Annotated in this window: 34 protein-coding genes and 1 tRNA gene (1 of these 35 only partly in view); all 35 read right to left on the bottom strand. The window is 67.2% G+C overall.

Annotated elements, in window-relative coordinates; all coding sequences use genetic code 11:
• Positions 1-511: SAM-dependent methyltransferase (locus OEX18_04320; protein MDH4336483.1), on the bottom strand; the 511-nt coding region annotated here is incomplete at its 3' end.
• Positions 512-555: 44 nt separating this feature from the next.
• A complete protein-coding gene (locus tag OEX18_04315; GenBank protein ID MDH4336482.1) occupies positions 556-1,581 on the bottom strand; it encodes an SDR family oxidoreductase in 1,026 nt (341 codons plus the stop codon).
• Positions 1,582-1,600: 19 nt separating this feature from the next.
• Positions 1,601-2,839 (bottom strand): glycosyltransferase, encoded by a 1,239-nt coding sequence (locus OEX18_04310; protein ID MDH4336481.1) that lies wholly within the window; start codon positions 2,837-2,839, stop codon positions 1,601-1,603.
• Positions 2,836-3,789: a glycosyltransferase gene (locus tag OEX18_04305; protein ID MDH4336480.1), complete on the bottom strand. Its 954-nt coding sequence runs from the start codon at positions 3,787-3,789 to the stop codon at positions 2,836-2,838. The genes OEX18_04310 and OEX18_04305 overlap by 4 nt, the downstream gene beginning before the upstream one ends.
• Before the next feature lie 222 nt (positions 3,790-4,011).
• Positions 4,012-4,800, bottom strand: a complete 789-nt coding sequence (locus OEX18_04300; protein MDH4336479.1) for a sugar transferase — start codon at positions 4,798-4,800, stop codon at positions 4,012-4,014.
• Between the two features lie 418 nt (positions 4,801-5,218).
• On the bottom strand, positions 5,219-6,499 hold the full coding sequence (locus tag OEX18_04295) for an SPOR domain-containing protein (GenBank protein ID MDH4336478.1): 1,281 nt from the start codon (positions 6,497-6,499) through the stop codon (positions 5,219-5,221).
• Between the two features lie 344 nt (positions 6,500-6,843).
• Positions 6,844-8,364: a tetratricopeptide repeat protein gene (locus tag OEX18_04290; GenBank protein MDH4336477.1), complete on the bottom strand. Its 1,521-nt coding sequence runs from the start codon at positions 8,362-8,364 to the stop codon at positions 6,844-6,846.
• Positions 8,361-9,188 (bottom strand): hypothetical protein, encoded by an 828-nt coding sequence (locus OEX18_04285; GenBank protein ID MDH4336476.1) that lies wholly within the window; start codon positions 9,186-9,188, stop codon positions 8,361-8,363. Before OEX18_04285 ends, OEX18_04290 begins: the two co-directional genes overlap by 4 nt.
• Positions 9,163-9,819, bottom strand: a complete 657-nt coding sequence (locus tag OEX18_04280; protein MDH4336475.1) for an EpsI family protein — start codon at positions 9,817-9,819, stop codon at positions 9,163-9,165. Before OEX18_04280 ends, OEX18_04285 begins: the two co-directional genes overlap by 26 nt.
• A complete protein-coding gene (locus OEX18_04275) occupies positions 9,780-10,640 on the bottom strand; it encodes an exosortase/archaeosortase family protein (protein ID MDH4336474.1) in 861 nt (286 codons plus the stop codon). The genes OEX18_04280 and OEX18_04275 overlap by 40 nt, the downstream gene beginning before the upstream one ends.
• Entirely contained in the window at positions 10,640-12,454 is a 1,815-nt protein-coding gene (locus OEX18_04270) for an Ig-like domain-containing protein (GenBank protein ID MDH4336473.1), read from the bottom strand. Before OEX18_04270 ends, OEX18_04275 begins: the two co-directional genes overlap by 1 nt.
• A gap of 228 nt (positions 12,455-12,682) precedes the next feature.
• The gene (locus tag OEX18_04265) at positions 12,683-13,840 is read right to left on the bottom strand and encodes a hypothetical protein (GenBank protein MDH4336472.1); all 1,158 of its coding nucleotides are present in this window, start codon (positions 13,838-13,840) and stop codon (positions 12,683-12,685) included.
• Positions 13,841-13,847: 7 nt separating this feature from the next.
• On the bottom strand, positions 13,848-15,242 hold the full coding sequence (locus tag OEX18_04260) for an O-antigen ligase family protein (protein MDH4336471.1): 1,395 nt from the start codon (positions 15,240-15,242) through the stop codon (positions 13,848-13,850).
• The gene (locus tag OEX18_04255) at positions 15,232-16,476 is read right to left on the bottom strand and encodes a glycosyltransferase family 4 protein (GenBank protein ID MDH4336470.1); all 1,245 of its coding nucleotides are present in this window, start codon (positions 16,474-16,476) and stop codon (positions 15,232-15,234) included. Before OEX18_04255 ends, OEX18_04260 begins: the two co-directional genes overlap by 11 nt.
• Positions 16,477-16,478: 2 nt before the next feature.
• Positions 16,479-17,699: a polysaccharide deacetylase family protein gene (locus OEX18_04250; GenBank protein ID MDH4336469.1), complete on the bottom strand. Its 1,221-nt coding sequence runs from the start codon at positions 17,697-17,699 to the stop codon at positions 16,479-16,481.
• A gap of 14 nt (positions 17,700-17,713) precedes the next feature.
• On the bottom strand, positions 17,714-18,763 hold the full coding sequence (locus OEX18_04245) for a phosphotransferase (protein ID MDH4336468.1): 1,050 nt from the start codon (positions 18,761-18,763) through the stop codon (positions 17,714-17,716).
• A gap of 18 nt (positions 18,764-18,781) precedes the next feature.
• Entirely contained in the window at positions 18,782-22,180 is a 3,399-nt protein-coding gene (locus OEX18_04240) for a right-handed parallel beta-helix repeat-containing protein (GenBank protein ID MDH4336467.1), read from the bottom strand.
• A 215-nt stretch (positions 22,181-22,395) separates the two neighbouring features.
• A complete protein-coding gene (locus tag OEX18_04235; GenBank protein MDH4336466.1) occupies positions 22,396-23,559 on the bottom strand; it encodes a glycosyltransferase in 1,164 nt (387 codons plus the stop codon).
• Positions 23,556-24,740, bottom strand: a complete 1,185-nt coding sequence (locus OEX18_04230; protein ID MDH4336465.1) for a glycosyltransferase — start codon at positions 24,738-24,740, stop codon at positions 23,556-23,558. Before OEX18_04230 ends, OEX18_04235 begins: the two co-directional genes overlap by 4 nt.
• Complete coding sequence (locus tag OEX18_04225; GenBank protein MDH4336464.1) at positions 24,741-25,877, bottom strand: glycosyltransferase; 1,137 nt, start codon at positions 25,875-25,877, stop codon at positions 24,741-24,743.
• Positions 25,867-26,604 (bottom strand): CpsD/CapB family tyrosine-protein kinase, encoded by a 738-nt coding sequence (locus tag OEX18_04220; GenBank protein MDH4336463.1) that lies wholly within the window; start codon positions 26,602-26,604, stop codon positions 25,867-25,869. The genes OEX18_04225 and OEX18_04220 overlap by 11 nt, the downstream gene beginning before the upstream one ends.
• Before the next feature lie 4 nt (positions 26,605-26,608).
• Entirely contained in the window at positions 26,609-28,291 is a 1,683-nt protein-coding gene (locus OEX18_04215) for a hypothetical protein (protein ID MDH4336462.1), read from the bottom strand.
• A 23-nt stretch (positions 28,292-28,314) separates the two neighbouring features.
• The gene (locus OEX18_04210) at positions 28,315-29,349 is read right to left on the bottom strand and encodes a polysaccharide export protein (protein MDH4336461.1); all 1,035 of its coding nucleotides are present in this window, start codon (positions 29,347-29,349) and stop codon (positions 28,315-28,317) included.
• Between the two features lie 16 nt (positions 29,350-29,365).
• Complete coding sequence (locus tag OEX18_04205; GenBank protein ID MDH4336460.1) at positions 29,366-30,316, bottom strand: SDR family oxidoreductase; 951 nt, start codon at positions 30,314-30,316, stop codon at positions 29,366-29,368.
• A 19-nt stretch (positions 30,317-30,335) separates the two neighbouring features.
• On the bottom strand, positions 30,336-31,637 hold the full coding sequence (locus OEX18_04200) for a nucleotide sugar dehydrogenase (protein ID MDH4336459.1): 1,302 nt from the start codon (positions 31,635-31,637) through the stop codon (positions 30,336-30,338).
• Between the two features lie 106 nt (positions 31,638-31,743).
• Positions 31,744-32,787 (bottom strand): sensor domain-containing diguanylate cyclase, encoded by a 1,044-nt coding sequence (locus OEX18_04195; protein ID MDH4336458.1) that lies wholly within the window; start codon positions 32,785-32,787, stop codon positions 31,744-31,746.
• A gap of 139 nt (positions 32,788-32,926) precedes the next feature.
• Complete coding sequence (locus OEX18_04190; GenBank protein ID MDH4336457.1) at positions 32,927-33,256, bottom strand: hypothetical protein; 330 nt, start codon at positions 33,254-33,256, stop codon at positions 32,927-32,929.
• A 229-nt stretch (positions 33,257-33,485) separates the two neighbouring features.
• Positions 33,486-33,562, bottom strand: a tRNA-Arg gene (locus tag OEX18_04185).
• Positions 33,553-35,277: a DNA repair protein RecN gene (gene recN / locus OEX18_04180; protein ID MDH4336456.1), complete on the bottom strand. Its 1,725-nt coding sequence runs from the start codon at positions 35,275-35,277 to the stop codon at positions 33,553-33,555. The genes OEX18_04185 and recN overlap by 10 nt, the downstream gene beginning before the upstream one ends.
• A 7-nt stretch (positions 35,278-35,284) precedes the next feature.
• Positions 35,285-36,127, bottom strand: a complete 843-nt coding sequence (locus tag OEX18_04175; protein MDH4336455.1) for an NAD(+)/NADH kinase — start codon at positions 36,125-36,127, stop codon at positions 35,285-35,287.
• 52 nt (positions 36,128-36,179) lie between these two features.
• Complete coding sequence (dxs, locus tag OEX18_04170; protein MDH4336454.1) at positions 36,180-38,084, bottom strand: 1-deoxy-D-xylulose-5-phosphate synthase; 1,905 nt, start codon at positions 38,082-38,084, stop codon at positions 36,180-36,182.
• A gap of 26 nt (positions 38,085-38,110) precedes the next feature.
• Complete coding sequence (locus OEX18_04165; GenBank protein MDH4336453.1) at positions 38,111-38,536, bottom strand: divergent PAP2 family protein; 426 nt, start codon at positions 38,534-38,536, stop codon at positions 38,111-38,113.
• Positions 38,537-38,547: 11 nt separating this feature from the next.
• Complete coding sequence (locus OEX18_04160) at positions 38,548-39,447, bottom strand: polyprenyl synthetase family protein (GenBank protein ID MDH4336452.1); 900 nt, start codon at positions 39,445-39,447, stop codon at positions 38,548-38,550.
• Positions 39,434-39,691 (bottom strand): exodeoxyribonuclease VII small subunit, encoded by a 258-nt coding sequence (gene xseB / locus OEX18_04155; protein MDH4336451.1) that lies wholly within the window; start codon positions 39,689-39,691, stop codon positions 39,434-39,436. The genes OEX18_04160 and xseB overlap by 14 nt, the downstream gene beginning before the upstream one ends.
• Positions 39,688-40,537: the 3' portion of an exodeoxyribonuclease VII large subunit gene (gene xseA / locus OEX18_04150; protein ID MDH4336450.1), read on the bottom strand. It continues 371 nt past the right edge of the window; the window shows 850 of its 1,221 coding nt (coding positions 372-1,221); the start codon falls outside the window, past its right edge; its stop codon occupies positions 39,688-39,690. Before xseA ends, xseB begins: the two co-directional genes overlap by 4 nt.

Below are 40,537 nucleotides of genomic sequence, written 5' to 3'. Positions count from 1 at the left end.
CCGCGCGGCGCCCCTCCGCGGCCAGCTCGCGCGCTGTTTCCTCGCCGAAGAAGCGCACCAGGGTGGGTATGCCCCGCTCGACCGCGATCCGGGCCACGTTGGCCGCCGGCTCGATGCCCAGCACCGGGATGCCCGCCGCCACGAAGTGCTGCAGGAGGTACCCGTCGTTGCTCGCCACCTCCACCACGAAGCTCTCGCCCGTGAGTCCCAGGCGCGAGCGAATCATGTCCGCGTAGTCCTTCATGTGCTGGACCCAGCTGTCGGCGTACGAGGAGAAGTAGGCGTACTCGGTGAAGATGTCCTCGCGCGAGACATACTCGTCCAGCTGCACCAGGCAGCACGACGCGCACACGAACGCGTGCAGCGGGTAGAAGGGCTCCATGCTGTTGAGCTTGTCCGCGGGCACGTAGCTCTCGCACAGCGGCGACATGCCCAGGTCCACCACCGAATGCAGGTCCTTCGACCCGCAGGAGAGACATCCCCGTCCGCTGAAACTGGAAACGGCATTCATCGTGTTCACGGCCTCCCTGTCCTTGTCCGTACGCGCGTTGTGCATCAGGCGGTCCAGCGCAGGTCCGTGGCCAGCCGGCCGCCGCCGAGCAGGAGTTTGATCTGATCGATGCGCTTGTAGCGCGGCCCCTCGAAATCCTCCACCTTGAGCCCCACACCACGGTAGGCCTGCAGGAGTTCTGAGGCCCCGGCGCGCGCGTCCCACTCCGGTTGGAAGGAAGGAAGTACGCGCGCAATCTTGCCGAAGTCCGCCCGGTAGTTGCGCAGATCGGGACTCGCATCCGCCGCGTATTCGATCTCGCAGTTGGGCACCGTGTCCTTGACGATGTCGGCGATCTCGCGGATACGGAAATTCTGATCCGTGCGTCCCACGTTGAAGGCCTGGTTGTGCACCGCTTCGCGGGGTGCCTTCAGCACCGCGATGAAGGCCCGCGAGATGTCCGCGATGTGGACGATGGGCCGCCACGGCGTCCCGTCGCTCTTGAGGTACACGCGGCCGGAGGCAAACGCCCACGCCACCAGGTTGTTCAGCACCACGTCGAAGCGCAGGCGCGGCGACACCCCGTAGGCGGTGGCGCTGCGCAGGAAGGTGGGACAGAAGTCTGCGCCGGCCAGCTTCGAGATATCCTCTTCGGAGCGCACCTTGGAGATCCCGTACGGGGTGACGGGGTTGAGCGCCGAGTTCTCGTCCACCAGGTCGTCGCCCGCAGCCCCGTAGTTGCTGCAGGAGGACGCAAACACGAAGCGTTGGACCCCGGCGCCCCGCGCCAGTTCCGCCAGACGCACCGATGCCCGGTGGTTGATGTCGTAGGTGAGGTCGGGGTTGATGTTCCCCAGCGGGTCGTTGGAGAGCGCCGCCAGGTGGATGATGGCGTCGAACCCGGCGAGCTCACCCTCGGTCACGTCACGGACGTCGCGCGCCATGGTGCGTACACGGGGCTCCCAGCTTCCAAACGTGGACTGGCGGTAGTAGTCCGTGTCCAGCCCGGTCACTTTGAAGCCCTCCTTCAAGAGCATCGGCACCATGACCGTCCCGATATACCCGCTGCTTCCCGTCACCAGTACCTTCATCGTACGTCCTTTCGATTTGCTATGCGGTGGTCGCGGCATGGCTCTGCCCCGCCGGGAGGGTGGCGAATTCACGCGCGCAATCGCCGCCCAGCCGCGCGCACAGAAGGCCCGCCACGCGGTGCGCGAGCACGTTCCAGTCGTACTGCCTCGCCACCTGACGGCGTTGCTCCATCCGCGCGCCGGTGTTTTCCCCGGGGGCGAGCGCCGCGCCGATGGCCTCGACCCAGCCGGCCGGGTCGTGGGCGATGCGGATGACGGACGTGAAATCGCGCAGCGAACGGATATCCGATCCCACCACCGGCCGCCCCGACGCGAGATACTCGTGCAGCTTGAGCGGAAAGATGAACTTGGTGTAATCGGTGAGCGCGTAGCACAGCAGGCACACGTCCATGTGCTGGATGTACGCGGGCACCTCGCCCACCGGCTTGTTTCCCAGGTAGTGGACGTTGGGCATCTCCAGCAGACGCGCGCGCTCCGCCTCCTGTTCACCCATGGGACCCATGGGGCCCACCAGCACCAGCGACCAGTCCGGGCGCGCGCCGGCGATGGCGGTGAGCGTGCCCCAGTCTATCTGCGACTTGATGCGCCCCACGTAGCCGATGCGGGGCCGCGGGATGCCCGCCAGGTCGGCTGGCTCGGGCCGCGCGGCGGCGAACGCGTCGTAGTCGACACCGTTGGTGACGTACGCCGTGTTCGGGTTCAGGCTGCCCTTCTTCTCGCGCAACGCGGGTGAGTGCACGATCACCTGGTCGACCCGCTCGATGAGGCGCCGTTCCACCGGGGAGAGCGGCTCTTCGACGTCCGAGAAGGAGTACTCGTCGACGATGTGGTAGCAGCACACGTCGTGCGGCACGAGGTCAACGGCACCCGCGAACTTCGGCTGCCAGATGTACAGCACGATGCGTGTGCACCCGGCGTCCTCCAGGATGCGTCGTGCCCGCGCCAGCCGTCCGCGCTCGCTGGCCCGCGCCAGCGAGCGGGGGCGATAGAGCCTCGGGAACCAGGGCGCCGGGTCGTAGACGGTGAAGCCGCGCGCGGGCGGCGGCGTTTCGTCGGGGTGCGCGATGCGGGGCGTCGCCAGCGCATGCCTCCAGGGGCGCGCCGGGTTGTGCCACACCACGTGGAAGTAGCGGGACAACCGCGAGAGAATCTGGTGGCGGGAAAGCCACATGCCGCCCCAGCGCTCCGGCACCAGGGCGATGACGCCGATGTCCGGGAACAAGGGGCCGGCGGCCGGAACTTCCGCGGGGCGGGTCACGTGTCGCGCCTCCCCCCGGCGCCGCTTTCCCTGGCGGACGCGGGCATCAGCTTGCGCTTTATGGGGCGCAGTCGATGGGTCATGGCGAAGCTCAGGTCCTCCCACAGTCCGTCGGCGTTGTGAATCAGCCACTCGAACATCAGCGCGTGGCATGCCAGCCGCTGCGCGGGAGAAATCGGCGCGCGATTGATGGCGGTCAGGTACCCCCGGTACTGGCGCGTGTACGGCCACGCAGGCCGGCCGGCCCGCGACGGGTCGAACCAGGCGCTGCGCTTCTGGCGCGTCCGGTACTGCCACACCGAACGGTTCTGGTGCTGGCGGTGCACGAACAGCGGCTCGGGCAGTTCGACGATCCGGCCGGCGAGCCCGATCTCGGCGAGGAGCACCCGGTCACAGTCCGCGTAACCGGCGAGCATGCGCGTCTTGCGGAAGATCTCCGAACGCCCCACACCCAGGACCGCGACGCACGAGTGGTCGCGCCGGATGAGATCGCGGAAGCGGACCACGGGGCTGGGGCGATCGGAGCGCAGCCCCTGCAGGACCGTCCCCAGCGTTTCGCCGTTCGCGTCGATGTTGCGGGCCGCCGGATACACCAGTGCCACGTCCGGACTGCGGTCGAGGACATCGACGCAGCGCTCCAGATAGGTGGGCTCGTGCACGTCGTCGTGCGCCGCCCATTTGAAATACGCACCGCGCGCCAGCTCGAACACACTGTTGAAATTCCGCATCGCACCCACGTTGGTTTCGTTGCGCAGGTAGCGCACGCGCGCGTCACGCGCGGCCCGCTCACGACAGATTTCAGCGGTGGCATCGGTGGACGCGTTGTCCGACACGATCAATTCAAAATCGGTGAAGGTCTGGGCGAGCAGCGAGTCGAGCGCTTCCGCGAGAAACGCCTCCCCGTTGTAGACGGGCAATCCGATGCTGACGCGTGGTGTCTGCTGACTCAAGACCGTCCTCCGTGGCCCCCCGGGCGCCGGGAGCGGCGGGCCGCCGCTTCCTCTGGCCGGACTGCCGGCCGCCCCGATCAGCATGCCCCGCCCGGGCTGGGTCCGCAAGCAAAAGCGTGGCCGCACCCTTAGTTAGATGCGTGTGCAGCAGCAAGTTACGTGCCCGCGCAGGGGCGCGGGGCGGCCGGTGACGCGTGGGATGGTGCGGGGCAAAGGGCCGGGCTAATGGGCGCCCCGGCCCGTCAGCACGACGAAGAACGTGCGCAGAAGAATCTTCAGGTCCATGGCCGGGCTCACGCGCCCGATGTACTCGAGATCGTGGCGGAGCTTGTCGCGCAGCCCTTCATCGGTGTTGGTGTAGCCAAGCTCCACCTGTGCCAGTCCGGTGATCCCGGGCTTGGCGCGCAGGCGCAGCTGGAATTCCGGCAGTTCCTTCTCGATGCGCCCGATGAAGTAGGCGCGCTCCGGCCGGGGGCCCACGATGCTCATGTCGCCACGGAGCACGTTGAGGAACTGGGGCAGCTCGTCGATACGGGTCTTGCGCAGGATACGCCCCAGCGGCGTGATGCGCGGGTCGCGCTCCTTGGCCCACATGGGGGGCGTTCCCCGCTCGGCATCCACCACCATGGTGCGGAACTTGTAGATGGTGAAGGGGCGTCCGAAGTTGACCAGCACGCGCCGGTCCCGGCCGCGCCGATCCTCGCCGAGCTGCCCGGAGCGGCCGCGGCGATCCTGACTGCGGCGGTTGAGCCCGATGCGCTCCTGGCGGTAGAACACCGGGCCCGGGGACGTTGCCTTGATCAGGACGATGGTCGCCAGCATGAGCGGCGCCGTCAGCACCAGGCCGAGCACGCTCAGCGTGATGTCCAGGACGCGCTTCCAGCAGGCCGACGCGTCACGGCACACGAGCCGTACGTCGCGGACGTGATCGAGAACGAGCGGCTGCGCCGGGAATCCCCAGGCGGCCTGCTCCTCGGCCCTGCGGGCGAATCTGTGACCGAAACTGGCCATGATGGTTCGGGTAACGCGTGGTTGTCGGAAAAACAGCGAAGCCGGCGAGAGGTTGGCGGGCCCGACACAGGACCCCAGGGGCGTTCCCTGCCCCTCGCGGCGAGCATTCCAAGTGCACGTTCGGTGCCACGCGGGGACGGAACCAAGGGGTTCCAGGCAAGTTAGTGGATAAGCCTGCTAACGTATTATTTCTAAAACTCTTACGTGATGCGGCGGGTGGGCGCGGCGGGATGATTTGCGATGCGGACGCAGAGTGGAGTACAAGCGGGCGCGGGGTTTTCCCCAACCCCGCACCCGGGAACTGAGATAACAAATTGCAATATTGTCACTTACAAAGTTACGCAGGCGCCCCCGGGGTTTGGGAAGAAAAGCACAATGTAAGCCCCTTCCACAGGGTGCGAGCCCGGATTCGCGCTTCCTACTCGGCGACGACGATGAACACGTGACCGAGCGACTTGTAGTGCTGCAGGGCCTTGTTCGCGCTGGCCTGCGAGTCGTAACGCCCCACCACGACCCGGAAGCGCGTCCCCTCGGACTCGACCTTGGCCGGAATCTTCAGGAGCTCCAGGGCACGTGCCTCGGCGCGCGCGCTCTCGAGCCAGCCGTGGGAACCGGCCACCAGCACGTACGCGGCGCCGTTCTGGGCCGGCGCGCGCAGCGGCACGACGGGTTCGGGCACCGGCACGGGTTCGGACTTGGCCACCGGTGGCGCGAAGTCGCCCGCCGGCACGGTCACGGGACGGCTCGACGAGCGAGTCGCGGTGCCGAAGGCGTAGAGGAGCGAGAACGTGTGGGTGCTGGAGAAGAACTCCTGCGGGGTGTAGGCGTACTCCACCGTCATGGCGCCATAGTTCAGGCCGAATCCGGCGTTGAACGGAATCGACTCGCCGATGTCGACGTTGTTGGTGACGCCGCTGCGCAGCGTGAACATCGTGTTTATTTGATAGTCAACACCGAGCTGCACGCGCGTGCCGTAGGCGTCGGAATTCGCCACCTGTGCGCCAGCGAAGAAGTTCCCCACGCGCGAATCGAACACGCGGCCGCCGCCGACCACGACTTCCGGAGCCACCTCCCAGGTGCCCGCGTCATACGTAACCGAACTTCCGAGGTCGCGCGCGGACAGGTGCAGCAGGTTGCGCCCCGCCCAGTACGACGCGCCGGCGTGGAACGCGTAGCCGCTGCCGTTCTGCGGGTAGACGTGCTCGCGCAGGTAGGTCGCGCCGGCCGCGAGCGAGAGGCCGGTGCCGCGGAAGGAGTGGCTCACCGTGGCGTCGAAACCCACGTTGTAGTAGCTCTCCTCGGTGACCACCGAGAGCGCGTCGTTGTATCCGCGTAGATTACCGGAGTAGAGGAACGTAGTACCGAAGCCCAGCACGGTGCTGCCGTCGCCCACCGGAAGGGCCACGCCGGCCGCGCTAAAAACCAGGTTGTCCAGCCACTCGGCCGACGATACGAACGCCTCGGTGCGCGACACGCCGGAGAGGAAGGCCGGATTGGAATACATGAGACTGGCGTCGGGCTTCAGGCCCGCCACCGCGTCGGGCGACGACATGAGCCGCGCGCCGACGGGAATCTTGAGGAACGGCGCCGCGTAGGTTCCGGCGCCACTTTGCGCTCTGACAGGGCCGGCCGCCGCCAGAATGGCGGCGCCCAGGGCGATGGCCCGGGCCAATGAGCGGCTCGTTGCGGATACGCGCATGCTGGTCATCCTTGCCGCACCAGGTATGGCTGTAAAGAGTAAAGGCTTCATGATCCAATCAGCAAAGCGGGGGCCAATGAGCGCCAATCGGCTCACGCGGAGGACGATCGCCCCGGGGCGTGCCCGACCGTTACCCGCCGTGCCACGAGGGCGCGGCGCAAGCGGCCAGCACAGGCCAGCGGCCTCCCGTTCGAGTTTCAAAAGTGCACGGTTTATCCAACCGTGGCTAGCGTTTTGATCACGTAATTTCTGGTGGGGCGCCGCCACCGGACGAGACCCGATCACCCACCCGCGACCGTTTCCGCGCCGTGCTTCGCGGTTCCGGCCCACGCGCCGGATTCCCCTCACGGGGACCGGCCCTCCAGCTCGTCCAGACGACGTTGAGCTACATTCGCATACCGTGTTTCCGGGAATCGCTCAACACATTTTTTGAGCATTTCTGCGGCCATTTGGGGCTCTCCCAGCACGGTCTCGTAAAGCTCTGCGCTCCTTAGCATTCCGGCCGCGCTGCTGGCCTCGTCCCAGTTGGGAGATCCGGATCCGAGCAGTTCCGCAACCCCCGCGGCGTCCCCCGCCGTCGTGAAGGACTCCGCCAGCGCGGCCTGGACGACCAGCCGGTCCCCCGCGAAGGGGCTGCCCCGGTCCAGCAGGGCCATGTAGTACTCACGCGCGCCCTCCAGCGTGCGCCGGGCCAGCGCGACTTCTCCTGAGGCCACGAAGTGGCGCGTCACCACCAGTGGCGCCTCGATGGCCGCCATGGTGTTGGGATACAGCTGAAAAACCCGCCGGTAGATGACGTAGGCCTCGTCCCAGTTCCCCCGGGCCTCGATGAGGCGCGCGCGGGCAAACATGGCCCGGGAGGCCACCGCCGCCGGTGCGCCGTTGTCCGTCTCGATGGCCCGGAATATCGCCTCCGCCCCGGCGCTGTCCCCCTGGGAAGCCCGCAGCGAGCCGAGGTCATAGGCGGCGGCGAAGTCGTAGCCGCTGCCCGGATACTGGTCCACCACGCGCTGCAGAATGGCTCCCGCCCGCGCCTCGTCCCCCATCGGAAAGGCGAAGATCTCGCCCAGCAGGAGTTCGAGCCCCGGACGGGCGTCGGGTGCAAGCCCAGGATCGTCCAGAATCGCCTGGAGGCGCGAAACTGCCTCCGGCCAGGCCCGCACTGCGAGACACACCTGCAGGGCGCCCAGGCGGGCGTCCAGGGCGCTCTCGGCGGCCCCGGGCCGCCCCGCCTGCCCGTCGTAGAAGTCGAGCGCCAGGCGGGAGAATTCCTGCGTGCGGCTGGTGTCGCCGGCCTCGACGTACATCCGCACCAGCGCCACCGGCACATTCATGAATACCGGGTCCACTTCGTTCTCACCCGTCTGGAAGACGGGATTCTGCGCCAGTTCGCGGAATATCTCCGCGCACAGCGCCATGACCTCGCTGGTCTCGCCGCTGAGGTACAACGAGCGCGCCGCGCCGAGCCGGGCTTCGAGCGAGCGGTCAAGCGAGAGATCTCCCAGTTCCAGCGTCTGCTGGTACAGCGTTCCCGCGTCCGCGTAGCGTTCGCTGAGAAAGTAGAGATTGGCCAGCGCGATACGCGAAACCACCATCATGTTGCGAATGTCCTCGCGCACCACGGCGTCCCACGCCGCCGCAGCCGGGGTGGCGGTGGGGTCGGAACCAAGCACATCGCGGAATGCCGCGATCGCCATCTGCATGTCGTGTCGCGACGCGCGCAGAAACGAGATCTTGATGCGTCGCTGATAGAACTGCGCGCGCCACATCTTCTGTTCCATGTGATAGCGCGCCAGCAGGCCGTCCGTGGGGGCGCACGCCGTGGCCAGCGCGAGCAGGAGCAGCAGGGGCGTTGCCCGCCTCATCGCAATCCTCCCTCTTCCGGCAGTGCCAGCCCGACCACGGCCGAAAAGAGCAGGTATGCGGTCACCATCTCCAGCGCGATGGAACCGAGCATCAAGTAGAACACCGTCTCGGGGTGAAACGCGAGGGCCACCCGGTCCGCACGGCTGATCATGGCGTCGAGGGGGATGTGCGCGGCGAGCACCGTCGCCAGCACCAGCGCCGTCGGCCAGAAGTTGCGCGACGCGTAGCGCACGCTGGCGCGGATCGCCTGCATGGCGTTGACGTCGCGCAGGCGCAGCACCACGGGTGCATACACGAGCATCGCCTGCGCGGCGGCCACCACCAGGATCGCGCCTCCCAGTACCACCCGCGAGGGCATGCCGGAGGGAACCCGTTCCACCAGCGTTCCCAGGATTCGCCCCAGTCCCGCGCTGACCACCACAAACACGACACCCACGGCCAGCACCGACGGCAGCACAGAAGCAAAGCGGCGGCCGGCGATGCGCTGGCCCACCTCGTGGTGGTTCACCATGGTCCACACGGCGAACGTCCACAGGCCAAAACCGAGCGTGGCCACGAGTGTCAGGTACACGGGTTCCCACATTCTCGGCAGCAGGACGAAGTGCATCGGATAATGGATGGCAGGTTCGCCGCCGAGACCCCGCACCAGCGGCAGCAGGACGGGCGCGGCCGGCGGCCAGTCGAAGAAGGCGAGCAGGGTGAGCAGCGCGGCCTGGGCGAGCGCGAACACCACGAAGGGCGCCAGCACACTCGGCGAGCGAAGGGCAAGCCGGGCATTCGTGAGCCCGTCGAGATAATCAGTCAGTATCTGGCCGACGTTCATCCTGCTCCCGGTAGAGCCGCGCGATCTCGGTTTCCGCGTCGCGCACGAAGGGCGCGAGGCGATCGTAAGCCGCCGCCACGTCGCTTTCCAGAACCGTGGAGACGTTGCCGTACACCACGTCCTGCGGCCGGCGCAGCACCGCCTGGCGCGTCAGCGCCAGCTTGAGATCCAGCACGTCCGGTGTAATGCGGCCCGGCATCTGGTACCAGTAGCACACCAGTCTGCGCGCGACGCCGTTGCTCACCAGCAGCGCGTGCACACTCCCGTCGCGCCAGGCCGCCTGCATCTCGATTTCACCCTCGATACTCCATCCCGCCCCCGGGTAACAATGGCGTGGCGAATGCACCTGCGAACCCTCGCGTTGCTGATCGAAATACGCGAGCAGCATCCACACCGGCGCGCTGGATTCGGGTGCGTACATGCGATAGATGACTTCGCGCGCCTGCAGCGTTTCGCGATAGTCCGATTCGAGGGTCTCGTCGACGAATGTCGTATCCGTCGACACCACCAACGCCTCTTCCAGCCGCAGCGGCCCGCGGTCGGGCGGTTCGGTGGCACGAATGGCGTGCGCCGAAATGCCCGCGACCGCGATTATCGACGCGACAATCCACTTCGCCTGCGATCGGCCCACCGGAACCCCCATGCAATAATGAACAACGCCACCACCCCGAGAACGAATAGCACGAGCCCCGAGAGTTCGTGAAGGAAACTCTCCGCCGCACCCGGCCCGGCGACGGCGGCGATGGCCGCCGTCAGCGCGAGGCGCAGGACGTTCGCCCCCATGGCCACCGGGACGATGAGCAGCAGGTAGCCGGCGAGGCCGGCGCGCGACATGGGCAGCAACGTCGCGATGAACACGCCGATGGTGCCCAGTGTCATGATGGAGCGAAGCCCGCTGCACGCGGTGACGACTTCCAGCGCGTAGCCCTCCAGGTGGATCACGTTGCCCTCGCGGACCACCGGCAGCCCGGCCGCGGTGAGAAGACCCGCCGCGATGCGCGAACTCTCTATCTGGAGCGGAAACGTCAGCCGGTAGTACACCACGTAGGGCAGCGGAATCATGAAGAGGAGAAAGCCCAGCGGAAGCGCCATCACCCGCAGGCGCTCGCTGCCCTCCAGGGCCAGCACCAGCCCGGTGAGCACGACCACGAGTGAGACGCGGGTGGTGAAGAGCTCCGCGGCCAAGACCCCGGCCAGGTAGAGGGCCGCGCCCGCCGCCACCACGAGGATTCCCGCCGGGTTGGGCCGGCGGGGGGCGGCACGAAGGCGGTCACGCCGCCGCCAGGCGAGCCAGGCGGACATGATGGGAACGAAGAACCCGTGGGCGTAGTTGGGATCGTCGGCCCACTGCCCCGCCAGGGAAAGCAGCACGTAGCCGTAGGCGAGGAGCAGCGGCAGGACGATCGGCAGCGAAGCGGCGAGGGCCCGCGGCGCGGGCGAGGCCGCTCTCATCAGTGCGACTGCACCAGGAAGCGGGCGGTTCCCTGCACGGATCCGGAACTGTCGGTGACGCGCACGAGGTAGAGCGCCGGCGCCACGCGTTCGCCGTTGTCGTTACGGAAGTCCCACGTCCAGGTGATCCCCGCCTGGCTGTTGGTGAAGCGTCGCACCGGCGTTCCGGCCGGGTCGAAGATGCGCACACGCCACGAGGCGGGCAGGTTGCGCACCTCCATCGGCCGCGAGGGATCGTCGGCCCAGAAGCCGTCGGGAACGATGGCACCGGGCTCTGCCGCAACCTGCGGATTGCCTACCGTGAAACTGTACGAGAACGTCGCCGCGCAGTTCGCCGGGGACGCGTGGTCGCATGCGTCGACCCGCACCATAACGGTGCGCCCCGCCTGGAAGGGCGGGTCCGGCTGCCAGGACACCCGTACGCTGGCCGGGGTTCCCTCCACCGACGGCGCAACCACCGTACCGTCGACCACCATCTCCACCGTGCTCAGATCGACGCCCAGGCCGGTGTCGCTGATGGTCACGGCGACGGTGGCCCGCGGGGGCACGTCGTTCGCGTCCGCCGCCGGGGCCGGTGACGAGATCACCGGCGGGTCGACATCGTTGACGGCGTTGGCGCCGGTCTGGAACGACCACGACGTGTTGACCGTGTTGGCCGGCGACGCCCCATCCTGCGCGGACACCGACACCGCCACGCTGCTGTTGGCGGGCAGGAGTGCGGCGGGCTGGCACTGGACGGCGTAGCCGCCGGGCGTGGTGGTAACCGTGCCCGGGCACTGCTGCCCGTCCACCGTCACCACGATGGAGTTGAAGTTGACCCCGGAGCGCGCGTCGGTCACCACGAAGAACACGCTGGTATTGCGTGGCACGTTGCTGGCGCCGTTGGCGGGCGACATGCCCGACACGACCGGTGGCGTAACGTCAGGTCCGATAACAGAAACCGAGACTTCTCTCGAGTAGGCACTCAAGATGCCCGTGCCGGTTCTGGCACGCACCGCGGCGTAGTAGGTCCCCGGCGCGAGGCTGCAGAAGGAGCCGGTGACCACCAGGCCCACGTCGCTGGAGTCGCTGTAGGCGCCCTGCGAACGCGGGCGGGTGCCCAGGTAGAGCCGGTAGCCGGTCACGGTGGGATCGCCGGAGGCGGTCCAGGTGACCCGGGCGCAGCCCGGCGGCGTTTCCGTCACCGCCACGTTGCCCGGTGCCGGCGGGCCCTGGGTGTTCTCATTGGAGATGGTCGTCGTCGACGGCACCGAGAGCGCGCTGTACAGGTCGAACGAGTTGTACGCGCGCAGCGCGAAATGGAAGGTCCCCGAAGGGAAGCCGCAGCGTGTGCTCCGCGAGGTGTTGCCGGACTGCACGACCTCGAGGCGCCCGAACTGCAACGAATCCGTGTATACCCCCGGCGTCGTTCCCCACAGCAGCGAGTAGGCCGTCACATAGTCGTCGGCGGGCGGCGTGTTCCACGAAAGGGCGACACAGCCCTGGCTGTTCCCCGTCGCCACGAACGACGCGGGTGCGCCGGGCGTGACCGGGTTCACTCCGGTGAGCGTGAACAGAATGCGGTCCCCGGCGCTGGTGGGCGACGTGTAGCTGAACGTGCCGGCAGGATTCGCCGTGACCGATCCGGCGGGCGTTCCGTTGCGCCGCACGTCATAGCTGCCGGCCGGCGGCAGGTCGAAAAGGATGATCTGAGTGCTGGTCGCGGCCGTGCCGTTCGCGGCTGCCGTACCGCTTTTCGCGGCGTTCACTGCGCCGGGGACGGATACGGCGTGAATTCCCGCGAGCAGGAGGATCGAGATGCATTGACGAAACATGGGCAATCCCCGGGAGCGCGCCTGGCGCGCAAAAAGGCGACGAATCAGCCGATGAGAAACCATATGGAACAGGACTTACTTGCGACGGTCAAGGGGCTGCAAGAACCGTGCACGGCGGCCGGGGCTTTGCCGCGCTGCGAACGCCCACACCATTAGGGATCGCCGCGCTTTGGTCAAGGATAATGTCGCCCTTTCCGGCGCGCCAGCGGGAGCACGATACGGCCGGGGTCAGAACGGGTACTCGAAGCGCTCGATCGCATCGATGGCGGCCGTGTCCCCGGACTCCAACACCCGCACCGCGTGGAAGATCTCCCACGGCGTCGAGAAATGAAGGATGAAGCGCTCGCCGTCGTCATAGCGGGCAAGGAGGTCCCGGAAGAGCGCGGCGAGCCCGCGGTCGTCTCCCAGCAGTCGCACGGCATTGCGCTCCTGTCCCCCGTGTGTGTGCACCTTGACGAAGATCCAGCGCGGGAAGCCCGCCACAGAGACCCCCGTGCGCATCCACACATCGGTGCGGTCCGGGGACGGCGGATTGATGCCGGTGAGGTCGCCGTTCTCCACCGAGGGCAGGATCCCGCGCCGCCGCCGCCCCCAGTTGAGCCCCAGGGGGCCGTTGACGATCAACGGCCCGGCGCCGCCCGGGGACCCGAAGCGCGCGTCCCGGGCCCGGAAATGCGCGCGCGCGCGGGTCGTGTCCCCCGCCGGGTAGTAGATGCGGTTCACGACCGGCGGTTGCGACGGGTGCGGCGCGGACGGAAAGGTGAAGTCCGCGTAGCATCCCGTCTCGCGCAGGACGAGCAGTTCGTCGTCGACGCCGCAGTCCTTCCCGTTGGGCCCCGAGTTCCCCAGTACCCAGTTGCCGTGAATGAACGCGTAGGCCGCGTCCTCTCCGTCAGTTCCCGCGTGCAGCAGTCCGTGTTCGCCCCGCAACCGGCGCGTGAATGCCAGCAGCCGCCCGCGCAGCGCATCCGACGTGTCGGCGTCGTGGTGCAGGTGCACCTCCACCTCGCCGAAGCCCCGATGGCACAGCCCCGCCAGCATCTCCATGCACACCGGGTCCAGCGGGTACTCCTCTTCGGGATAGAAGAACGCGTGCCGTGGCGGCCGTCCACCGCGGTCGTGGAAGCGGCCGGCGATGCCGGGGTAGGCGTCGATCCATCGCTGTACGCGCTCGCGGGCGAGGCGGACGTCGCGGTTGTGCCAGAAGGGTTCGAAGTGGTCGACGACGGAGAAGAACACGTGCCGCGGGCCGGCCACGGGCCGGCGCGGCCGGCGCGCGCGGTCGGCAAGCACGTGGTGCACGCCGCGCCGCCGCAATGCCAGCGCAAAACGCGCCAGTGCCGCGACCAGTACGCCGGCGACGAGGATCAGAACGAGAATAGACACGCCCACATCACCACGCGGTTATCAGGAAGAACTTGGTCAGCAGCATCGCACCGATCGTGGCCGCAATGCCGTACACGAAATCACGCCGGTCCATCAATACATAGCGCTCGCTCGAGCCGCGCACGAACATGTGCGTGATGGCCGTGGTCAACCCCAGGAAGATGAAAAGCAACTCGTTGTAGGTTCGCGACAGGAAGTACGCGGCCACCATGAACGAGAAGAAGCCGTAGCGGACGCTCTCCACATACAGGGCGCTTTCGCGCCGTCCGCTGGCCTTCAGTTCGCGCGCGATGAAACCGAGGTTCTTGATGGACATGTAGATCAGCATGACCCACGCGAGCAATCCGAATACGCCCAGCTCGGCGGCACACAGCACCAGCGAGTTGTGCGCGGTGCGAAAATGATGCTCGGTGTAATTGCCAAAGCCAACGCCGAACAGCGGGTACTGCTGGAACAGGTCGAAGCCGGTGGTCCACGCCTCGATACGGCCGTAGGTGGATCCCTCCTCCGCGGAGATATTCGCCATGCGCGGGGAGAGCACCACGATGATCAGCATCATGAACCCGCCAATCGACAGGCCGATGGCGCGGCCAAGCCGGCGGCTCAGCGCGATCATCATCAGCAGGCCGAACGCGATCAGTCCCCCGCGCGACTGGGTGAGGAAGAGGCCGTAGGTGAGGACGGCCATGCCGATCATCGCCAACAGCTTCTCCGCGGGCTTGGCCGGCTCCAGCAGTTTCAGCAGGAGGAACGGCTGCACCATGACCAGCGCCAGCGCAAGATCGTTGGGGTCCGAAAAGATGCCGATGGCGCGGATGCGTCCGTCGTACGTGTCCTGCCCGCCGAGGCCCTGGCCGGTGTGGATCTGCACCACGCCCTGCACCGCCAGTGTCATCGTCAACACCACCAGCAGGCTGATCACGAACTTGAGGCGGCGCTCGCTGGTGACCAGATTGGCCACCAGCAGGTACAGGATCAGCGTGGGGACGAAATCCGTCACGGCGGACATCACCCCGACCGGCACCAGGGTGGCCAGTTGCGAAACCACAATGGCCGCCCCGAACCACAGCACGAGGAGGTTGTTGGGCGACCTGGCCAGCGTGATGGTGCGCTGCAGCACCGCCATGTGCAGCACCACCATGAAGCAGGTGGCGGCACCGATCATCAGCATCAGCGGCATGCCCATCAGTGCGCGCACGTAGTCCTGCGGGCGCAGGTAGATGAACAGCAGGTAATTCACCAGTCCGACGAAAGGCTCCACGAACATGACGGTGAGCCCCACCACACCCACTCCCCCGGCCATGGCCATGCGTTCGTCCTGCAAGAGCAGGTACGTGAGCGAAAAGGTCAGGAACAGGGTCCCGACGAACGTGGCCGCGACGGTGAGCCGCCTATTGGACACGGCTGGCCTCCCGTTCGGCGAGGACTTCGTCCATGATCCCGGCGAGTGTCCCGGCGAGGTTCTCCCGCGTGAAACGCGCCAGCCGCGCGGGATCGGCGATGACGGGGCTTCCCTCACCCCGGGCGGCGATCAGGCCGGAGAGCGCGTCGCGTATCTCGCCGGTGCGAAGCGGATGCGCGATTGCGTGGCGCAGTCCCGCTTCGCGCAGGATGTTGGCGGTGTCACCGTCGGACTCGGCCAGCGCCAGCACCGGCCGCCCCGCGCCGAGATACTCGTAGAGCTTCGCCGGCACACCGAACTTCCGGTTCGGCGTATCGAACAGAACGTTGATATCCGCCTCGGCCATGGCCGCGAGCGACTCCTGGTAGGACACCTGGCCGCGAAACACGACGCTGTCGGTGAGTCCGCGTTCGCGAATCGCCGCTTCCATCTGTGCGCGTCCCCTTTCGGCGCGTCCCAGGATGTGGAGCTCGAGGCGCGGGCCGCCCACGGGCGTCGCCTGCTGGATCTCGCGCATCGCATCGAGCAGCGGCAGCGGATCGCGGCCCAGGTAGATCTCGCCGGCGTGGACCAGGCGCAGCGGGCTTCCCGGCGCAAGCGCCGGGGCGGGCGACGCCATCACGAGATGCGGATCGAAGCCGTTGGTGAGCATGCGGATCTTGTGCTGCTGGCGCGGGTAGTCGCGGCGGTACACGTCCATCGCGTTGGGTGCGTTGGCGAGGATGCGGTCGGCGTTTCGGTACACGCTCCGCTCGCAGACCTGGAACCAGCGGTCGATCCAGCGCCTTGGCCGCCCGAGCCCATCGTTTACCCACGGGTCGCGGAAGTCTGCGATCCACGGCGTGCGGTGGCGCCGCGCTATCCACAGTCCCAGCAGGTGCACGAGGTGCGGTGGTCCCGAGGTCAGAACCACGTCTGGCCGCCCGTTCCTGGCGGCGTCGCGCACCGCCGGCCATGCCGGCGCCAGCCACGCCGCGTACGGGAAGAAAACGCGCACCGGTTTTCCGCCGCGCGTGGGGTAAGCAACCGCGCGCACTTCCACACCCGAGGGTACCTGCGCTGCGAGCCCCGGATCCACCGGCTCTCCCGGCATGCTCGGCGGCGCCACCACCGTGACCTTCCAGCCCAGCGCCGGCAGGTACTTCGAGAATCCAAGCAGGCGGAACGATCCGCTGGCCGCGGACGGTGGGAAATGGTAGGTGACCAGGAGCAGATGCCGGGACCGCGACGCCATGGTTACCGCGGCCACAAGCCGAGCCGGGCCGCGGCAAGGTAGGCGAGCTTGCGCGCCTGGCGGCGGCGGCGCGCACCGGGAACCCCGCGAAACTCCTCGATGAAGTCCACCAGATAGCGGCCGGGGGCGTAATGCTCCGCCGCACCCGTCTCGATGGTGGGTGCACCGCGCCGGATGATCGATCCCGGATTCTCCAGCGGCCGGTTGCGGTAGCGCATGCGCTCGGCGCCGCTCAGGGTGACGGCCTTGTAGTGCTGGCGGGCCATGCGCAGCGCGTCGTCATCGTAACCTCCACCCGGCCACACGAAGAAGTCCACCGGGCGCCCGAGGCCATGTTCCAGAGCGCGTTTCGACCCCACCAGTTCGTGCTCCAGTCGCGCGCCGCGTTCCGCGTCCGTTTCCACCCGGCCACGACGCGCGCGACCGGAACGGAATTGCGTCAACGCTTCGCCCAGCCGGTCGCGCCAGCCGGGTTGCAAGAAGAACGCGTCGCCGCCGCTGCGTGCTACCACGCCGGCGCAGTGCTCCGACTCCGCAGGATCGGCGTGGAAGCGCCTGCAGGCGAGCGACTTCTCGTGCCGGTAGACGGGAACGCCGAATGGCACGCGCGAGCGGCCGAGATTCGACAGGTAGAATGGTTTTCCGTCCGGGTACGCGTTCCAGTCCAGCCAGTAGTACGCGTCTCCGGGGTGATGGAAGTCGACGACCTCGTCGCTCACCGGGTACCACGTGTGCGTGAACGCGTGGCTCTGTACATCGAGCACACCGCTGTTTGCGCCGCGCCGGAGTTCCTCCCAAGACATGAAGCCGCGTGTTTCCAGCGCGTCTTCGGCGAGTTCTCCCCGCCCGGCCTCGCGCAGGGTGGGACGCACGGCGTCATCCGGCTGCACGAACTCCACCGTCGCGAGCACCGTGCCGCAGAAACCGTAGCGCTCCAGCAGCGGCACCACGTGGGTCCAGTTGTCCAGGTAGCCGTCGTCGAAGGTTAGCACCACCGGCTTGCCGGTCAGCACGCGGGTCCCGTTCACGTGGTCGTGCCACTGCGCCAGCGAGACGGCGCGGTAGCCGGCGGCGGCGAGGGCCCTCAGGTGGCTCTCGAAGACGTCCGCCGGGGTGGTCAGCTCCGACCAGGCCCAGTCCGGCAGCACGCGCCCCACGCTGTGGTACATGAGCACCGGAACCGAGAGACCGCGGGGGTCGAAGCTCTGTGAAGGGGTGGACACGTCGGGTACGGAACTCACAGCAATTTTTGAATGAGACGACATTGGCGTTCCAGACGCTCCGGGTAGCGCCGGGCCACGAACACCCGGTCGAACGCCGCCGCCGGCAGGCGGCCGCGCGCCGCGACGTTCCGGCGCTGTTTCGCGCAGCGGAACACGAGCGCTTTCAGATAGTACCCTTCCAGCGCGGTTGCGTCATCTCCATCCGTGCCGCGGCCATAGCCCTGCAAAAACGGTTCCCGCAACGCCAGCGCCCGCGCGCGGTCGAAGAACACGTGGCGTGGCCATGGACTCATGGTCTCCAGCGTGACCAGAAAGTAGGCCACGTCGTCGAAGATGGCCGCCGGGCGGTCGTAGCTGAGGTCGAAGACGCAGATCCATTCGGGGGCCACGTGAATGTTCTGCGGGCCGAAGTCCCCGTGGAGGCACGCGACGGGGACGTCGCGATCCGTCCCCCACCCCCGCAGTGCGCCGAGTGTTTCCTGTACCCGCGCGGCGACGGCCGCCGGCAGGCCCTGGGTCTGCAGTTTCTCCAGGCGCTGCATGATGGGATCCCGAAACGCGTCGCCGAACGGCGCCTCCCCGGCCAGGGCGGTGGCCTGGTGAAACGCGGCGAGCCAGCGGCCGCAATCGCGCACCCAGCCGGCCAGGCGCGCCGCGGCGGGTCGTCCCGCAAAGCGGCTGGTGTCGCGCATGAGGCGGCGTGAGAAACGCTCTCCGCCCACCTCTTCAGTGACCAGCGCCGACCAGTCGGGGAAATAGTCGAGGGGACGTGGGACGCGCAGCGGACCGCCGCCGATTCCCAGCACGGCGGCCATGCGGCTCAACTGCCGGTGCTCGGTTTCCGCTTCGTCGTGGGTGGACCACGTCGGGGGGAACTTCACCACCAGGCCGGCGCGGCGTGCCGATGTCGCCCGGTCGAAGACGCCACAGTGCACCAGCGGATACGACGACGTCTCCGCGAACGGCGCACAGCGAACCTGCGCGCTCCCGGGGCTGAGCCCCGGGAAGTAGCGCTGCAGGTTCTGGCCTATCCGAGTCTCGATCTCAGCCGCACTGGGGCGCACAAACGGCCTGACACCCTTCTATCTGCCGAGCGCGGCAAGGTTCACCGCGTCGATTTCGAAGTGGAGCACGCCGGCGTCGGTGGTCATGACACCCGGCCCCTGCGCAACCTTCACCGAGAAGAACCCGTTCTCCTGGGCCACGTCGACCGTGTACTCGGTGCCCGGCACGAGGTCGTACAGGAAGTGCTGGCTGCCATTGCTGAAGCCCACCTTGTACTCGATGGTCCCGCCCGGAGCCGCCCCGGTGGGATCGGCCGAGAACATGAGCACGATGTCGTGCGCGGGATCCGCAATGCGGGTTCCCACCATGTTCTGCTGCTCGGAACGGACCACGAGGGCGTCGGGCATCTGCACGGTGCCGGCCGAGGTGACGTAGAACACATTCAGGAACTGGTGGTTCGGTACCGGCGTGGCTTCCGCCTCCAGGCGCCAGGTCGTGATGGTCTTGGAATCACCGATCTGCTCGTCGATGGTGGTCAGACGCGCATTGTTCGGCAGCAGCACCTTGTGGAACACCTTGCCGTCGCCGCGTGTCACTTCCAGCATGTCGCCGGTCACCACCGGCTGGTTCGAGTAGTGGAAGAAGTTGCGCACTTTCGCGTTGGGGTTGATGGGTGTGACGCGGTCGAAGACCACGATGTATCCCGGCAGCACGTGCACCAGCTCGCGCTGGAAGGTGGTGAGCTGCTTGGTGCCATCCTGGCTGTAGCAGTTGACCTCCAGGTCGTCGTAGTAGGCGTCGCTGGCGTCACCCATGGTGTAGACGTACGCGGGACTGGTGTTCATCACTGCGCTGTACTTCTCCATGTTGCCGGTTCCCCTGCCGTAGCGCTGGCAGGTGGCGTTGTCCACGATGATCGTGTTGTGCGACGCCGTCGCCGTGCGGTTGCCGGTGGCGAACGGCTGCGTGTCGGTCACCAGCCAGCCGTCCAGGCGGCTGCCGGATGAGCCGCGGTAGATCTGGAAGGCGTTCTGGTCGTTGTGCTGGTGGCCGGCCACCGCGTCGGTGGAGACGAAGCTCACCGACACTGCGTCGTCGCCCCAGCTCGAGCGGCTGTTCATCCAGTCCATTCCCTCCGCCCGGTAATTCAGCGGAAGCGCGGACAGCGGGCTCTCAGGCAGCACCGGCCGGTAGAACATGAAGTCCACCACCTGCTGCCCGGTGCCGTCGGCGAGCGGGTAGAAGTGGTTGACCCAGTACTGCGCGTAGGCGGACTCCGCTCTGCCCTCGAGTCCGTCGGCGAGGCATATCATCTCGTGCCGGTCATAGTCGTAGATACCGAAGGTGGGCTCGCGCCCCGCGTCGCCGCCGGAGTAGAAGAGCCGCCCGCGCGGCTGCGTCGAGTAGAACTTGTACAACGCGGCTTCCAGCGGGAAGCTGGTGGCGGGATCGTTGAAGAAGTCGCGGCCACCGGCGCGGCGCAGGATCACCAACGCCTCGAACAGGTGGCGCTTGGCGGATGGACCGTACTGGTCGCCTTCGTGCCAGCCGCCGCCCTTGCCGTACGTGTTGAGCCACTTCGGAATGGACTCGTCGGTGATCTTGGCGTACAGGAAGTCGAGTATATTGGTGTAGTCCACCCCGTCGAGGGTGAGCTTGAAGGGGTACGTCGTCCCTCCCCACGTGAACTGTGTGGTGTTCTCCCCGTGCAAGGCCAGCGCCGCGTAGGCCGTGGCCAGGATGAAGTTGTAGTAGAAGTTGTTACCGGGCGCGTTGGCACCCCAGTTGCCGATGTCGTAGATCGCCTTGGTGGTCGCGTCGTCGTTCCACGTCAGGTAGATGAGCATCAGCATGTAGTTCTTGTAGTTCGTGCGCTGCGCGGCACTCAGGTCACCGTAGAGCCAGTCATAGGTGCAGGCGATCCTGCGCAGGTAGTCGCGCACATACAGGAAACGGTAGTTTGCCGCAACGATGGGATCCACGCCCGCCGCAACCTGCGCGTCCGCATCGGCGATGGCGTTGGTCCGGTAGGTCGCGTTCCCCGTCACCATGAAGGCCATCGCCCATTCCAGCGCGCTGGCGCGCTCCGGCCGGTTTTCGACGATGTCCTCGAGCCCGTTCCATTGCGCGGTCTGCGTGCAGCCCGGAATGGGATTCCCGCTTGCATCGAAACATCCCGACTGGCGCAGCTCGGCCAGCCGTCCCCCGGGCACGAGGATGCGCGGGTGTGTGGCGATGATTCCCGTCGGCGGGGGTGGCGGCGGAGGCGGAGGGGGTGCGGCGCCCGCGCGCTCGAAGGCCCCGGCGTCGTAGCCGTTGCCCGCCGGGCGCGCCGCGGCGGCGAAGTCAACCGTCGGGGCGCTGGCGCCACCGTAGGTGGCAACGCCCACGTCCACCGCGGCACTCGCGCTGGCCAGGTGGTAATCCCGCGCCGCGGCATCCACGAAGAGCCCCGCGGTGGAGGTGACCCGCAGGTTGGAGGTGCCGTGGATCTGGTTGCCACCCACGTCATCGATGATCGTGCTCCCCAGGCTGCTGGCAGCAACGATGTTGTTGAACAGGATGTTGGCGGTGGAACCGTCGCCGATGCGAATTCCCGCGATGTTGAATTCGACCACCGTGTTGTTGACCACGATGTTGTTGTTGCTGGGTCGGTTGCAGCCGGGCTCATCGGTGAGGTGGATGCCACCCGCCCCGGCGGCCGTGCCGTTGTAATACAGGATGTTGTTCTGGATGGTCGAATTCTGGACGGAGATGAGGCTGAAGCCCTTCCATCCGTTGTCGTGGATGATGTTGTTCTCGATGAGTGCGCCGCTGATCACGCCGTCACCGCTGGAGGTGCAATCCCCGTTGAGCTGGATTCCGTTGTGGAGGTTTCCGAAGCACTCGTTGCCGCGGATGACGGGATTGTCGCTGGCGACGGTGCTGTTGGACACGTAGATACCGTGCTCCTCACCCGAATTGGCGCACACGTTGTCCAGGATCTGGATGTCCGTGGCGTAGGCGGTGAAGATTCCCCAGCGCGCACAGCGATGAACGTAGTTGTTGCGCAACACGACGCCGCGCGAGGTGGCCACACGGATGCCGGCGCGTGGCGCGTCCTGCACCACGAACCCCTCGACGACGACGTAGTCGGCGTTCTCGATGTTGATGTTGTCCGGGGTGCTGGCGTTCTGACTGTTGATGATCACGTTGTCCCCGTCGGCGCGAAACGTCTTCGGCGACGACGATGTACCGCCGGAAGTGATATTGAAGCCGACGTACGTGCCCGGCGACACCAGCACCACGTCGCCGGCGCTGATGCTTGCGGCGGCCTTCTGCAGGGTCTGCCACGGCGCGGCCTGGGAACCGGCGCTGGAGTCGCTTCCACTGTTGGATACGTAGTAAGTGGCGGCGGAAGCACCGCCCGCCGCGAGGAATGACAGCGCCAACGCCAGGCTCAGCGCTGCGACGATGGATTTTCTGTGTATTGACATGACGCTGTCGGCCTCCTTGGGGCAGTGCGTAGGGTCAGTGCGAAATGCGATCAGGCGCTCCGCCCCGATGCACAGGACGGAATCGGCGCGACCAACCGGAAACAGGCGATGGGTTGTGACCGTCTGGCGTGCAAGAAGTGCTCCACCGGACGCCCCGATACGCATACCCGCGCGGCTCCTGCCGCCCGGCAACGGCGCAACCCCGTGTGGTCCGGTCAGTCATGCCGCACCGCGGGAATATGGCGCACCACGATGTCGGAGACGTTGGCCACCCGTTGTTCCCAGGACTCCGCCTCCATGGCCGCCGCGCGCTCGCGTGACCGCTCCGGCCCCGTCTCCGCGATCGCTTCCGCGATCGCCGCGGTGAATTGCTCGGGGCCGTCCGCGATCCGCACCAGACGGGAGTAGCGTTCAACTTCGGGAACGCGCACGGATACCACCGGCTTCCCTCCCGCCAGGTACTCCCGCAGCTTCTTCGGGTTCGAGTTCATCACCTGCGTATTCAGGTGGTATGGTAACAGACCCACATCGAATGTCCGCAGATAATCCGGCAGTTGCGCGTAGGGACGCTGCCCCAGCACGTACACATTGGGCAGCGCCGTCAGCCGGCCCAACGGCCGCGCGGAACGGCCGATGAGCACGAACGACACACCGGGAAGCGCGCGCGCCGCCGTCTCCATCAACTCCAAATCGATCCACTCCTCGATCAGACCGAAAAACCCCGCTATCGGGCGCGGTATATCGCGCACGTCACCGGGAACCGCGCCGGGTTCCATGGCGCGCCGAAAGTGAGAGACATCGACACCGTGGGGGCTCGCGTAGGTGTTCGCGTTGAGCTGTTGCTTGGCCGCCACCAGCGGGGCGGAAACCGCAAAGGCCACATCCGCCCTGCGCAACACGTGCGCCTCCATACGGCGGATGGCGTCCCCGTCGACATCGGGTTGGGACGCGTACTCATCAACGCAGTAATACACAACACCGCACGAGGGCAAATCGTCAACAACGGAATAATAGTGCGGCAGCACGATCCAGAGCAACGGCCGCTCGAACCCAACCCGGCGCACCGCGAGGCGCAGTAAGCTGCGCAGCAACAAGCGGTTCAGGTGGCGGGCGGCGCCGAAGCGGTGGAAGGGCAGAATCAGCGGCGAGTACACCCACACGCCCTCCGCCACCGGCCGCGGGCGCTTGAGCGCGCCGGCGATCTTGCGCACGACTCTGCGCAGGTCCCGGCCCGAGGCGCGCGGCGCGCGCTGACCCGCCGCCTCAATATAGAGGATGCGGTTGCCGCGGGCCAGCACCTCGGCCACGTGGTGGGCACTGGTCTTGTTCTCGGCGCGCCAGTCGTTGGCGACATAAACTATGTCCTGGCCGCGGATCACGTGGCACCCGGCTTCCCCGCCGCCGCCACCAGCACCTCGTGCAGGCGGGCCGCGCTCTCATCCCATGACACGGGTCCCGCGGCGGCGCGCACCGCCTGCGGGGCCCAGGCGCGCGACAGCGCCGACGCAAGAGCCTCGGCGAGGGCGGCCGGGTCCGATGGCGCCACGAGCAGTCCGGTGACGCCCTCGCGGACGATCTCGGGGATCCCTCCCACCCGTGTTGCCACCACCGGCAACCCCGATGCACCCGCTTCCAGCACGACGTTGGGCATGCCCTCGGACAGGCTCGGGAGACACAGGACATCGGCCGCGTTCATCCATGTCGCGATCGCTTCCGGGGATTGTCCGCCCGTGAAGCGCACGACGCCGCCCAGTCCCAGCTGCCGGGCCAGCGCGCGCAACGGCCCGTCGAGCGGCCCGCTGCCGGCGATCACCAGCGCGGCGTCCGCACGCGCCCGCGCCACCACCGCGAACGCGCGGATCAGCGTATCGATCGCCTTGACCGGTTTGAGATTCCCGACGAAGAGAACCAGCGGAGCATTCGGTGCCAGCCCGAGCGTCGCGCGTGCGGCGGAGCGGTCGCGCGGAGCAAAGCGCGCGGTGTCGACGCCGTTGGGAATGGTGTGAATCCGCTCCGGCCGGATCCCGGCCTCGCGGATGCGTTCCGCGAGGGCCGCGCTCACCGCCACCACCGCCTGCGCGCGCATGAGGGCATCAACGATCAGCGCCCGCCGCCGCGGCATCCGAAAATAATCATTCACATCCGTGCCGTGCACCTTCGCCACCAGCGGCAGCCCGTGTTCCCTCGCCAGCCGGGCGGCGGCCACAACATCGGGGTAACTCCATGTGGCCAGCAGCGCGCCCGGGTGGAACGCCGCCATCGCCTCGGCCACGGTGCGCCGGGCTCCGTATTCGAACAGGCGGTCGTGCACGCCCTGACCCACGCGCGGCAGGTACGGGTAGCGGGGATAATCGACGCGAATCCCCGCGTGCGTCTCCCGCGCAACGGCAGGCCGGCCGCGCAAGCGGCGCAGCAAGGCGCCGCCCGGCAGTTCCGGGGACGGGCACACCACGTGCACCGCGTCGGCGGCGGCCAGCGCGAGCAACTGCTGAAAGTTGAACAGACCGCGGCGCGGTTGCCCGGCGCTGGGAAACAGGTTTGTGACCACCAGGACGCGCATCTAGAAATCCGGTCCGGCGAGGAGTTCGTCGTACACAGCGGCGTACCGATCCACCATGGCCCGCTCGCTGAAGCCCGCCTCGACCCGGGCGCGGCCCGCGACACCCATGCGCCGTGCTTCGTCGGGGCGTTCCAGCACGAATATCATCCCCGCCGCCAGGGCCTCCGGATTGCGCGGCTCCACCAGAAGTCCGCTGACCCCGTCCTGCACGATCTCCGCGTTGCCGCCCACCCGGGTGGCCACCACCGGCAACGACGCCGCCATCGCCTCGAGCAGGGTGATCGACAGGCCCTCCGAGTACGATGAGAGCACGAATGCGTCCATCGCACCCATCAGCGCGGGCACGTCGCGGCGGTCCCCCGTCATCACAACGCGGCCGGAGAGCCCCAGTTCATCCACCTGCGCGCGGACCTCGTCCGTGCTCTCGCCACCGCCGACGATGACCAGGCGCGCCCCGCGGTGACCCGCGGCCTGCACGCGCGCGAAGGCGCGCAACAACGTGCGGTGGTCTTTCACCGGCGTGAGTCGGGCCACGATGCCAAACACGAACGCAGCGTCCTCGATGCCCAGCGCCCGCCGCACGTCCCCGGCGCCAGGCGCGGGATCGAAGCGCCGCACATCGATTCCGTTGATCACCAGCATCGTCCGGCGCGGGTCCATGCGTCCCTGCGCGGTTGCCACCCGGCGCGCGTCTTCGGACACCGCGACCACCCGCCGCACGCGCCGGCGTCCCCACCCCAGCATGATACTGCGCAGGCTCCCGGCGGAGCGAACGCCGTGCGCGGTGTACATCACCCGTCCCCTTCCCGCCAGCACCGAGGCCAGCACTCCGTAGGTCAGCGCGCCGCGGTTGTGACAGTGGACGATGTCGGCCCGTTCCCGGCGCAGGATGGCCGTCATCAGGCCCAGCGCGCGCAGACTGAAGCGATTGCCCTTGCGCAGCCCGTATACGCGCAGGTTGGACGCGCGAATATCACCCAGCAATGCACCGCCGTCCTGCAAACACACCAGGACGCTGCGGTAGCGCGTCGCATCGAGTCCGTCGATGAGACTGATGACAACCCGTTCGAGGCCCCCGACGTCCAGGTTATGCACCACCTGGATCACGGTCGCGGGCCCGGCCGTGCTATTCGTCATTTCCCTTGCCCGGGGTGGAACCGCGATCGCGCGGCTTCCTTTCCTCGTAGCCGTAGTACTTGTAGTCGTAGTAGTAGGGCAGGACCTGGCTGACGTTGTTGAGAATTACGCCCACGAGATTGGCGTGCGAGTCATCGAGGATGTTCTTGGTGCGCTGCACCACTTCGCGCGGCGTCACGCCGGCAAGCACGACCAGCATGATCGCCTCAATCTCAGAGCAGAGAAAGAGCGTGTCACTGACCGCGAGTACCGGCGCACTGTCCACGATAACGATGTCGAAGTAGAACTCGAGCTTGCTGAGGACTTCCTTGAGGTGTTCGGACTCGAAGAGTTTGCCGGGCTGTTCCGCTCGCTCTCCGGCGGTGATCACGCTCAGGTTGGCCATGGGCGTCTTCTTGACCACGTCCATGGGATCGACGTTGCTGGCGAGGCAGTCCTTCAGCCCCACCGCGTTCTTCACCCCGAAGATGTCGTGGGCGCGGGGCCGGCGCAGGTCCGCATCGACGTGCAGCACCTTCTTGCTGGGAAACTGCGCGATGGTCATCGAGAGCCATGAGGATATGGTGCTCTTGCCTTCGCCGCGCGTCGAACTGGTGACAAGGAACGACTTGTAGTGTCGCTGGCTCTCGTCGCGCTTCGCGTTGTGGTAGAGGCGGCGCAATTCCGTGGAGATGGGCGATTCGCCGTCGTAGGTGTCGAAGATGTTCTGATGTCTGGCCGTCTTCATGGGGTTACTGCTCCGGCGTGGCGCCCCGGGTTGAGCGCGAAAGATCCAGATCGATCAACTGTTCGCGCGTCGACTTCCCGTAGGAATAGAATGACGCGATCACCACGCCCACCAGGACCACCACCGTTACCGTCCAGATGATGGAGCGCTTGCGGGTGGAGTCGTGCCGCCAGCGCGCACGGTCGAAGCGCGGTATCGTGCCCAGCACCTTGAGCCCCAGGGTCTTCTCGACGTCGTCCACGGTGCGGAAGGACGAATCGGTAAACTCCGTCAGCAGCAGGCCCGCCGCGCCGATACTCACCCCCAGCAGAAAGGCGAGCACCAGGATCTTGAACTTGTCCGGGCGCACCGGCGCCAGCGGCTTGCTGGCCTCCTCCACCAGGAACACGGTGGCGCCCAGTTCGGTGTTCTGGGCCTCGCGGCTGATCTGAGTGGTTCGCGCCGCGTTGGCAAAAGTGTTGTAGATGTCGCGGTTGTTCTCGACTTCCTTGCGCAGACGGGCCAGTTCGGTGTCCCGCTGCGGCGCCATCTGAATGCGCAGGCGGTAGGTCTGGATGTACGCGTCCAGGCGGTCTCGTTTCTGCTTGAGCGCGTTGATCTCCGCCTGCTGGTAGAAGTACTCGACGACAATGGGCCGGTAATCCGCCGCTAGATCGGGAAACAGGTCCGCGATCAGAGCGGACAGGCGACGCTGAATGGCCTGTTGGGTGAGCACGATGCCGCTCGCGTCGTCCGCGCCCGGGCCGGCGCCGGCGCCGGCGCTGAGTTCCGCCAGCAGCTCCGCCTCGCGGCGGTTGGTCAGGTCGCTGACCAGCTTGCGCAGCTCGGGGTCGCGCCAGATGCGATCCCCATCCGGCACGCCGCCCAGCTGTGCCGCCATCGGATCGCGAATTCGTTCCAGGGTCGACTCAGCGCTGCGGATGGTGAGCCCCAGATCGCTGCGCAGGCGGTCGGAAAGCGCCGCGTTGCCCTGCGTCACCGGATTGGTGGTGGTGCTCTGCTCCGCCATCTGTTCCTGGAAGCGGGCCAGTTCCCGTTCCGAGCGATCCAGCCGCTCCTTGTAGACCGCCAACTGTTCCTCGCTGAACTCACTGACTTCCTGCAGCGCCTGGTTGGTCTGGCGGCGCTGCATCTCGATGTACAGGCTGGTGATGGCGTCGGTCACCACGTAGCACGCCTCGGGGTTGGCGTCCCAGTAGGCGATGCGGAACAGACCGGGTCCCTCGCCATCGACCTTGATGCGCTGGCGCAGGAAGTTGCGCAGGCGGCGCATGACCAGCTCGTCCACCGTCACACCCGGGTAGAGCATCTCGCGCTGCCGCTCGGCCTGCACGATGAGGGTGGGGTCCTGATCCATGCCCATGCGGCGGATCAGCTCGTCGAGGAACGCGCTGCCCATGACGTCCGCTTCCAGCTGCATGCCGAGCTCGGCGTTGCGCGACCGGCGGCCGGCGCCGGTCTGGATGAAGCGGTCGACCTCGGTGGCCACGTCGGCGATGCCGCCGATGCGGATCACCGAACTCGACTCGTACTCCGGTACGAGGAAACGCACGCCGACGTTGGACACGATGACCGAGATGACCAGCGGGACGAGGACGAAGTACTTCTTGCGCCACAGGACGCGCGCGTACTCGCCCAGGTTGAGGCGGAATCCGGTGTCGTGTTCGTGCTGGACTACTTTGCGCACAAGACTACCAGTCGCGGCCGCGGCTACGGGGTCGTTCGGGCCTGTTGTGCATCGTATTCCTTCTGAATCGTGTAGTACAACAGGACGATAGTCCCGATTGCCGTGATGAAACCGAGCACCACACCGATGTTCTGGGACGAGAACGTCTTGCGGGCCATATAGATGGTGTCGCCCGATCGCAGGAGCGGGTTGTTGGCCATCTCCCCCTTGTAGATGAAGTCGTCCAGATTGACCTTGATGATCTGCGCCGTCGCGCTGCCACTCGGGCGCACAATGCGGATCTTGCTCATCTTGGCCCCCGGGGCGGGCCCACCCGCCACCATGAGCGCGCTCATGAGGTCCTGGCGCGCGGGCAGCGGGTACGCGCCCGGCCGCACCACCGCGCCGAACACGTTCACGCCCGAGACGCCCGTGTAGACCTCGCCCTCGGCCGGCACCAGCACGGTATCCCCGGGGTTGAGCAGCGGCAGATCCCCCACCGAGCCCGCGTCCAGCGCCGCCTGCACGTCCACCACGAACGTGCGTCCGCCACGCGCACGGTCCTGGATGACGCGCACACTGGTGAGCGCCGCGGTCGCACTCGGGCCACCCGCCTCGCGAATCGCTTCCCACACGTTGATCGCTTCGGTGATGCTGTACTTGCCGGGGACGCGGACGTCGCCGCTCACGAAGATCACGTTGCTCATGGCGCGCGTAACCGTGACCTCCACCGACTTGATGCTGGGATAGTACTCGCGAAGCGCCTGCAGCAGGCGCGTCTCGATCTCGCCCTTGGTCAGGCCCGCCACCACCACATCGCCAACCAGCGGCAGGGTTACCGCGCCCTTTTCATCTACCACCAGTTCGCGATTGAGGTCCTGGCGCTGTGGCACCGCGAGAAACAGATGATCGGTGGGTCCGACGCGGTACTCGGCGCCGGGCGTGGACTGGGAGATGGGCTGCTGCACCTGGGCGCGGGCGAAGGTGGCGCCCAGCACTGTGTTGCAGTAGGTGAACACGACCAGGCCGGCCAGCAGGCGGCCGCAGGGACTGCGCAACCACGACTGAAAATTGTTCACGGCGCAAAAACCTCCGTCAACGAAGCGCCTTGAGGCCGACGTCCTGGTACCAGCGCACGGTGCGCTCGATGCCATCCTCGAACGAAACCGACACCTGGTAGCCCAACTCGCGCTGGATCCTGTCGATGGCGGCCATGGAGTGCTTCACGTCTCCCGCCCGGGGCGGGCCGTATACCGGCCGCAGGTCCGTCCCCACGCGGGCCGCGAGGGCCGCGTATAACTGGTTGAGGGAGAAACGTCCGCCACAGGCGATGTTATACACCTTGCCGCCGCTGACGTTCGCCTCGCAGGCCCGCAAATTGGCCCCGACCACATTGTCGATGTAGGTGAAGTCGCGCGACTGCTCGCCGTCGCCATGGATGGTGGGCGCCTTCCCCTCCACCAGTGCCTTGACGAAGATGGGGATCACCGCGCTGTACTGCGAGCCGGGGTCCTGGCGCGGTCCGAACACGTTGAAGTAGCGCAGCGCGACGGTGGTCATTCCGTGCAGTTCCGCGAACACCCGGCAGTAGTACTCGGCCGCCAGCTTGGCCACCGCGTAAGGAGACATGGGGTTGGGGGTCATACTCTCCACCTTGGGCAGCTCTTCGCTGTCGCCGTACACCGAGGAGGAGGAGGCGTATACCACACGCTTCACCCCGTGCTTCTGGGCGGCCACCAGCACGTTGAGCGTGCCCTGCGCGTTGACCTCGTTGTTGGCCACCGGGTCGGCGATGGAGCGCGGCACCGAGGCCAGTGCGGCCTGGTGCAGGACGAAGTCGCAGCCCGCTACCGCGGCATCCACCGCGGCGATGTCGCGGACGTCGCCGCGGATGAGTTCGATGCGGTCTCCCGCGTCCTGCAGGTTCTCTTCCCGCCCGGTCGCGAAGTTGTCGAGCACGCGGACGGTTTGCCCGCGCCGGAGCAGTTCGTCCACGATGTTGGAGCCAATGAAGCCGGCACCGCCGGTCACGAGATAGCTGGACACGCGTTCTCCTTCACCTGCGTTAGAGCCTGACGATCTTGTCGGATTGAACGCCCGCGAACACGTTGCGCGTATCCACCAGTACGGGCACACCGTCCAGAAGCGCCTTGTAGTCCACGCCGTCGTGTCCGGTGACGATGACTGCGCAGTCACACGTGGCCAGCGTCTGCGGCGACAGGTCCACCGGCTTTGCCTCCAGGTGCTGCAGTTCGTGGTCGCGCCTGTCGGCCACGTCGTCGTGATAGACGACCTGCGCGCCGCTGCGCACCAGCAGGCGCATTACGTCCAGCGCCGGCGACTCGCGAATGTCGTCGATGTTGGCCTTGTAGGATATGCCGACCACCAGCACGCGCGACCCGTTGACGGCCTTACGATGACGGTTGAGCGCCTCGGCGACTCGTGCCACCACGTACTCCGGCATGGAGCCGTTGATCTGCCCCGCCAGTTCGATGAACCGTGCCTCGAACCCGGCCAGCTTGGCCTTCCATGACAGATAGAACGGGTCGATGGGGATGCAGTGGCCGCCCAGGCCTGGCCCCGGGTAGAACGGCATGAAGCCGAATGGCTTGGTGGCCGCCGCACGGATCACCTCCCACACGTCGATGTCCATCTTGTTGCACATCAGCGCGATCTCATTGACCATGCCGATGTTGACACTGCGGAAGGTGTTCTCCAGAAGCTTCACCGTCTCCGCCACCTTCGCCGAACTCACCGGCACGATGGTGCTGAGCGCGCCGGAATACAGCGCGGCCGCCACCTCGGTGCAGCGCGGCGTCACCCCGCCCACCACCTTGGGGATGTTCTTGGTGTTGAAGCGGGGGTTGCCCGGATCCACGCGCTCCGGCGAGAACGCCAGGAAGAAGTGCTCGCCCACGCGGAAATCGTCACGCGCCAGCATGGGCAGGATGACTTCCTCGGTGGTACCCGGGTAGGTGGTCGACTCCAGCACCACCAGCATGCCCGGATGCACGTACTTGGCGATCTCTTCAACCGATGCCACGATGTAGGAGATGTCCGGGTCGCGCGTCTTGCGCAGCGGTGTGGGCACGCAGATGTCCACCGTGTCGCAACTCGCCAGCACGGAGAAATCCGTGGTGGCCTTCAGCCGGCCCGAGGATACGACCTCGCGCAAGGCCTCGGACGTCACATCCTTGATGTAGCTGTCCCCGGCGTTGACGCGATCGACCTTCTCCGCGATCACGTCGATCCCGACCACTTCGTAACCGGCCTGCGCGAGTTCCACCGCCAGCGGCAGCCCCACATATCCCAGGCCGATTACCGCGGTGCGCGCCTCGCGCGCGCGTAGTTTCTCGATGATTGACATTTGCCTCCCAGGCTCCTTTTCCAGATGCGCCGCGCCGAGCCTAATCTCAGCCGGGCGCACAGACAAGTATTGATTTGATCGCCCCTTTCGGGGCCGGACGAGAACTTCAGGCCATTTCTTCGATGAGCGACTCGGTGGTCACCACGGTGTTCTTGCCGGTTCTCTTGGCCTGGTACAGGGCCTTGTCCGCGGCCTCAATGATCGCCTGCGGGGTCTGCCCGTCGCGCGGGAACGACGAAACGCCCGCGCTGCAGGTGATCAGCCCCGGCGTCTGGGCGTCGAAGCAGTGCTCGCGGACACAGTCGACCACCCGGCGGGTGACCTTCTCCGCGCCGGCCAAGCGCGTCTGCGGCAGCAGCACGCCAAACTCGTCACCGCCGTACTTGCTCACGAAATCGATCTCGCGGCAACTCGCCTTGATGATGGTCGCGATCTCCTTGAGCACCTGGCTGCCGCTCAAATGGCCGTGGCGGTCGTTGTATGACTTCAGATTATCGACGTCCAGCATGACGAACGAGAACGACTGCTTGAAGCGGCGGGCGCGCTTTATCTCGCTTTCGAGCGACGATATCAGGAACCGGTAGTTGTAGACCGAGGTGAGGCCATCGGTGATGGCCTCCTGCTCGAGCTTCTGGTACAGGAGCGCGTTCTCCACCGCGATCGCGGCCTGGTTGGCGAGCAGCGTGAGCAGCCGCACGTCTTCCGGTGCGTACAGCGCGCCGGAGCGATGGATGGCAATGAGCAGCCCGAACATGGATGTCTTGGCCACCAGCGGCGCACTGATGATGACGCGGTTGCCGGTGTCGTCTCCAAGGCTGCGCGTCAGCGTGGGCACGTCCAGCCCCAGCGCCCGCCCCGGCTGAAAGACGTCCTGCTCCGTCTCCTTGATCATCCAGCCCAGCACGCCCGGGGTCTCGTCGAGCACATCGATTTTTGGCTCGCGCGAACCGTCGTCGATGCCCCGGCTGTAGCGCACCAGGCGGTTGCCGTCGAGTTCCAGCAGGAAGACCCGCTCCGCGTCGAGGACGTGGATGGAGCATTCCAGGACCTTGCGGAAGATCATCCGCTTGTCGTGTCCCGCAACGATCAGGCTTGTGATCTCGGACAGGGTCGAGAACAGGATATCGCGGTGTCGGATAAGTTTCTTCATTACAAATGGATACAGCGCCCACCGAAAGAGGTTCCTCAGGCCGTGCGGCCGCAGCCGAACCCCCGTGGGACGCAGCAATTCGCATGCCATGCGCCCGGGTTAACCTGCTGTAAATGCGTTTGTTAGGTTTTGCGAGGGCCTACTCGTCGTCCCCGTCATCGAGCAGCGGGGTGCTGCGAATCTCTCTCGCCTCGCCCACCCCGCGCAGCGCCGCGCGCAGTGCAAAGAGAGCACCCGCCAGCAGGGCCAGGGGCAGGAAAAGCCGCAGTCCCAGCGAAGCGCCTGCGGCGTGGATCTGGGCCGCGCGGAAGGCCTGGAACGCCGCCACCATGAGTGCCACGGCGAGGCCTGCCTTCACCGCGGCGGACGCGTACATGGAGATGAGGTACTCGCGCCGCTCGCGCTCGGTGCGCATGCGGCCGGACCGGAAGCGGCCCGTGCGGCGGGGTCGGCGGGGTCGAACGAACATGGTTCACCTCACTCGCCGGGGAGCTCTTCGAAGTCGGCGTCGTCGACCGACGACGGATCGAAGGGAGGCGCGGCGCGTGGTTTTCCCCTGTTTGCGGCCGCTTCTGGGTCAAAGCGCGGCGGAGCCGGCCGCCCGGGGCGCAGCGCGCGTACCACCAGCCGGGCTGCGAACAGGGCGAGGAGAAATCGAAGGAGCCAGCCGAGCAATGACTACCCCCGGGGGTCAGGAATGGTACGCCCGGCAGGATTCGAACCTGCGACCCCTGGCTCCGGAGGCCAGTGCTCTATCCAGCTGAGCTACGGGCGCACATGTTTCTCGCGCCGATCGCGACGAGTGCGATCCAACATCTCGGCGGCCAGCGCCAGGCGCCGGTCGCTTCCCTCGCCGCCGCCGAGCATGCGGGCGATCTCCCGTGTTCGCTCGTCGCCTTCGGCGGCGTGAACACGAACCCTCGTTCGGTCACCGTCGATGTCTTTCTGGACGACGAGGTGGGACTGTCCCCGGGCGGCGATCTGAGGCATGTGAGTAATGCAGATTATCTGATGCCGTTTTGACAGCGCAAGCAGATTCTCCGCGAGCGCATCCCCCAGGTCCGCCCCCACCCCGGCGTCGATCTCGTCGAAGATCAACGTGGTGCCGGGAACACCGGACGCGGCCAGTTGCTTGAGCACCAGCGCCACGCGCGACAGTTCGCCGGTGGATGCAATCTCGTCAAGGCCACCCTCCGCTTCGCCCGGGTTGGTCTGCACGCGCATGTGCACCACGTCCAGTCCGTCGTCGTGACACACCACACCGGCGCCGTCTATCCGCACCGGGCTGGCGGCATCGGCCGCGTGGGCGATGTGGGTGCGGAAGCTGGCGCCGCGCATGGACAGCGCCTGTATGCCGGCGGTCACGCCCCGGTCCAGTTCCCGGGCGGCTGCGGCGCGCGCGGCGCTGAGCGCCGAACCGGCCTGCGCCACCCCGTCCGCCGCGGCAGCCACGGCCCGCTCCAGTTCCTCGCGTCGGCCGGTCCCGCCGTCGAGCGACTCGAGAATCTCCTTCCACGCCGCCTTCTGAGCGATCAGATCATCCAGCGCGGCGCCGTAGCGCCGCTCCAGGCGAACCAGCGCGTCCAGGCGCTCCTGGGTACGCTCGACGTCCGCGGGCTCGAAGTCCAGCCCGTCGACCAGCGCGCGCGCCTCGCCGGCCGCGTCTGCAATCAACGCCGCCGCCTCGCGCAGGCGGCCGGCAATCGCGGCCAGGCGGGCGTCCACCGCGGTCAGCGACTCCAGTCGCCGCGCACTCTCGCCGACCAGCGCGGACGCGGAGCGGTCGTCGTCGTACAGCGCCGCGCAACTCGCCTCCAGTACCGCGTACAACTTCTCCGCATTCGCAAATACGCGCGCCTTCGCTTCCAGATCCACCTTCTCACCCGGGCGGGGCGCCACCCGTTCGATCTCCGCCAGCCGGTGCGCATACAATTCCCGCTTCTCGGCCATCTCCGCGAGGCCGGCGTCGTAGCGTGCCAGTTGCGCCGCCGCATCCCGCAGGCGCGCGAGGGCCGCGGCGTAGCGCTCGCGCAAAGACCCGTTGTCAGCGAACGCGTCCACGTACTCAACGTGGTGGCGGGGATCGCGAAGTTGATACTGGATGTTCTGCCCGTGTGGCTCGATGAGCGCCGAGGCCGCCAGGCGCAGGTCCTTCAGCGGCACGGCACGCCCGTTCACCCACGCCGTGGAGCGGCCGCTGCCGGAAACGCGGCGCGCCAGGACCACCGGCTCGCCGGCCGGCACGGACGCAAACAGCGTTCCGGCGGCGCCGCCCGGCGGCGGGTCAAACTCGGCCTCCACGCGCGCCTCGGGGCTTCCAGTGCGGATGACTTCAGCCGCTGCGCGCTCCCCGAGCAGCAGGTTCACCGCACCCACGATGAGCGACTTGCCCGCCCCGGTGGATCCGGTAAGAATGTTCAGTCCGGGCTTGAACTCGAGGCTGACGTCCTCGACGACGGCGAGATTCTCGATGCGCAGCCGGCGCAACATGGCGTGCTCACAGTTTCTCGCGCAGCAGGGCGAAGAAGTCGTAATCGTCGGGCACCACCAGGCGCGTGGGCCGCTCATCGCGCAGCAGGGTGATCGCGTGTGACGGGTCGAACTCGAGACCCACCTGCCCGTCCACCGTGAGCAGCACACCGGACGGCGCCGAGCTGACGGAGATCGTGACGACTTCGGTGGAGTCCAGCACCATGGGACGCATGCTCATGGTGTGCGGGTTGAGCGGGGTGAGCACGATGGCGTCCAGCGTGGGTTCAACCACCGCACCGCCCGCGGAGAGCGAGTACGCGGTGGATCCGGTCGGGGTCGCGATGATGAGTCCGTCGGCGGAGAACTCACGCAGCAGTTTCCCGCCCACCGCGACACGCATGGTGACCATGCGCGAGTATCCCGTGCTGTGCACAACCACGTCATTGAGCGCGCTGAACTCGTCCAGCGGGCGGCCGGGCTGCTGCACGCGGCACAGGATGCGCATGCGTCGCTGCACCGTGTAGGCGCCGCCGTTGAGCAGGCCCAGTACGCGCTCCTTGCTGGACTCGGCGAGGAATCCCAGCCGGCCGCACTTCAGACCCACCAGGGGCGTGGCACGGTCCACGTAGCGGCGCGCGTACTTGAGGATGGTTCCGTCGCCCCCGATGGCGACGATCATCTCGCAGTCCTCGGGAATCCCGCTGCGCGCAACGGGCAGCGCGGGCGCCAGCGTCGCCAGATCGTCATCGAGGAACACGCTCATGCCGAGGCCGTGCAGCCCCGCAACCAGGTCGCGGGCGATATCCGCCGCACCGTCCTTCTCGAGGTTGGCGGCGATGCCGACACGCGTGATCCGTGGTGACGTCATGACGCGGCCCCGGGGGTGGTGGCGGCGCGCCGCGTTTGGAGGGCGGGTGAGATCACGAGGCGACCGACCGGACCGAACGCCGGCGTTCGTCGTGCGCGTCTGCGGCGAACTGCGCGATCGCCTCCGCGGACAACCCCGCCTCGGCGAGCAGACCATCGCGGTCGCCGTGTTCGATGAAGCGATCCGGAAGGCCGAGATTGCGGACGTTGACCAGATCGTGGTGGTGCTCCACCCAGTACTCGTTGACCGCCGAACCGAACCCGCCCGCCAGCACGTTGTCCTCGACGGTGATGATGAGTGCATCGCCGGCGGCGAGCTGGTCGAGCAGCTCACTGTCGAGCGGCTTGACGAAACGCGCGTTGACCACGCCGGCATTGATGCCCCGCGAGCCCAGCGCAACCGCGGCCGCGACGCACGGGGCCACCATCGCTCCGATGGCGACGAACATGACGTCGCGCCCGGTGGAGAGAACCTCGGCGCGGCCGATGGGAATCTCCTGCAACGCTTCGTCCATGGGAACGCCGAGCCCTTCACCGCGCGGGAAGCGAATGGCGATCGGGCCCGCCTCGTACGACACCGCGGTCTTCACCATGTGCCGCAGTTCGTTCTCGTCCTTGGGCGCCATGATCACGAAGTTCGGAACCATGCGCAGGTAGCTCAGGTCGAAGGTGCCGTGATGAGTGGGGCCGTCCTCGCCCACGATGCCGCCGCGATCGAGAATGAAACGCACCGGCAGGCTCTGAAGGGCGACGTCGTGGATCACCTGGTCGAATGCGCGCTGCAGGAACGTCGAATAGATGGTGACCATGGGTACGATGCCGCGCGTGGCCAGCCCGGCCGCAAAGGTCACACCGTGCTGCTCGGCGATGCCCACGTCGAATACGCGATCCGGAATCTCGCGCGCAAAGTCGGTGAGGCCGGTATTATCCGGCATGGCCGCGGTGATGGCCACGATGCGCTTGTCCGCGCGGGCCATCTCCAGGATGGTCTTGCCGTACACGCCCGTGTAGGACGGGTTGCCCTTCTTGGCCGGCCGGTCGCCGGGGATCTTGTCGTAGCGGGTCACCCCGTGCGCACAGAACGGGTCGTTCTCGGTGAAGTGGTAGCCCTTTCCCTTCTGCGTGATCACGTGCACGAGGATGGGGCCGTTGAGGTTCCGGATGTGCTCGAAAGTCTGCACCAGGAACTCGACGTTGTGCCCGTCGATGGGACCGAAGTAACGGAAACCCAGTTCCTCGAAGATGACCCCGGGGACCACCAGGGTCTTGATGCTCTCCTTGATCTTGCGCGCCACGCGCCGCGCCTTGCCGCCGCCGCGCGGCAGGTGCCCCAGCAACTCCCACACATCCGCCTGCAGGTGGTTGTAGAGTGCGCCGGAGGTGATCTTGGTCAGGTACTTGTGCAGAGCACCCACGTTGTGGGAGATGGACATCCTGTTGTCGTTGAGCACCACCACCATGTCCTTCTTGAGCACGCCGGCGTTGTTCATGGCTTCGAACGCCATGCCGCCGGTGAGCGCGCCGTCGCCCACCACCGCCAGCACGTTGAACGCTTCGCCCTTGATGTCGCGCGCGATGGCCATGCCCAGCGCGGCACTGATGGCGGTGCTGGCGTGAGCCACCCCGAAGGTGTCGTATTCGCTCTCGTCACGCCTGGGAAAGCCGCTGAGACCGTGCCGCTGGCGCAGCGTATCGAATTGCTCCCGCCGCCCGGTGATGATCTTGTGTCCGTACGCCTGGTGCCCCACGTCCCACACGATCTGATCCCGGGGCGCATCGAACACGTAGTGCAGCGCCAGGGTTAACTCCACCGCGCCCAGGCTGGCGCCGAGGTGCCCGCCCGTGCGGCCGACGCTGGTGAGGATCTCGTCGCGCAGCTCGCGCGCAAGTTGCGGCAGGTCCTGTACCGGCACGGACTTGAGATCGGAGGGGTAGTGAATGCGATCGAGAATGCTCATGCTCCTGCTCCTGCCGTTAGGCACCGTCAACCGAGGATGAGCGCCGTCACAACGCCGATCGCAGTCCCCGTGAGGACGTCGAGAACCGAGTACGACAACGCCCTGCGTCCGCGCGCCAGTGCGCCCGGACGCAGCTTCTGAACCAGCAGCTCCACCATCTCCGCCTGGCGGGACGCGGCCCGCTTGACGTTCCACATATCAACCGTCACCAGGGCGGTGAAACACATGGCGACGCCGAACTCGATCGACCCGAAACCACGGGACGATCCGATGGCGACGGTCAACGCGGCAAAGGCCGCGCTGTGCATGTTGGGGGCACCGTCGGTCTCGAGGAGTCTGCGGAAGTTTATCCGCTTTTCCAGCAGGAGGAAAGAGACGACTTTCATCCCCTGGGCGATGAGCCCCCCGAGGATTCCGACGAGCAGAGGCTGCGATATGGCTGAAAGGAACATCGGTTGCGCGCTCACGAGTGACGGCCCACGAGATGCGCCAGCAGTGCGGCGAGAGGGGTACCGTCTATCCCGGGCAGTGAGGCCAGTGCGGCCTCGATCCTGCGCGAGGCTTCCGCCCGCGAGCGCTCCACGCCGGCTACCGCCGGATAGGTGAGCTTTCCCCCGTGTACATCCTTGCCCGGGGTCTTGCCAAGTGAATCCTCGCTGCCCTCCAGATCCAGCAGATCGTCCACGATCTGGAATGCGGCGCCGGCATCGAGCCCGGCGCGCCGCACCCGCTCCAGCGCCGCGGCCGGCACACCCGCCAGGGTCGCGCCCGTTTCCAGCGCGGCGGCGATCAGGCGGGCGGTCTTGTGCTCGTGAATCCGTTCCACGGCGTCGATGCCGCCGCAATCCGGCGGCGTCAGGTCGAGGGCCTGGCCGGTGATGAGGCCATCGGTACCCGCCGCAGAGCTCAGGATGCGCACCACCGTCAGCGCCAGGTCACTGTCCACGTCGTGCCGATCGGCCAGCGTCGCCGAAATCTCGAAGGCCATGCTGAGCAATGCGTCGCCGGTGAGAACCGCCACCGCCTCACCGAAGCGCCGGTGCGAGCTGGGTTTGCCACGCCGAAGGTCGTCGTCGTCCATGCACGGCAGATCGTCGTGCACGAGCGAGTAGGTGTGCACGCACTCGACGGCGCAGGCGCAATCGAGTGCCGCGTCGCGCCGGGCTCCGCCCAGCGCATCGTGCGTCCACAGGCACAGGAGCGGCCGCAGGCGCTTGCCGCCGCCCAGCAGCGAGTAGGCCATGGCCTCGCGCATGCCGTCGTGCTGATGCGCGAAGCGCGCCAGCAGTTCCGCCAGCCGCTCCTCCACCGCCGCGCGGTCGGCCGCGGCGCGGGCGTCGAACGAGGAATCACTCCGCGTCAAACGACTCTCCCTCCACCAGCGTTCCCTCCGCGCCTTCCACCAGCGTGCGCACCCGCAGGTCCGCGCTCGCGAGCAGTTCCCGGCAGCGGCGGCCCAGTGCAATCCCCTCCTCGAACTTCTGCAACGAATCCGCCAGCGAAACGCTTCCCGCCTCCAGTTCGGAGACGATCCGCTCCAGGCGTTTCATGGCATCCTCGAAAGTGAGCTCCCCGATGTCCTCGGCGCCATCCTTCTTCCTGCTCATGTTCCCTCCTTGCCGACCCGTCCGCCGACATTCGCCGATACGGCCCCATCGTGGAACGACAGGTGCACGCTGCGCGCGTCCAGCGCTTCCTTCGCACCCTTGAGGAGACGTCCGGAGACCGCGTCTGCGCAGGCCACATAGCCGCGCCGCATCGTCTCCCGCGGGTCCAGCGACGACAGCCGCGCATCCAGCGTATCCAGGCGCCCGGAATGCTCGCGCAGGCCGCCGCGCACGCCGGCCTGCAGGCGTACGCTGATGAAGTCCAGCCCCTGCATGCCCTGCTCGATGCGCCCGCGAACACTGCCCAGCGCATAGCTGCGCAGCAGTTCGCTGACCCGCGCCGCAGAGCGTTCCACGCGCGAGCGCACCCGGGACGCCATGGCGGCGTCGAGCCCGTCGATGCGGCGCGCAACCTCGGCGCGTTCGGGTACGGCGATCTCCGCCGCCATGGTTGGCGTGGCTGCACGCCGGTCCGCCACCAGGTCGGCGATGGTGACGTCGCGTTCATGGCCGACCGCACTGATCACCGGAACGGAACAGCGGTGGATGGCGCGCGCCACCGCCTCCTCGTTGAACGCCCACAAGTCTTCCAGGCTGCCGCCGCCGCGGCCCACGATGACGGCGTCGACCGCGGGCTGTTCCGACACCGCGTCCAGCGCCCGAGCGATGGCCGGCGCCGCCGTCTCGCCCTGCACCGGCACGGGGACGAACAGGACCTCCACGCACGGGAAGCGCCGCCGCAGCGTCGAGAGGATGTCCTTTATCGCCGCCCCGGAGGGCGACGTAATAACGGCCAACGTGCGCGGGTAGCGCGGCAGCGGACGCTTGCGTGCCTCGTCGAAGAGG

It is taken from the genome of Candidatus Krumholzibacteriia bacterium (assembly GCA_029865265.1).
Lineage (GTDB): Bacteria > Krumholzibacteriota > Krumholzibacteriia > WVZY01 > JAKEHA01 > JAKEHA01.
This window is presented reverse-complemented; position numbering and strand designations above follow the sequence as displayed.

Bases quoted from the DNA above. Each gene is read 5' to 3' on its own strand.
- OEX18_04315 (MDH4336482.1), bottom strand. From the start codon at position 1,581: ATGAAGGTACTGGTGACGGGAAGCAGCGGGTATATCGGGACGGTCATG.
- OEX18_04300 (MDH4336479.1), bottom strand. From the start codon at position 4,800: ATGGCCAGTTTCGGTCACAGATTCGCCCGCAGGGCCGAGGAGCAGGCC.
- OEX18_04295 (MDH4336478.1), bottom strand. From the start codon at position 6,499: ATGCGCGTATCCGCAACGAGCCGCTCATTGGCCCGGGCCATCGCCCTG.
- OEX18_04290 (MDH4336477.1), bottom strand. From the start codon at position 8,364: ATGAGGCGGGCAACGCCCCTGCTGCTCCTGCTCGCGCTGGCCACGGCG.
- OEX18_04285 (MDH4336476.1), bottom strand. From the start codon at position 9,188: ATGAACGTCGGCCAGATACTGACTGATTATCTCGACGGGCTCACGAAT.
- OEX18_04275 (MDH4336474.1), bottom strand. From the start codon at position 10,640: ATGAGAGCGGCCTCGCCCGCGCCGCGGGCCCTCGCCGCTTCGCTGCCG.
- OEX18_04270 (MDH4336473.1), bottom strand. From the start codon at position 12,454: ATGTTTCGTCAATGCATCTCGATCCTCCTGCTCGCGGGAATTCACGCC.
- OEX18_04255 (MDH4336470.1), bottom strand. From the start codon at position 16,476: ATGGCGTCGCGGTCCCGGCATCTGCTCCTGGTCACCTACCATTTCCCA.
- OEX18_04240 (MDH4336467.1), bottom strand. From the start codon at position 22,180: ATGTCAATACACAGAAAATCCATCGTCGCAGCGCTGAGCCTGGCGTTG.
- OEX18_04230 (MDH4336465.1), bottom strand. From the start codon at position 24,740: ATGCGCGTCCTGGTGGTCACAAACCTGTTTCCCAGCGCCGGGCAACCG.
- OEX18_04225 (MDH4336464.1), bottom strand. From the start codon at position 25,877: ATGACGAATAGCACGGCCGGGCCCGCGACCGTGATCCAGGTGGTGCAT.
- OEX18_04220 (MDH4336463.1), bottom strand. From the start codon at position 26,604: ATGAAGACGGCCAGACATCAGAACATCTTCGACACCTACGACGGCGAA.
- OEX18_04200 (MDH4336459.1), bottom strand. From the start codon at position 31,637: ATGTCAATCATCGAGAAACTACGCGCGCGCGAGGCGCGCACCGCGGTA.
- OEX18_04195 (MDH4336458.1), bottom strand. From the start codon at position 32,787: ATGAAGAAACTTATCCGACACCGCGATATCCTGTTCTCGACCCTGTCC.
- OEX18_04190 (MDH4336457.1), bottom strand. From the start codon at position 33,256: ATGTTCGTTCGACCCCGCCGACCCCGCCGCACGGGCCGCTTCCGGTCC.
- recN (MDH4336456.1), bottom strand. From the start codon at position 35,277: ATGTTGCGCCGGCTGCGCATCGAGAATCTCGCCGTCGTCGAGGACGTC.
- OEX18_04175 (MDH4336455.1), bottom strand. From the start codon at position 36,127: ATGACGTCACCACGGATCACGCGTGTCGGCATCGCCGCCAACCTCGAG.
- dxs (MDH4336454.1), bottom strand. From the start codon at position 38,084: ATGAGCATTCTCGATCGCATTCACTACCCCTCCGATCTCAAGTCCGTG.
- OEX18_04165 (MDH4336453.1), bottom strand. From the start codon at position 38,536: ATGTTCCTTTCAGCCATATCGCAGCCTCTGCTCGTCGGAATCCTCGGG.
- xseB (MDH4336451.1), bottom strand. From the start codon at position 39,691: ATGAGCAGGAAGAAGGATGGCGCCGAGGACATCGGGGAGCTCACTTTC.